This is a genomic window from Marinobacter sp. MBR-105 (assembly GCF_053628895.1).
Map to the genome: position 1 here is coordinate 57672 of NZ_JBRJHG010000003.1, position 55675 is coordinate 113346.

At 55.3% G+C, this 55675-nt stretch carries 58 protein-coding genes and 1 pseudogene (2 of these 59 only partly in view); 30 read left to right on the plus strand and 29 right to left on the minus strand.

What is annotated here, in order from left to right; all coding sequences use genetic code 11:
• The 3 genes from ACSSVV_RS04920 to ACSSVV_RS04930 all read right to left on the minus strand — a co-directional run.
• Positions 1-868 carry the 5' portion of an iron-containing alcohol dehydrogenase gene (locus tag ACSSVV_RS04920; protein ID WP_023011093.1) on the minus strand. The gene continues 320 nt to the left of window position 1, outside the view, so 868 of the gene's 1188 nt are visible here — the first part of the coding sequence; its start codon is at positions 866-868; its stop codon lies off the left edge, out of view.
• Complete coding sequence (locus tag ACSSVV_RS04925) at positions 868-1413, minus strand: hypothetical protein (RefSeq protein ID WP_031211289.1); 546 nt, start codon at positions 1411-1413, stop codon at positions 868-870. Before ACSSVV_RS04925 ends, ACSSVV_RS04920 begins: the two co-directional genes overlap by 1 nt.
• A gap of 159 nt (positions 1414-1572) precedes the next feature.
• Positions 1573-2847: a M48 family metalloprotease gene (locus tag ACSSVV_RS04930; RefSeq protein ID WP_031211286.1), complete on the minus strand. Its 1275-nt coding sequence runs from the start codon at positions 2845-2847 to the stop codon at positions 1573-1575.
• 167 nt (positions 2848-3014) lie between these two features.
• On the opposite strand from ACSSVV_RS04930, the gene ACSSVV_RS04935 reads away from it, so the two are divergent.
• The 7 genes from ACSSVV_RS04935 to ACSSVV_RS04965 all read left to right on the plus strand — a co-directional run bounded on the left by ACSSVV_RS04935 (position 3015) and on the right by ACSSVV_RS04965 (position 10551).
• Complete coding sequence (locus ACSSVV_RS04935) at positions 3015-3755, plus strand: DUF599 domain-containing protein (protein WP_014421798.1); 741 nt, start codon at positions 3015-3017, stop codon at positions 3753-3755.
• A gap of 18 nt (positions 3756-3773) precedes the next feature.
• Complete coding sequence (locus ACSSVV_RS04940; protein WP_011784562.1) at positions 3774-4244, plus strand: PaaI family thioesterase; 471 nt, start codon at positions 3774-3776, stop codon at positions 4242-4244.
• A complete protein-coding gene (locus ACSSVV_RS04945; protein WP_011784563.1) occupies positions 4241-4675 on the plus strand; it encodes a PaaI family thioesterase in 435 nt (144 codons plus the stop codon). The genes ACSSVV_RS04940 and ACSSVV_RS04945 overlap by 4 nt, the downstream gene beginning before the upstream one ends.
• Before the next feature lie 101 nt (positions 4676-4776).
• Positions 4777-6669, plus strand: a complete 1893-nt coding sequence (gene htpG, locus ACSSVV_RS04950) for a molecular chaperone HtpG (RefSeq protein ID WP_023011091.1) — start codon at positions 4777-4779, stop codon at positions 6667-6669.
• A 13-nt stretch (positions 6670-6682) separates the two neighbouring features.
• Positions 6683-6901, plus strand: coding sequence for a DUF2835 domain-containing protein (locus ACSSVV_RS04955; RefSeq protein ID WP_022992538.1), 219 nt, complete (start codon positions 6683-6685; stop codon positions 6899-6901).
• Positions 6902-7251: 350 nt separating this feature from the next.
• Positions 7252-9423, plus strand: a complete 2172-nt coding sequence (gene katG / locus ACSSVV_RS04960) for a catalase/peroxidase HPI (protein WP_454105667.1) — start codon at positions 7252-7254, stop codon at positions 9421-9423.
• A gap of 150 nt (positions 9424-9573) precedes the next feature.
• Positions 9574-10551, plus strand: coding sequence for a tRNA dihydrouridine synthase (locus tag ACSSVV_RS04965; protein ID WP_454105668.1), 978 nt, complete (start codon positions 9574-9576; stop codon positions 10549-10551).
• Positions 10552-10570: 19 nt separating this feature from the next.
• Here ACSSVV_RS04965 and ACSSVV_RS04970 read toward each other — a convergent pair whose 3' ends face one another.
• Positions 10571-10939 (minus strand): class I fructose-bisphosphate aldolase, encoded by a 369-nt coding sequence (locus tag ACSSVV_RS04970; RefSeq protein WP_454105669.1) that lies wholly within the window; start codon positions 10937-10939, stop codon positions 10571-10573.
• A gap of 152 nt (positions 10940-11091) precedes the next feature.
• On the opposite strand from ACSSVV_RS04970, the gene ACSSVV_RS04975 reads away from it, so the two are divergent.
• A complete protein-coding gene (locus ACSSVV_RS04975) occupies positions 11092-13146 on the plus strand; it encodes a dehydrogenase (protein WP_454105670.1) in 2055 nt (684 codons plus the stop codon).
• Between the two features lie 7 nt (positions 13147-13153).
• Here ACSSVV_RS04975 and ACSSVV_RS04980 read toward each other — a convergent pair whose 3' ends face one another.
• The 3 genes from ACSSVV_RS04980 to ACSSVV_RS04990 all read right to left on the minus strand — a co-directional run bounded on the left by ACSSVV_RS04980 (position 13154) and on the right by ACSSVV_RS04990 (position 14740).
• Positions 13154-13639: a GNAT family N-acetyltransferase gene (locus ACSSVV_RS04980; protein WP_454105671.1), complete on the minus strand. Its 486-nt coding sequence runs from the start codon at positions 13637-13639 to the stop codon at positions 13154-13156.
• A 6-nt stretch (positions 13640-13645) separates the two neighbouring features.
• Positions 13646-13978 carry an SMR family transporter gene (locus ACSSVV_RS04985; protein WP_113879638.1) on the minus strand — a complete coding sequence of 111 codons (333 nt, stop codon included), beginning with the start codon at positions 13976-13978 and terminating at the stop codon, positions 13646-13648.
• 72 nt (positions 13979-14050) lie between these two features.
• Entirely contained in the window at positions 14051-14740 is a 690-nt protein-coding gene (locus tag ACSSVV_RS04990; RefSeq protein ID WP_454105672.1) for an aspartate/glutamate racemase family protein, read from the minus strand.
• 252 nt (positions 14741-14992) lie between these two features.
• Here ACSSVV_RS04990 and ACSSVV_RS04995 point away from each other — a divergent pair, with 252 nt between their 5' ends.
• The gene (locus ACSSVV_RS04995) at positions 14993-15154 is read left to right on the plus strand and encodes a CCGSCS motif protein (RefSeq protein ID WP_022992530.1); all 162 of its coding nucleotides are present in this window, start codon (positions 14993-14995) and stop codon (positions 15152-15154) included.
• A 38-nt stretch (positions 15155-15192) separates the two neighbouring features.
• Here the strand turns inward: ACSSVV_RS04995 and ACSSVV_RS05000 are convergent, their stop codons facing one another.
• The 15 genes from ACSSVV_RS05000 to ACSSVV_RS05070 form a co-directional block, all read right to left on the minus strand.
• Entirely contained in the window at positions 15193-15600 is a 408-nt protein-coding gene (locus tag ACSSVV_RS05000; protein WP_022992529.1) for a hypothetical protein, read from the minus strand.
• Between the two features lie 69 nt (positions 15601-15669).
• Complete coding sequence (locus tag ACSSVV_RS05005) at positions 15670-16155, minus strand: hypothetical protein (RefSeq protein WP_454105673.1); 486 nt, start codon at positions 16153-16155, stop codon at positions 15670-15672.
• Positions 16156-16286: 131 nt separating this feature from the next.
• Positions 16287-17093 (minus strand): tetratricopeptide repeat protein, encoded by an 807-nt coding sequence (locus ACSSVV_RS05010; protein ID WP_454105674.1) that lies wholly within the window; start codon positions 17091-17093, stop codon positions 16287-16289.
• Between the two features lie 114 nt (positions 17094-17207).
• Positions 17208-17381 (minus strand): hypothetical protein, encoded by a 174-nt coding sequence (locus ACSSVV_RS05015; RefSeq protein WP_454105675.1) that lies wholly within the window; start codon positions 17379-17381, stop codon positions 17208-17210.
• A gap of 211 nt (positions 17382-17592) precedes the next feature.
• Positions 17593-18054 (minus strand): carboxymuconolactone decarboxylase family protein, encoded by a 462-nt coding sequence (locus ACSSVV_RS05020; RefSeq protein ID WP_454105676.1) that lies wholly within the window; start codon positions 18052-18054, stop codon positions 17593-17595.
• A gap of 83 nt (positions 18055-18137) precedes the next feature.
• Positions 18138-18440, minus strand: coding sequence for a hypothetical protein (locus ACSSVV_RS05025; RefSeq protein ID WP_454105677.1), 303 nt, complete (start codon positions 18438-18440; stop codon positions 18138-18140).
• A 37-nt stretch (positions 18441-18477) separates the two neighbouring features.
• Positions 18478-19086 carry an HD domain-containing protein gene (locus ACSSVV_RS05030; protein ID WP_023011082.1) on the minus strand — a complete coding sequence of 203 codons (609 nt, stop codon included), beginning with the start codon at positions 19084-19086 and terminating at the stop codon, positions 18478-18480.
• A 4-nt stretch (positions 19087-19090) separates the two neighbouring features.
• The gene (locus ACSSVV_RS05035; protein WP_454105678.1) at positions 19091-20059 is read right to left on the minus strand and encodes a glycosyltransferase; all 969 of its coding nucleotides are present in this window, start codon (positions 20057-20059) and stop codon (positions 19091-19093) included.
• Positions 20056-20598 (minus strand): DinB family protein, encoded by a 543-nt coding sequence (locus tag ACSSVV_RS05040; RefSeq protein ID WP_454105679.1) that lies wholly within the window; start codon positions 20596-20598, stop codon positions 20056-20058. Before ACSSVV_RS05040 ends, ACSSVV_RS05035 begins: the two co-directional genes overlap by 4 nt.
• Positions 20599-20691: 93 nt before the next feature.
• Positions 20692-21078, minus strand: a complete 387-nt coding sequence (locus tag ACSSVV_RS05045; RefSeq protein ID WP_454105680.1) for a tautomerase family protein — start codon at positions 21076-21078, stop codon at positions 20692-20694.
• Between the two features lie 72 nt (positions 21079-21150).
• Positions 21151-21540, minus strand: coding sequence for a hypothetical protein (locus tag ACSSVV_RS05050; RefSeq protein ID WP_454105681.1), 390 nt, complete (start codon positions 21538-21540; stop codon positions 21151-21153).
• Positions 21519-22124 (minus strand): SLATT domain-containing protein, encoded by a 606-nt coding sequence (locus ACSSVV_RS05055; protein ID WP_454105682.1) that lies wholly within the window; start codon positions 22122-22124, stop codon positions 21519-21521. The genes ACSSVV_RS05050 and ACSSVV_RS05055 overlap by 22 nt, the downstream gene beginning before the upstream one ends.
• 6 nt (positions 22125-22130) lie before the next feature.
• Positions 22131-23420 carry an SMODS domain-containing nucleotidyltransferase gene (locus ACSSVV_RS05060; protein ID WP_454105683.1) on the minus strand — a complete coding sequence of 430 codons (1290 nt, stop codon included), beginning with the start codon at positions 23418-23420 and terminating at the stop codon, positions 22131-22133.
• Positions 23421-23758: 338 nt separating this feature from the next.
• Positions 23759-24457 carry a TSCPD domain-containing protein gene (locus tag ACSSVV_RS05065; protein ID WP_454105684.1) on the minus strand — a complete coding sequence of 233 codons (699 nt, stop codon included), beginning with the start codon at positions 24455-24457 and terminating at the stop codon, positions 23759-23761.
• Positions 24458-24487: 30 nt separating this feature from the next.
• Positions 24488-26626, minus strand: a complete 2139-nt coding sequence (locus ACSSVV_RS05070) for an adenosylcobalamin-dependent ribonucleoside-diphosphate reductase (RefSeq protein ID WP_454105685.1) — start codon at positions 26624-26626, stop codon at positions 24488-24490.
• A 286-nt stretch (positions 26627-26912) separates the two neighbouring features.
• Here ACSSVV_RS05070 and ACSSVV_RS05075 point away from each other — a divergent pair, with 286 nt between their 5' ends.
• Complete coding sequence (locus tag ACSSVV_RS05075) at positions 26913-27119, plus strand: hypothetical protein (protein ID WP_454105686.1); 207 nt, start codon at positions 26913-26915, stop codon at positions 27117-27119.
• Positions 27120-27183: 64 nt separating this feature from the next.
• Positions 27184-28002, plus strand: a complete 819-nt coding sequence (locus ACSSVV_RS05080) for a DUF6160 family protein (protein ID WP_454105687.1) — start codon at positions 27184-27186, stop codon at positions 28000-28002.
• 60 nt (positions 28003-28062) lie between these two features.
• Here ACSSVV_RS05080 and ACSSVV_RS05085 read toward each other — a convergent pair whose 3' ends face one another.
• The 3 genes from ACSSVV_RS05085 to ACSSVV_RS05095 all read right to left on the minus strand — a co-directional run bounded on the left by ACSSVV_RS05085 (position 28063) and on the right by ACSSVV_RS05095 (position 30810).
• Entirely contained in the window at positions 28063-28857 is a 795-nt protein-coding gene (locus tag ACSSVV_RS05085) for an ABC transporter ATP-binding protein (RefSeq protein ID WP_011784596.1), read from the minus strand.
• Between the two features lie 9 nt (positions 28858-28866).
• A complete protein-coding gene (locus tag ACSSVV_RS05090) occupies positions 28867-29769 on the minus strand; it encodes an ABC transporter permease (RefSeq protein ID WP_014421769.1) in 903 nt (300 codons plus the stop codon).
• Positions 29770-29835: 66 nt separating this feature from the next.
• Positions 29836-30810 (minus strand): ABC transporter substrate-binding protein, encoded by a 975-nt coding sequence (locus ACSSVV_RS05095; RefSeq protein ID WP_014421768.1) that lies wholly within the window; start codon positions 30808-30810, stop codon positions 29836-29838.
• Between the two features lie 268 nt (positions 30811-31078).
• On the opposite strand from ACSSVV_RS05095, the gene ACSSVV_RS05100 reads away from it, so the two are divergent.
• The gene (locus ACSSVV_RS05100) at positions 31079-32746 is read left to right on the plus strand and encodes an AMP-binding protein (protein WP_141067658.1); all 1668 of its coding nucleotides are present in this window, start codon (positions 31079-31081) and stop codon (positions 32744-32746) included.
• Positions 32747-32830: 84 nt separating this feature from the next.
• Here ACSSVV_RS05100 and ACSSVV_RS05105 read toward each other — a convergent pair whose 3' ends face one another.
• Both ACSSVV_RS05105 and ACSSVV_RS05110 read right to left on the minus strand, forming a co-directional pair.
• Complete coding sequence (locus tag ACSSVV_RS05105; protein ID WP_121206343.1) at positions 32831-34519, minus strand: ABC transporter permease; 1689 nt, start codon at positions 34517-34519, stop codon at positions 32831-32833.
• Positions 34520-34669: 150 nt separating this feature from the next.
• Complete coding sequence (locus ACSSVV_RS05110) at positions 34670-35683, minus strand: Fe(3+) ABC transporter substrate-binding protein (protein WP_022992516.1); 1014 nt, start codon at positions 35681-35683, stop codon at positions 34670-34672.
• A 194-nt stretch (positions 35684-35877) separates the two neighbouring features.
• Here ACSSVV_RS05110 and ACSSVV_RS05115 point away from each other — a divergent pair, with 194 nt between their 5' ends.
• From ACSSVV_RS05115 to ACSSVV_RS05125, 3 genes are all read left to right on the plus strand, one after another.
• Positions 35878-36156, plus strand: a complete 279-nt coding sequence (locus ACSSVV_RS05115; RefSeq protein ID WP_011784602.1) for a PilZ domain-containing protein — start codon at positions 35878-35880, stop codon at positions 36154-36156.
• A gap of 62 nt (positions 36157-36218) precedes the next feature.
• Positions 36219-36815, plus strand: a complete 597-nt coding sequence (locus tag ACSSVV_RS05120; protein ID WP_454105688.1) for a hypothetical protein — start codon at positions 36219-36221, stop codon at positions 36813-36815.
• Positions 36816-36992: 177 nt separating this feature from the next.
• The gene (locus tag ACSSVV_RS05125) at positions 36993-38300 is read left to right on the plus strand and encodes an HD-GYP domain-containing protein (RefSeq protein WP_454105689.1); all 1308 of its coding nucleotides are present in this window, start codon (positions 36993-36995) and stop codon (positions 38298-38300) included.
• Here ACSSVV_RS05125 and ACSSVV_RS05130 read toward each other — a convergent pair.
• Entirely contained in the window at positions 38290-39408 is a 1119-nt protein-coding gene (locus tag ACSSVV_RS05130) for an organic solvent ABC transporter permease (protein ID WP_454105690.1), read from the minus strand. The two genes, ACSSVV_RS05125 and ACSSVV_RS05130, sit on opposite strands and share 11 nt — an antisense overlap.
• Before the next feature lie 248 nt (positions 39409-39656).
• Here ACSSVV_RS05130 and ACSSVV_RS05135 point away from each other — a divergent pair, with 248 nt between their 5' ends.
• Genes ACSSVV_RS05135 through queF form a run of 3 tightly spaced genes read left to right on the plus strand, consistent with a single transcriptional unit; the run spans position 39657 to position 42214 of the window.
• Positions 39657-40607 carry an ABC transporter ATP-binding protein gene (locus ACSSVV_RS05135; RefSeq protein WP_014421760.1) on the plus strand — a complete coding sequence of 317 codons (951 nt, stop codon included), beginning with the start codon at positions 39657-39659 and terminating at the stop codon, positions 40605-40607.
• On the plus strand, positions 40604-41377 hold the full coding sequence (locus tag ACSSVV_RS05140; RefSeq protein ID WP_011784607.1) for an ABC transporter permease: 774 nt from the start codon (positions 40604-40606) through the stop codon (positions 41375-41377). Before ACSSVV_RS05135 ends, ACSSVV_RS05140 begins: the two co-directional genes overlap by 4 nt.
• An 18-nt stretch (positions 41378-41395) precedes the next feature.
• Positions 41396-42214 carry an NADPH-dependent 7-cyano-7-deazaguanine reductase QueF gene (queF, locus tag ACSSVV_RS05145; protein ID WP_023008189.1) on the plus strand — a complete coding sequence of 273 codons (819 nt, stop codon included), beginning with the start codon at positions 41396-41398 and terminating at the stop codon, positions 42212-42214.
• A gap of 9 nt (positions 42215-42223) precedes the next feature.
• On the opposite strand, the gene ACSSVV_RS05150 is transcribed toward queF, so the two are convergent.
• The gene (locus tag ACSSVV_RS05150) at positions 42224-43663 is read right to left on the minus strand and encodes an adenylate/guanylate cyclase domain-containing protein (protein WP_023011069.1); all 1440 of its coding nucleotides are present in this window, start codon (positions 43661-43663) and stop codon (positions 42224-42226) included.
• 173 nt (positions 43664-43836) lie between these two features.
• Here ACSSVV_RS05150 and ACSSVV_RS05155 point away from each other — a divergent pair, with 173 nt between their 5' ends.
• The 12 genes and pseudogenes from ACSSVV_RS05155 to flgL all read left to right on the plus strand — a co-directional run.
• The gene (locus ACSSVV_RS05155; RefSeq protein ID WP_023008191.1) at positions 43837-44418 is read left to right on the plus strand and encodes a nitroreductase family protein; all 582 of its coding nucleotides are present in this window, start codon (positions 43837-43839) and stop codon (positions 44416-44418) included.
• Positions 44419-44634: 216 nt separating this feature from the next.
• A complete protein-coding gene (flgB, locus tag ACSSVV_RS05160) occupies positions 44635-45033 on the plus strand; it encodes a flagellar basal body rod protein FlgB (protein WP_011784611.1) in 399 nt (132 codons plus the stop codon).
• Positions 45034-45066: 33 nt separating this feature from the next.
• Positions 45067-45516, plus strand: coding sequence for a flagellar basal body rod protein FlgC (flgC, locus tag ACSSVV_RS05165; protein WP_022992507.1), 450 nt, complete (start codon positions 45067-45069; stop codon positions 45514-45516).
• 17 nt (positions 45517-45533) lie between these two features.
• Positions 45534-46211, plus strand: a complete 678-nt coding sequence (locus ACSSVV_RS05170; protein WP_011784613.1) for a flagellar hook assembly protein FlgD — start codon at positions 45534-45536, stop codon at positions 46209-46211.
• A 28-nt stretch (positions 46212-46239) separates the two neighbouring features.
• Positions 46240-48165: pseudogene (locus ACSSVV_RS05175) on the plus strand (flagellar hook protein FlgE).
• A gap of 76 nt (positions 48166-48241) precedes the next feature.
• Positions 48242-48994 carry a flagellar basal body rod protein FlgF gene (locus ACSSVV_RS05180; RefSeq protein WP_023011068.1) on the plus strand — a complete coding sequence of 251 codons (753 nt, stop codon included), beginning with the start codon at positions 48242-48244 and terminating at the stop codon, positions 48992-48994.
• Between the two features lie 81 nt (positions 48995-49075).
• The gene (gene flgG / locus ACSSVV_RS05185) at positions 49076-49864 is read left to right on the plus strand and encodes a flagellar basal-body rod protein FlgG (protein WP_023008194.1); all 789 of its coding nucleotides are present in this window, start codon (positions 49076-49078) and stop codon (positions 49862-49864) included.
• A 3-nt stretch (positions 49865-49867) separates the two neighbouring features.
• Positions 49868-50569 carry a flagellar basal body L-ring protein FlgH gene (flgH, locus tag ACSSVV_RS05190; RefSeq protein ID WP_022992503.1) on the plus strand — a complete coding sequence of 234 codons (702 nt, stop codon included), beginning with the start codon at positions 49868-49870 and terminating at the stop codon, positions 50567-50569.
• On the plus strand, positions 50566-51660 hold the full coding sequence (locus ACSSVV_RS05195) for a flagellar basal body P-ring protein FlgI (protein WP_022992502.1): 1095 nt from the start codon (positions 50566-50568) through the stop codon (positions 51658-51660). The genes flgH and ACSSVV_RS05195 overlap by 4 nt, the downstream gene beginning before the upstream one ends.
• A gap of 8 nt (positions 51661-51668) precedes the next feature.
• Entirely contained in the window at positions 51669-52655 is a 987-nt protein-coding gene (flgJ, locus tag ACSSVV_RS05200) for a flagellar assembly peptidoglycan hydrolase FlgJ (protein WP_023011066.1), read from the plus strand.
• 6 nt (positions 52656-52661) lie between these two features.
• Entirely contained in the window at positions 52662-54698 is a 2037-nt protein-coding gene (gene flgK / locus ACSSVV_RS05205; RefSeq protein WP_454105691.1) for a flagellar hook-associated protein FlgK, read from the plus strand.
• 16 nt (positions 54699-54714) lie between these two features.
• Positions 54715-55675: the 5' portion of a flagellar hook-associated protein FlgL gene (gene flgL / locus ACSSVV_RS05210; protein WP_023008197.1), read on the plus strand. The gene runs 329 nt beyond the window's last position; the window shows 961 of its 1290 coding nt (coding positions 1-961); its start codon is at positions 54715-54717; the stop codon falls past the right edge of the window.

Sequence of the window (55675 nt, forward strand, 5' to 3'; positions counted from 1 at the left end):
GCAGGTACAGGCTCATGCACAGTCCGTGGGGCAGGTGGCAGATGGCTCCGGTAGCATGTCCCAGAGAGTGGACCAGGCCCACCATGGAGTTGGAAAAGGCAATGCCCGCCATGGTTGACGCCTGAGCCAGTTCCAGTCGGCCATCACTGTCTTTCGGATTATCCATGACTGAAAGCAGGGATTGGCTCACCTTCTTGACTGCTGCCGTGGCGTACGCGTCGCTCAGGGGGTTTTTGGCCATGCAGGTGAACGCTTCCGTAGCATGGGTGAGCGCGTCCATAGCGGTGGCTGCCGTAATGTGGGGCGGCAGGGTCAGGGTCATACGCGGGTCGATGATGGCCGCGTTCGGCAGCAGGAATGATGAGGTAAACGGCAGTTTTACGCCTTTTTTCTCATCGGTGATGACCGCCACCGAGGTCACTTCGGAACCAGTACCTGCGGTGGTAGGTACAACAAAGAACGGCTTGAGGGGATGCTTGAGAACTCCGGCACCACTGTATTTGGCAATATTGTCGCCGCCTTCAGACACCAGAATATTCACCGCCTTGCCGGTATCAATGGCGGAGCCTCCGCCCACTGCAATGATCGAGTCGCACTTTTCCTTACGGTAAACGCCGGCAATGTCTTTCACCACCGAGGTGGAGGAATCCGGCGGCACATCGTCGTAGATGGAGACAATTTCCAGTCCGCTTTCTTCGCAAGCGGCAATCACCGGGTCGAGCAGGCCCGCCGCGCGCACCCCTTTATCGGTCACAATCATGGGCCGTTTGGCTGCCAGGCCTGTCAGTTCATAGGGAATGTGCTCCAGCGCGGCTTTACCGGCAATCACTTTTACCGGGCAGAAGAACTCGTAGAATTTGTTGGTCATTATGCTCTCACTGTCTCGACGAATTGGGTGGCGACTTTCAGATAAATACGGGCGGCGCTGATGAGCTTTTCGGGCAGTTTGATGGTTGTCGGATATTCCTTGACTGCCCTCTCGGCGATCAGCCGGGGCAGGATGAACGATTCCAGTCGGTTGAGAACCCGTGTCATCCGCACCGCGTAACTCACATCGCCATCCACCAGCATGCGGTCGTTGGCAAAGGCAACGGAGGTCTTCTCCTGAAACGACAGTACCAGGAAGGCATGGGCGATATGCTTGAACTGGATCGAGAGGTCAACGGGGCGTGGAGCTTCATCCCCGTGGAAGAGCAATTTACCGTTGCCGGTGTGCTCAACGATGAGTTTTGGCCCGTTGGGCATAACCTGCATCTCGAACAGGAAGCCCTCCGGTAGTTCGCAGGTTTCGTTGCGGGTGGCTTCATCCACCTCGCTGATTGCCTGCAGTGCGCGCCCCATCACCTGGAACATGAGCTCAACATAGCTGCGTCGTGCGTGGGACATCATTGGCTGAAGTCGTTTTACGATCATGGTCGCCATCCGATTGTTGTTGGTTAATCTGATTTTTAGAGTTATTGCTCTAGAAGTCAATGCAATCGTTGACGCGGTTTTTGTGTCAGGTCAGCAAATGTGACAACCATAAAAAAACCGGGCGTATTGGCGCCCGGCTTTTTTTGACACTGCAAACAGCTATTCGTTGAGTTCGGCCAGCTTGCGCTGAGCTTCAGCACCCACATCACCACCGGCCTCAGCGGCGGTGGAGTAATAGGCTACTGCCTCCCTGCGTTGGCCCTGTTGCCGCGCGATATCACCCAGGCGGAGATAGGCAATGGAAGTCGGTACCACCTGATTGGCTTTCTCCAGATGGGTTTTTGCCTTGCCAAGGTTGTTCAGCTCCAGTTCGTTCAAACCGCTGTACAGCTGATACTGGAACATCTCCGGGTAGAGCGATACGGCCTTGTCAAAGTCGGCTTTGGCCTTCTCCGGCTGCTCCATGCCGCGATAGATTCGGCCGCGCAGGGCAAAGAACATGGCTTCCCGGGGCTCCAGCTTGATGGCCTTGTTTACCTGATCAAGAGCCGCTTCAAACTTGCCTTCCGACGCCAGCTTCATGGCTTCATCGTGGGCATCGTAGGCCGGCTGAAGTTCCTTGAGCTTTGCGATACGGCGCTGGTAAACGTCCCGGCCACGATAACCACCGGCACCGATTTTCTGCACCAGTTCCTGGTTTTCCTGAACCCGTTTTGCAGAGGGCGGGTGTGTAGCGAACAGGCCATCCAGCCATCCGCTCTGGCGCCCTTCGGATAACTTCAGAAACAGCTGTTGCAGCTCCACGGCAGCTTGCGGATCATAGCCGGCTTCTTTCATATATCGGATACCGTAGGCATCGGATTCCAGTTCATCCCCCTGGCTGTATTGCGCCAGTGCCAGCTGTGCACCCAGAGCCGCACCCCCCATGATCAGCCCGGCCCACTCGTTGTCTGAAAGGGCGAATCCCAGCCCGGCCACCCCGGCGCTGATCAACATGCCCTGTTGCATCCGCTGCACGCTGTGGCGGGCCGCCGCATGAACAATCTCGTGGCCCAGCACCGATGCCAACTGGGCTTCATCCTCCAGCTCCACCAGCAGGCCCCGGTTGATGGCTATCTTGCCGCCGGGCAGGGCCCAGGCATTGGGTACGCTGTTATTGAGCACCACAAACTCATAGGGAAGGTCTGGTCGGTCACTCACGCGCGCCAGCTTCTGGCCCACATCACGCACATAAATGGACAGCTCCGGGTCTATATAGAAGCGGCCGCCCTGGGTCTGTTGCGTGGGTGTGTACTGTTCCGCCCCGAGAGCCAGCTCCTGGTTCTCGGAAATCAGCGACAGCTGCTTCTCCCCGGTTACCGGGTTCACCGAGCATCCGCCCAACCCGGTCAGGGCGAGGGCGATTGCCGCTATTGCTAGATATCTGGTCAACATTCCGGGTCTCACTTATGGCTCCTTAGCGTTGGGGTAAGTTTATAGCACAGACCGGTTTCCGTCGTCGGCCCCGCCCGGCCGACAGTGGCCGGAGCGCGCCCCTTGGCGTATCATAACGGAAGTTATCGCCCCATTTATCTCCCCAATCCAGGCTTTTTAACCACCCAATGAGCTACTATCTGGAATTTCTGGCACTGATCTGGTTTTTTGTCTGCTGGGGAGGGTATACCTGGTATTCGCGCAATCGCGCCAATTCGCGCTCGTGCCTGTCGAACACCCTGGATTTATACCGGGAAGACTGGATGCGGGTCATGCTCAAGCGTGAAAACCGCATTTCAGACGCGTCGGTTGTCGGTAACCTGGAACGCAACGGTGCTTTTTTTGCCTCCAGCTGTCTGCTGATTCTCGCCGGTATTATCACCGCTCTGGGCTATACCAGCGAGGCCATGGAAATTTTCGCCACCATGCCATTTTCCGCCGTACCCAGCCGTGAAATCTGGGAATTGCGATTGGTGGTGTTGCTGGTGGTCTTCATTTACGCGTTTTTCAAGTTCACCTGGTCCATGAGAATGTACAACTTTGTGGCCGTCATGATTGGCAGTGCACCCCTGCCGGATGACAGCAAAACCAGCCCGGCAGCCAGGGAAGCTTTTGCCCGCAGTGCCGGCAACATCTGTAATCTGGCCGGCGACGCCTTTAACCTCGGCCTGCGCTCTTACTACTATGCGCTGGCGGTGGTGGCCTGGTTCATTCATCCGGTGGCCTTTATGGCTGCCTCAACCCTGGTGGTGTACGTACTCTACCGCCGAGAATTCCACTCAGATGCATTATCCGCCCTGCGCGACGGCAAGGTCTTCGAAGAAGCCATACCCGCCCGTGCCGATGCGGACGTAAAATCCAAGAACTGATCTGCAGGACAGTCCTGAATGAATGATGAAACCCGAATAAACCGGGTTAACCGGTTTATCAGTACGCTCAACCAGGCAAGGGAACTGGGTCTGAACGCAACGGAGGCGGGTGAAGGCTATCTGGTTATGGAGCTGCCTTACAGCGACAGGATTATTGGCAACCCGGACACTGGAGTTATCCATGGTGGCGCTATCACGACCCTGATGGACACCGCCTCCGGTTCGGTAATGATCTGTGGTCTGGATGAATTTGAGCTGTGTCCGACCCTGGATCTCAGAGTGGATTACATGCGCCCGGCGGAGCCCCGGAAGCCGGTGTACGCGAGGGCAGAGACCTACAAGATCACCCGTAACATCATCTTTACGCGCTGCGAGGCCTATCAGGAGGGGGGTGAAACCATCGCCAATTGCGTGGGCACCTTCATGCGCATTGGCAAAGAAGCCACGCCGAAATCCTATCGCGACCTGATCACCGGAGGTGAGGAATGACCGACCCGGAAATTCTGCGCTACACCCAGGAAACCGGCGACTTCTCGCGCATGATGGAGAGTATCCCGTACGCCAGCTGGATTGGCCTGCAGTGCGACCGATTTGGTGATGACCTGATCTTCCGCCTGCCCGCAAAGGAAGAGAACCTGGGCAATCCGATCCTGCCGGCCATTCATGGCGGTGTGATTGGTGGTTTCATGGAAATGTCCGCGGCGATCTACCTGATTATGTCCCAGGACACCTTCCGCATGCCCCGAATTGTCGATTTCTCCCTCGACTATCTTCGGGCCGGCCTGAACCGGGAAACTTACGCCGAGTGCCGGCTTACCCGCCAGGGTAACCGCGTGGCCAACGTGATGATCTCCGCCTGGCAGAAGTCTCGCTCCCAGCCCATCGCCACCGCCCGAGCTCACTTCCTGCTCGAAGACTGATTTTGGGTGCTCGCCGGGGTTGAAATACTCCGGCCAACCCCCACTCTCTTGCTCATAAAACTGTTTCTTTATTTGTGACACAGCAGGAGACCAAACCAGCCATGACGGTAGAAGCCAACAAAGAGACCCTGGGATTCCAGACCGAAGTGAAGCAACTGCTTCACCTGATGATCCACTCTCTGTACTCGAACAAAGAGATCTTCCTTCGTGAGCTTATCTCTAACGCCTCAGACGCCGAAGACAAACTGCGCTTCGCTGCCCTGAAAGACGACAAGCTGTTTGAAGGCGATTCCGACCTCAAGATTCGCCTGGATTACGATAAAGATGCCGGCACCATCACCATCGCCGACAACGGCATCGGTATGACCCGTGACGATGTGATCGCCAACCTGGGCACCATCGCCAAGTCCGGCACCGCCGAGTTCCTCAAGCAACTGTCTGGCGACGAGAAAAAAGACAGCAAGCTGATCGGTCAGTTCGGTGTTGGTTTCTACTCCGCGTTCATCGTGGCGGACAAAGTGGAAGTGTTCACCCGCAAGGCGGGCGAGCCTGCCGACAACGGCGTGCACTGGGAATCCAAGGGCGATGGCGAGTTCACCATCGAGCCGGCGACTCGTGAGCAGCGTGGTACCGAAATCGTGCTGCACCTGAAAACCGAGGATAAAGAGTTTGCCGATGGCTGGAAGCTGCGCAGCCTGGTGAAGAAGTACTCTGACCACATCTCGTTCCCGGTGGTAATGAAGGCCGAATCGGAAGAAGAGGACAAGAAGGGCGAAGAAGAGACGGTAAACGATGCCACCGCCCTGTGGACATTGCCTCGTACCGAGATCAAAGACGAAGAGTACAAGGAATTCTACAAACACATCGCCCACGATTTTGAAGACCCGCTGACCTGGTCCCACAACAAGGTAGAAGGCAAGCTGGACTACACCAGCCTGCTGTACATCCCCAAGCGCGCGCCGTTCGACCTGTACAACCGGGAAGCGCCCCGTGGCCTGAAACTGTACGTGCAGCGCGTGTTCATCATGGACGACGCCGAGCAGTTCCTGCCGCTGTACCTGCGGTTCGCCAAGGGCGTAATCGATTCCAACGATCTGTCCCTGAACGTATCGCGGGAAATCCTGCAGAACGACAGCACCGTGGAGAGCATCCGCACCGCCATGACCAAACGGGTGCTGGATATGCTGTCCAAGCTGGCCAAGAAAGGCGGCGACGAATACCAGGGCTTCTGGGACGAGTTTGGTACCGTTCTGAAAGAAGGCCCGGCAGAAGACTTCAGCAACCGCGAGAAAATCGCCGGCCTGCTGCGCTTCGCGTCCACCCATACCGGTGAAGCCACCCAGAATGTGTCCCTGGATGATTACATCAGCCGGATGAAGGACGGTCAGAGCAAGATCTACTACATCACCGGCGACAACTTTGCCGCCGCCAAGAGCAGCCCGCACCTGGAAGTATTCCGCAAGAAGGGCATCGAGGTGCTCATCCTGTCTGATCGTATCGATGAGTGGATGATGGGTTACCTGAACGAATACGACGGCAAGCAGTTCCAGGATGTCGCACGTGGTGACCTGGACCTGGGCGAGGTAGAAACCGAGGAAGACAAGAAGCACCAGGAAGAAGCCGCCAAGGAACACAAGGATCTGCTGGAGCGAATCAAGGCCGCCCTGGAAGACCAGGTACAGGAAGTGCGGGTAACCAACCGCCTGACCGATTCGCCGGCGTGCCTGGTGGTGGGCCAGTTCGATATGGGTGCCCAGATGAAGAAGATCATGGAAGCCGCCGGCCAGAAGGTGCCGGAGAGCAAGCCGATCTTCGAAATCAATGTGGACCATCCGCTGGTACAGCGGCTGGAAACCGAGCAGGGTGAAGAGCGCTTCAAGGAACTGTCTGCCGTGCTGTTCGACCAGGCCACCCTGGCCAGTGGTGAGCAGCTGAAAGACCCGGGCGCCTATGTGAGCCGCCTGAACCGACTGTTGCTCGAACTGGCCAACTGAGACAGACGCGCCAATGCAGCAGATCATTGTGGACATCAGCATCAGCCCTGATGAGTGGATCAAGCTCTATCAGGGCGTGGCCACCGATGTTCACACCACGGCCCGGGACGGACGTTTTGTCCGCTTCCCGGCCCGTATCCTCTCCCGTTTTTTCCTCAATGACGGCGTACGCGGCAGCTTTCGCATCCTGTTTGACGATGCCGGGAAGTTCACTTCTATCGAGCGCCTTTAGTCGATAAATAAAAGCTCTCGTAAATTTATTTTTAATTAATTGTTCCTCTTGATGGCGTCGGCGGTAAGGTAACGGTGTTCTCGTTAACACAGGAGTTGCCCTATGTCAGCGTTGTCCTATCTCACATCGGTAGCATGGAGTGACTCTCTGGGAATTCTGGCCGATTACTGCGGGAATTATGCGATTGCCCAGTGAGTTACAGATTTGCCAGTGAAGCGGGAGAGTCGATAGTCCTTCACTATTCTGGCGGTAGGAAACATTCAAGCAGCCAACTGTGAATGATCTATATTGATAGTTGCTCTTGAATGATAAACGCCTTTTTGCCAATGACGCAGAAGCAGGAGAGTACGATGAGTGAGACGAATTCTGGTGGTAAGTGCCCGGTTATGCACGGTGCTAATTCAACTGAAAATCGCGATGTCATGAACTGGTGGCCGGAGGCGCTGAACCTCGACATCCTTCACCAGCACGATCGCAAGACCAATCCCCTGGGCGAAGACTTTGACTATCGCGAAGAAGTCAAAAAGCTCGACTTCGAAGCCGTCAAAAAAGACCTGCACGCCCTGATGACAGACAGCCAGGACTGGTGGCCGGCAGACTGGGGCCACTACGGCGGCTTGATGATTCGTATGTCCTGGCACGCAGCGGGCACCTACCGTATCCAGGATGGCCGTGGCGGCGGTGGCACCGGTAACCAGCGCTTCGCACCGCTGAATTCCTGGCCCGATAACGTCAGCCTGGACAAAGCCCGCCGCCTGCTGTGGCCGATCAAGAAAAAGTACGGTAACAAACTGAGCTGGGCTGACCTGATTATCCTGGCCGGTACGGTGGCTTATGAGTCTATGGGTCTGCCGTCTTACGGCTTCTCCTTCGGCCGTGAGGACATCTGGCACCCGGAAAAAGACATCTACTGGGGCAACGAGAAAGAGTGGCTGGCTCCGTCTGACGAGCGTTACGACGACGTAGAAAAGCCAGACACCATGGAAAACCCGCTTGCCGCGGTTCAGATGGGTCTGATCTACGTAAACCCGGAAGGTGTAAACGGCCAGCCGGATCCGATCAAGACCGGTGAACAGATTCGCGTAACCTTTGCCCGTATGGCGATGGACGATGAAGAAACCGCAGCCCTGACAGCCGGTGGCCACACCGTTGGTAAGTGTCACGGTAACGGTGACGCAGGTGCCCTCGGCCCTGAGCCGGAAGCGGCTGATGTAGAAGAGCAGGGTTTAGGCTGGAGCAACCCGAACATGAAGGGTAAGGCCGCCAATGCCGTGACTTCCGGTATTGAAGGTGCCTGGACCACTCATCCGACCAAGTTCGATATGGGTTACTTTGACCTTCTGTTCGGCTACGAGTGGGAGCTCAAGAAGAGCCCGGCCGGCGCCTGGCAGTGGGAACCGGTCAATATAAAGGAAGAGGACAAGCCGCAGGATGCCAGCGACCCGTCCAAGCGCCACAATCCGATCATGACCGATGCGGATATGGCCATGAAGATGGATCCGAAGTACCGTGCCATCTGTGAGAAGTTCATGGCAGATCCGGAATACTTCAAGGATTGCTTCGCCCGTGCATGGTTCAAGCTGACTCACCGTGACCTGGGCCCGAAGAGCCGTTACATCGGCCCGGAAGCCCCAGCAGAAGACCTGATCTGGCAGGATCCGGTACCGGCAGGCAGCATCGACTACTGCGAAGAAGTGGTCAAAGAGAAGATTGCAGACAGCGGCCTGAGCATCAGCGAGATGGTCAGCACTGCCTGGGATAGCGCCCGTACCTTCCGTGGCTCTGATATGCGCGGCGGTGCCAACGGTGCCCGTATCCGCCTGGCACCGCAGAAAGACTGGGAAGGCAACGAGCCGGCCCGTCTGAGCAAGGTGCTCAAGGTGTACGAGCAGATCTCTGCCGAAACCGGTGCCAGCGTGGCCGATGTGATCGTACTGGCCGGTAGCGTGGGTATCGAGAAAGCAGCGAAAGCTGCCGGTTACGATGTTCGCGTACCCTTCCTGAAGGGGCGTGGCGACGCAACCGACGAGATGACTGATGCAGCGTCTTTCGAATACCTGGAACCGGTAGCCGATGGCTTCCGTAACTGGCAGAAGAAAGACTACATCGTGAAGCCGGAAGAGCTGCTGCTCGATCGCGCCCAGCTGATGGGTCTGACTGCACCGGAGATGACGGTACTGATCGGCGGTATGCGGGTGCTGGGCACCAACCATGGCGGTACCAAGCATGGTGTGTTCACAGACCGAGAGGGCCAGCTTACGAACGACTTCTTCGTGAACCTGACCGACATGGCTTACAGCTGGAAGCCGGTGGGTAACGGTACTTACGAGATCCGGGATCGCAAGACTGGCCAGACCAAGTGGACCGCTAGCCGGGTAGACCTGGTGTTCGGCTCCAACTCCATCTTGCGTTCCTACGCAGAGGTGTACGCCCAGGACGACAACGGCGAGAAGTTCGTGAAGGACTTTATCGCTGCCTGGACCAAGGTCATGAACAACGACCGCTTTGACGTACAGGCATAATCTGCCGGTAACGTTCTGAGAAGCCCCCAGCCGGGCATCCTGTTTCGGGATGCCCGGCTACCTATTTTCCCCCGAATTCCTTACAATCCGCTCCGCCTGATTTTTGATCAGCCGCACTCTGATTCACTTCTCTCAGTTTCTGGAGCCTTCATGCGAATCATCCTTGCCCCGATGGAAGGGCTGGTCGACGCACCCATCCGTGAAACCCTGACCAAAGTCGGCGGGATTGACCGGTGCGTGACGGAATTTATTCGCGTGACCCACGGCATGTTGCCGCCCCGGATTTTCTACAAGTACGCCCCGGAACTTTACAACAACGCGTTGACTGAAGTGGGCACGCCCGTGGCCGTTCAACTTCTGGGCTCCAACGCTGAAATGATGGGCCGTCACGGTGCCAAGGCCGCCGAGCTGGGAGCAGGGCAGGTGGACATCAACTTCGGCTGCCCGGCCAAGACGGTGAACAAACACAAGGGCGGCTGTGTACTGATGCGCGAGCCGGAGCTGATGTATGAAATCACCGCGGCCGTTCGTAAAGCCGTGCCTGCGGATATTCCGGTCACCGCCAAGATGCGATTGGGCTATGACGACCGCTCCATGGCTGTGGCCTGTGGTCAGGCATTGGAAGCAGCAGGGGCCTCGGAAATCGTGATTCACGCCCGCAGCAAAGTAGACGGCTACAAACCGCCGGCCTACTGGGAAGAAATCGCCAGGGTACGCGAAGCGGTCAAAAGCCACGTAATCGCCAATGGCGAAATCTGGACCGTAGACGATTACTGGCGCTGCCGGAAAGTCTCCGGCTGTGACGATGTGATGATCGGCCGGGGCCTGATTGCCCGGCCAGATCTGGCGGCACAGATCAAGGCCTCCCAGAGCGGAGAAACACGGGAGCCCATGAGCTGGGCAGAGGCTGTCGTGCTGGTGCGGGAATACGCGGCCGCCCTGCAAACCCGCCTGGAAGACAAATATGTGACCGGCCGCATCAAGCAATGGCTCAACTACCTGCGCCAGGGCTTTGCCGAAGCCGAGGCCCTTTGGCCCCAGGCTCGTAAAATCCGGGAAGTTGAGCCCATGCTGGCCTGCCTGGATCAGCCATTAGGCCTGCCGCAGCGCCACACCAACGCGGCCTAATTATCAGCTTCCATTGAGCCTAGATAATCACCGGAACGGGCAGGCCATTGAGTCTGGCCCGTTTTTTCATGGCCGCCTGTGCCGACCCGGCATTCTCCAGCTTTCCGGCCCAGGCTTTCTGGGCAGGTTCCTGGAGAGCCCGGCCATAGGAGAAACTCAGCTCCCAGGGATGGTAGCCCATGCTGTTCAGAGCATTGAGGTTCTCGGTGGATTCTTCAGGTGTCTGGCCTCCGGAGAGAAAAAATATCCCGGGGACGGCCGCTGGCACCACTCGCCGGAAGACGCTCAGTGTTGCTTCGGCAAGCTGTTCAGGCGTGGCTTTGCCGGATTCCTTGCCCGGTTGCACCAGATCGGCAATGGTGGCGTTAAGTTCTTCCTGAGTGGTCATGGAGCCTCCCTGAATCGGACTGGGGTTTGAGGTTTCGACACAGCATGAGTTTAGCCGGTTATTTTGTGCCTGCTATTTGATCTGAGCTAAAGCAGCTGAGCGCTCCATCTTCTAAACTGATTGCATAACAAAACAACAAGGATGCCCCCGCCATGAAAACGGTCGTTAGTGTCAGCCAGGGATCATCGGAATACGATTACGAACTGGAAACCACATTTCTGGAACAGCCATTCCGGATTATTCGGGTAGGCACGGATGGAAACTTGGAACGTGCCGAGGCGGTGCTGGATTCCGTTTGCGGGGAGGCCGATGCCATTGGCCTGAGCATGATTCACGATCACTACCAGGTGGGCCGTGAGCAGCTGGAACATCCTGACACGGCTCGCCTTGAGGCCTGTATTCCGGACAAACCGGTGACGACCGGTGCCGGCCTCCGGGGTATCTTGCAGGAATGGGCGGTACGCCATACACAGACTGAGCTGGGGCACTTTTTTGACAACGCCCGGGTACTGTTTCTGAACGGCCAGGCCGGCTACCGAATTGCCAAGGCGTTGTCTGAACACACCGATAACCTGTTTTTTGCCGATCCCTACCTGGATTTTGGCGTACCGAGATTGCTTACTTCCCTGCGTCAGCTCGAAACCTATACCTCGCTTACTGCTCCGGTAACCTTCCGTCCTGCGGCGGTCAAGCTCATTGAAGCTCTGCACAAAACGCCAATTTACCGCATGGGCGAAAAGCTGATTCGCGGTTCTCTGCATGAATCGGTGAAGGATTCCCATGTGATTGTAGGTGCCATGGGGGATCTGGAGGCTTTCTCGGAAAAGGAACTGGACGGTAAAACCGTGATCACCTCCCGGGTTACGGAGTCTGCCCTGGACTGGTTCCGCTCCCGGAAAGTCGCCATGGTAGTGGACTACAGTCCCTGGCTGGAAGGCCGGCCCGTGGGCGTGAATGTGATGGAAGCGATGATAAGCGCGGCCTTGTCCCGCACGCCGGAGCAGCTGGGCGCAGACGACTTCCTGGACGTTATTCAAACCCTGGGAATCGAGCCGCGGATTCTATATCCCAACGGCTATCGGCGGGTAAACCGGTTTGCCTTCGTGATTCATCCGCTGTCTCAGCAGTACCTGACCAAAACCCCACCGCTGGACTGGATTGCCAATGTTTCGCCACCCACCGTGATGAACCTGGTGGAAAAGGCTGTGGCTTATACACCGCCTTTCATTTACTCCAAGGTAAGCGGCATCAAATCCCCCACCGGAGACGAAGCCGAGGGTTGGTTGATCACCGTAGGTGGCACACCCAGGGAAATCATGGCCCACGGCCCGGAGTTTACCTACAGCCGGTTGTTGGCGGCGGCAAAACTGGCCAAGAAACTCGGGGCCCAGATTATGGGACTGGGTGCGTTCACCAAAGTGGTGGGTGACGCCGGCATCACCGTGGCCAAACGAGCACCGTTACCCATCACCACGGGTAACAGCTACAGTGCCTCCGGCGCGCTCTGGGCCGCCCACGACGCCGCCAAAAAAGTCGGCCGCGTGAGTATTGGCAAGAGCGGCAAAATGGCGGGTAAGGCGATGGTGGTCGGGGCCACAGGCGCCATTGGTTCCGTGTGCGCGCGCCTGCTGGCAAAAGCCGTGGACGAAATCTACATGGTGGCCCCGGAGGCAGCCAAGTTGCTGGCGCTGAGGGAAAGTATCGAACTGGAAACTCCTGGGGCCATCGTTCACGTCTCTGCCACCACGGATCGGGATCTTTCAGAAATGGATATGGTGGTCACCGCTACGTCCGGGGCCGGTAAACGCATTCTGGACATCATGCAGGTGAAACCCGGCTGTGTGATCACCGACGTGGCCCGGCCATTGGATATCCCGGCGGAGGACGTGGCCAAGCGGCCGGATGTGCTGGTAATCGAATCCGGGGAAATCCAGCTACCCGGAAACGTTCGCATGAAGGACATCGGCTTGCCCCGGGGCATCGCCTACGCCTGTCTGGCCGAGACGATTGTGCTGGCGCTGGAAGCGAGATTCGAGAACTTTACCCTGGGCCGAAACATTGAATGGGAGAAGGTGCGGGAGATCTACAAGCTCGGGCTCAAGCACGGCATGGAGCTGGCCGCCATATCGGGCGTGAATGGTGTGTTTACCGAGGAGGACTTTGAGCGGGTGCGGACTCTGGCCGAAGAGGCCGAAGAGCCCGCTTGAGTCAAGGTTAGGTGTCGAGTTTTTTGCGCATCAGATAACGCAGGAATTGGGCGCCACGCACCGTCACTCGCTGTTCATCCACCACCTCAAAACCGTGGCGCTCGAAGAAGGGCCGGGCAACCACGCTGGCCTCGGTCTTGAGTTCTGTTACGCCCAGCTCTTTGAGCTGCTGCTCTGCCTCGTGATAAAGGGCAGAAGCAATGCCGCGACGGGCGTAGTTGGGAGCGGTGAATACCAGATCGACATGGCCGTCTTTTTCATAGGAAATGAAACCGGCGAGATCTGTGCCTTCTTCTGCCACCAGGGTCTCCAGAGACTCCAGGCGCTCACGCCAGGTATCCAGATGGGGTGTGCGTGAAGCCCAGGCATAGCGCTGGGTTTCGTCGTAGGCGCCTGCCGTGAGCTCATGCACGGAATCGGTGAACAGGCGAACCACCGGGCTCAGATCCTGAATCCGGTATTTACGAATGGTGATCGAAGTTACGGTACTCATGTCGGTTCAGTGTGCACCTGTGTTGGAAAGCAGGTTGATAACCAATACGCCGGCTACAATCAGCAGCATACCGACAACCGCAGGAAAATCCAGCTTTTGACCGAGCAGTAACCAACCAATGAGCGAAATTAATACAATGCCCAGCCCGGCCCAGACGGCATAGGCAATCCCCACTGGAATCACCTTGATGGCCAGCGCCAGAAAATAGAAGGCAACACTGTACCCGATCACCACCACAACACTTGGCAGCAGGCGGGTGAATCCGTCACTGGATTTCAGTGCCGAGGTAGCAATCACTTCGGCCACAATGGCCAGACCAAGAAGCAGCCAGCTTTTCATAGAACGTGTTAAAACCATCACCAAGTGAATGAGGAGCTAAATAAACTGTGGTGGCTGAAACGGCTGTGCTGGTCACGCTAAGGCGTGCGCAACGGCTTGCTCCGCGTGGATGCGGGTGGTGTCGTAAAGCGAAATGGCAGTATCAGCCTGCTGCACCAATAAGCCAATTTCGGTACAACCCAGTATTACGCCTTGCGCTCCTCGTGCGGCCAGTGAGTCCAGCACCTGCAGATAGCCCTGTTTTGAAGGTTGGCGGATAATACCACGGCATAGCTCGTCATAAATCACGGTATGCACGAATTCCCTCTGCGCGTCACCCGGCACTAAAACCCGGATGCCACGGTTCTCCAGACGCTCCTTGTAGAACGCCTGTTCCATGGTGAATTTTGTGCCGAGAAGGCCGACACAATGGATCCCATCGCGATGAAGCGCATCAGCTGTCGCATCGGCGATGTGAAGCATCGGCAGGCCAGAAGCCTTCTCAATACTATCTGCCACTTTGTGCATGGTGTTCGTGCACAACACAATGAAATCGGCCCCTGCCGCGGCCAACGCCTTTCCGACCGCACCAAGAATTTCCCCGGTCGCTGCCCAGTCCCCCTGATGTTGCAGGGTTTCGATCTCGGCAAAATCCACACTGTAGAGAACCAGTCGCGCTGAGTGCAGCCCGCCCAGCTCGTCTCGCACTCTCTGGTTGATCAACTGATAGTAGGTTTGGGTGGATTCCCAGCTCATTCCACCGATGAGACCTATGGTTTTCATAGTAGTGGCTTCTTCCTTTGAAATAATTGAACCAGGCAAGCCTGCCTGGAATCCGTGCGGCTTCCGTCGAGTTCCCTGAGTCTTGGGGAAACCCCGATGGTATTGTTTTACGCATAGCGCTGTATAGAGGTTCCGGCACCGGAATCAAATTTGACGTTACCGGAGGTGTAAATCGCTTGACCAAATAGATGTCCACCCAATAACATGCATAAAAAATGAATGTTAAATCCAGTAGCAAACCGAGGTATCCAGATGGCCCTGTCATTCGTGAATATTTTCAAGAAAGAAGACGCAGAAACTGAAAGCAATGGCGTTGAACACGTCGAGGCAAGTGGTATTGCGGAGACGCAGAACGACGAGCCAAAAAAGGGTGGGCACGGCGAGGGCGGTACCTGCTGCGGGTCCTGTTCGTAAACCGGAGCTTGAAGTTAACCCCGGGCTGAAGCCCGGGGTTAGTTTCGACCCTTTAACACTGAATAAATCTGATACGCCGCGTGTTCTGAATCTTCAGAAGGCGCCTTTCGGTTTTTTTCCCAAGACGTCAGCAAATTCAGAACCCGTTTTTCGTCATTACTGCGGAACCCTGGCCAGTACACATAGGGCACCAGGGTCGGGCGGCTGATGAAAAACAGCGCGGCTTCCTCCGGTTTCTCTTCTATATCGCCACGCAGCCCCAGGGTGAAACGCCGGCCTTCGCTTCCGGTGAGCGACACCAGCAAGGAGTTGTTGTCATCTACGCGCCGGGCGTCACTTACCGTGATGGGCGGTTCCAGGCTGGGCACCGAGGTTATGATGTACTGAAAGATAATCAGCCCCAGGAGCAGGACAAGAAGCCCCGCCAAAGCGATCGATTTAACCATGAGTGTCTCGTGGAACCCGTTTAAAGTTGGTTTTAATGGCGGGTTGCAAGTGTAACACTACTAACTGGCTTACAAGTCTCCGGAAACTAGCCTTACCGCAACATCCCGGTATTCCGTGTTGTTTTCGCTCTCATGCCTGGAGCTGAACAGATTCAGCCACTGATCCTTCGTTAGCAATACCTCTCCGGTACCGGTAACGTTCTGGCTTACGGGATCGTAATGGCCGGCGAACTTGAAGGTGAAGTCGCTGGGGGATTCTGGCCGCGCCTTGAGCTCAAAGCCTAATGTTATTTCCGGTGAAGATACAAATCCCGTGCCGTCAGGGTCTACGTCAACTTTCAGTAGACGCGACTGTTCCAGAAACGCCGGGCGTAATTCGGTCGGAGCGTTGCCCGGCTCTGTGGCCTGGCATTCGCAATAGCGAACCTCCAATACCATCGGGCTGTTTTTGAGGTAGTGTTCGGGAGACGGGCCGCCGGCTTGGGTAATGCCGGGAAGCAGGCACAGCATTGTAAGGCCGAGCAAACCGAATTTGGGTGATGCGATCCTTTGCATGATTGCGCTCCATTCAAGGTTTAACCAGAGGTGTTCAAGCTATTCTGTTTTAAGTTCCGCCGCAAGTTCCGCCAGCCGATTGGAAGGCCTGCACATTAGCACGCATCGTTTGCAAGCATACTGGCCACGAATCAGAACGCCTGATTCAGCTTCCTGCGTGCCTCCGCTAACTGGCTCACCGCGAGCCCGTAGGGTTTCAACTCTACGGCTCGCTCCAGGTTATGAACGGCTTCCCGGTAACGTTTCTGGCCCAATAGAAATGAACCGTAATTGCCCCAGGCGTAGGCATAGTCCGGGTCCAGATCGATCATTTCCCGATACAGCCTATCTCGCTCCACAAGGTTTTTAGTAGCCTTGGCCAACCGCATGCGCTCCTGAAGCAACAGCCGTTTCTGATACTTCTGGGATGCTCTGCTCTCGATTTCTTTGAAACCCTCTGCGGCGAATTTTTCGTCTTTGTGGTGTATCGCGATAACCGTTCGCAGGTACCAGGGGTAGAAGCTCTGTTCATCCAGTGAGTCTGCGGTATTCAAATGATCCCAGGCCGTACGCAGTTCGCCTTGAATAATGAGCACCATAGCCAACTGAACGTGTGCCATGGCGAGGTTCGGCCCATTACGAACTGCGCGTTCCGCCTGTTGCCTTGCGGTGCTGACGGCGCTTTCTTCGTAGGCCCGGCGATCGTGTCGTTGCCCAACCCTGTAGCCGTTCACCAGAGTCAGGCGGGATTGGGCAACCGCCACCCATGGCTCGTCGCCGTCCAACACATTGGCGCGCTGAATCAGGTAACTCGCTTCATTACGTTGATCAAGATCGAGAGGGTCACGCTCAATCAAGAAGTACGCCTGCCTGGCCATTTCGACGGCGGTGGCGGCTTGGGTCAGAGCGGAGAAAAAGGTGAGGACGATTAGCGCGCAGGCGCTTCTGATTCCCTTCATGAGAGACAACTCCAAGTTTGCTGATCTGCACTGGTCGCGGGCTGGATATGAACCTGAGAACAGGCTACGAAAATGAGTAGGGGGATTCCAGTCCTCATGCCTCATTTCCAGTGATTACACCTTGCCCGGCGTGATGCGCGCAATCGTACGGAACTCCCGGGTCAGTACCGTGGGCCGGCCAAAGTGCTGGCGGATCAGGCCATAGCCGATGGCAGGCTCAAAGCGAATCCCCGCGAGCTCTGATCCCGGCGCCAGTGATACCTGGGCGGCCACCTTCTCTACCGGCAAAACAACCACCCCTTCAGGAATTGCTATATCCCCGATTCTTACGTCCCCCGCAAGACTGAACCAGATGCTGCTGCACGCCTCAGAATGCAACAGCTTTACCACAGGTTCCGCTACCGATTCTGAGACAGCTGCAGACCAAACCCCCTGAACAAAGGCCGAAAGCGGGCCCGATGGACAGGACAACTGAAAGTCGAATGCAGGTTTGCCAAGGCTACTGGGGTTTATAGTTGCCTACCTCTGGCTTGAAGGTTTTGACGATCCGGTTCCAGCTGTTGATAGCGTTCACCGCGATGGTTACATCAACCAGCCCTTTTTCGCCAAGGGCCGTTGCCAGTTTGTCATAGTATTGGTCGTCCACCGGCTTGCTTTGGGTAAGATGCTCTGCCCACTCAAGAGCCGCGCGCTCTGTGGCTGAGTACATCGGCATATCCCGCCAAGCGCTCAAGCCAATCAAACGCTCCACTGTCTCGCCCTGGGCCAGGGCATCTTTACTGTGCATGTCCACGCAAAAGGCGCACTGGTTAATCTGTGAAACCCGTAGCTTCAGCAGCTCCCACAACGCCGTGCTCAGGATGCTGGAGTCGCTGAACTGCTCTTTCAGATAGGCTTCCTGATTCAATAGGATCTGCATGGCTTTGGGTGCCAGGCCGATATAGTTCGCGCGTGCAGTCATCGTTCATGTTCTCCAATAGTGTTGGAGTTTCACAATAATGACTATGGGCGAGCGGGTATTGAAGATTTTCGACACAACGCCACTCACTGGCGTTTGATACACAGCTTGACGTACAGGCAGTAGCTTGCAAACAACAGAATCGGCGCTGCGTACCAGAGATAGGACATTTCACTCGCGCCAGAGCGGTAGAGACCAATAACAACCACCGCACTGATCAGACAGCTTGCAGGCGCTGCATACAGGGCCGAGTTGAGTACCGAGAAATCGAACGGAGTGGGGCGGTGGGTGTTACCCACGGCGCTGAAACCGAATACACCCAGCAGAAACAGCATGTAGGCCAGAAGCACCTGGCCGATTGTGCCGGTAATTACCCATCCGAGAGTCATTGAAAGTCCTTTTTATCCACTGATTACGCAGGGCAGTCTATAACGTGCTAATGGCCCTGTGGAGGTTCTGTTTTGCTTGATCTTCGTATCTTTCGTTAAACAGCTCAAGGTTGTAAATGCTGCCACTACTCAGAAAGGACCGAAGCAGCTCCTTTCGCTTCTTGCGGTAGATAAACCCGGGCACCAGCCTGTACTCATTGCGCACGTTACGCTCAAACTGATCGTACACCTCAGGCGGGGCGCCCAGAATGGCAAGGTCGATATCCACAATCAGATGCTCGTCCGGCGTCTTCACGTTGCCATTGTGCAGAGTGGCCATGATGAGGTTGTGCACGCGCTCGATGCCTGCCTTACCGTAACTGTGAGCAGTCAGGAACGCCTGTGCCCAGTTTGCGCTGTCCAGCTCGTTAGTCTTCGACAGGGGCTTGTAGACGGCATCGTGGAACCAGATGGCCAGCTCCAGCTCTTCCGGTTTTTCAGCGATTTCCTTTACGCCGTCAAGGTGGGTAAGCATGGCATCAATGTGATCGACGGTATGGTAGAACCGGTGCTTCTCTGAGTAGGCGGCATGGAGTGCGTGATAACACTCTTCTGAAAGCGGGAGCCCCAGAGCGCTCATCAGGGTTTGCCATCGTGTTTGGTTCATTGCTCTAGCCACCTTTGCCCGGAAAGATCACCCGATAAACGGCGCGCCATACCACGGAATCCAGCGGAGCATACCGCAACGCCTGAGCAACCGCGCCCCAGGGCGTCGCCGAGTCTCCTGCTGATGCAAAATGACGGGCTTTCCGGCAGTAGAAGCGGGCCAGACCCCAGCGGATGTCACTGGGTTGGAGTGTACTTCCGTATTCCCCTATAAAATCACGAATGATCGCTTCGTTGGCGGCAAATCGGCGTTTCTTATCGCTGGAAATCTGGTCTGCCATCACCCGGTAATAGCCCCAATACTCGGGCACATACAGGAAGGTGAAACGGGCTGAAAAACGCAGCCAGATGTCGTAATCGTCGGCAACGCCGTAGCGGCCCGAAAACCCGCCCATGGCATCGAAGCATTTCCGCCGCGCCATTACCGTGTTGATGCTCACGCTGTTGTCCACCAACATCTGGCGAGCAATCCGGCCCGAGTATCGGCGCATATTCTTGCGGGACAACTCCCGGCCCTGTTCATCGATCATGATTTCATCACTGTGAAGGACATCCACCTCCGGGTGAGCCTGCATCAGCGCCACTTGCCGTTCCAGCTTTTCAGGCACCCACAGGTCATCGGAATCCAGAAAACACAGTAATTCGCCCCGGGCATATTGAAGCGCCAGGTTGCGGGCAATGCTCTGGCCCTGGTTTTCCTGAAAGTGGTAGTGGATGCGGTCATCATCCAGGTAACTGGCCAGCTTCTCACGGGTGCTATCCCGGGAGCCATCATCAACGATGATGAGCTCCCAGTGGGGATAAGACTGGGCCAACACAGACTCAACCGCTTTCGTGATGGTGCGCTCACGGTTGAAGGTGGGGGTGATGATGCTGACCAGAGGAGCAGACGCAGGAGCAAATTGTCCTGATTGGTGTCCTTCGCGGGACTGAGGTGCCGCAGGGGAGGCTGCAGAATTGAAGCGATGGGTCATGCCTGAGACTCTTCGGGAATTTGAACCAACAGATCAGTCGCCCCAATATCCACCCCTGCCTGGGAGAGCAAAGTTGACACTTGCCCCCGATGATGGGTTTGATGGTTGAAGAAATGAAGCACCAGGCTTGAAAACCGTTTACTGGCCGGAATCCCTTTGGTGTTGTGATAACTGAGAGTGACAGCGAGATCGTCTTCGGTTAACTCGGAAATCCAATGGATAATCAGCCAATCCAACCAGGTTCGGTGTTCTGTTAAGTGCGCAATATCACCAAAGAGAATTTGGTTCAGGCTAGTTGGATTATCAAGGGTAGCGATTTCTCGGAGCGAGACCTGACATGACGGATGAGTAGCAAAACGTTTGAGCCAGATCGTATCTCCGACGAGGATATGGTTCAGTGTTCCCAGAATAGAACCAAAGAAGGCGCCGCGATCTTTCGCCAGCACATCGGCCGAAAGCTGTGCGGCCGCATCGTAGATCTTTGCGTTCATCCACTGATTGTAAGTGGCGAGCAGTTCAAAGTGGTTTTTCAGGTTCATTGGAATTCCGTTCCGTACCTAGCTGTAAAGCCTTGAATTGTCCTCGAATGGCGGTGAAGTCCCAGAAGCAAATGGGTGGCTTTGACCACATTGTTACACATTTACCGAATACTTGAGGTCACGGGCCTCATCTCCAGTCATACCACGAAAGCCCCAGCAGTGGGGAGGTTGTTCCTTGATTGTGATCTCAACATCCACGGGTGAGATGCCAACCACGGACTCAATCTTTTGGAAGAGCTCCTTGATCAAAGCTTTTTGGGTCTCGGGCGTTCGGCCCTGCATTATATTGATCTCGATGGCCGTGTAGGCGGGAGTTCTGCCACCGGGATAATAAAAATCCTCGGGTTCCATGGGGATAAAACGATGAGCCCGCTTGTCTTCCGGCATACCGAGTACGGACCGCATACATCCGTGAATGACCTCGGAGAGCTGAGCCTTGATCGGATTGAGATGTTCTCTGATTCCGTAAATGACTATCACGATGCCTCCTGCAATGGGTAATGTCCGCAAAGACGGGGTAGAACCTGAACAGATCTAATTGATTGGTTGCATTTACTCTTCGCCCAAGGCCTGAAGTAGCCAATGCGCAAGCTCCCTGGCCTGGTCTGCACTGAGGGAGACAGGGACGGCTTGATAAGACAGAAGGCTCTTGGCAACGACCTTTAAGCCAACCGCTTTCTCGCCATTTTCGAGCTCTAGCCCTACGACATCAATACGCTGTTTCAGGGGGCCCTTTCCGAGAGTATTAACCTCTGCTAGCTTGCCGATATTCTTGCCTTGATAAAGGCTGAATAAGTTCATAGGCCCTCCCTCTGCCATATAACGCTTTTGTTCAGCGGTGCCCTTGTAGCGCAGCGAAATGGGCATCCGGTGGAGGGCCGCCAGGCCCGGAACGAACTGGAACAACTTGTTATAGCTGCTCAAGGTGAGACTATTGTGCAAATCAATTTCCCCAGCTCAAAACTCCATATACTGATCCCCAAACAGGTACCGATTACGAATACTGATAAGGTCAGTGGAATTTTGTCTCTAAAAAACCTAAATTGTTTTTGTTCATTTACCCAATCTATCTGGTGCTGCCAGAAAAATTTGTAATGTGCATACCAATCGCTAAGCATAATCTGTTTGCTTTGGCACAATGAATAGTACTCAGCCTGAAGCGTGGTTAATTGTTTTTCAAATTCTGTGATATCTTTTTCATCAGCGCCCTTTGCTTTGCGATACAGGTTTCCAAGTTCATTGTATAGTTTTGTCAAGGCTATTCCGGATTTCTCATACTCCAACTTATTGCTATCGTAGAGTGATATATACAATCCAACGATGCCTAGAATTATAAAAGATGCGGAAAGAAACTTGGTTGACAAACCATCAAATGCAAGTGCATAAATGCCAAAAGCCATTGAGAAAAAACTTATAAAACCAGGAGTTTTCTCGACTATATCATAAGTGGCAAAATGCTTCTTTGCACCAAATCCAACATTATAACCAGTCTCAGCGATAGCTTTTAACAATTCATCTTTTTTCATGATTTCTCACTGAATGGGCACATCAATTCTATCTTTGGCTACCACAACACCATCTTTAATAGCGTAGCACTCCACAACGTGCTCACCTCGAAAGTCTGTAGTTTCCCTCCTTTTATTGTATCCTTCATCCGAAACAATTTGACCACGGACACAATCTTTTTTCTTAGCCTCAGGACCCCTATTCAAAACCTTCCACTTTATTAAATATGGTTCCGGTACGCCACAATATTTTATTGTAAACAGTAGCTTTTTATTTGCCAGTAGTGGTATCGATTTTGCGAGCATATGTGTTAGAAAGTGCTCTCTGAAACCGCGCTGTGAAACTTCGCACTCCAAAGTTATGGAATACCGAATATCAACAGGATATTGGTCTTCAATAAACTGCTCAGTATCCCGCCAAGTCTGTTGACTTTTCGCAGCAGATTCTTGAACCTTCTGAGTCTTACCAGGAAAGGGACGACCATAAACTTTCTTCCATTTATCATTGGCGCTATCAGAATCACCGGCTTCGATAGCATTTAAGCAAAGATCATATGCCTTTTTTGCTTTCTTTTGAAATTTCTTTTTTACCTTAACGTTTTGGCCACTGCCAAGAGCTTTATAATGGCTTTGGTCGGGCAGTTCAGATAGATATTTAAAAAAATCTCTGCTCATTCGGTCATAATACGAGTAACTTTTACCATCGTAGTCAGATGTAGACTTAAGAAAATTATGCGCTAAAGTATCGATAAGCAGACCGCCTATTCCTACTCCATGCTTGTTTTTCCATGCCCTAGCCATCTTACACAGTCGACGTAAATTTTTATTTTTCTGCTCCACGAACTCTTTCATTGCACGTATTTCTTCGCGAGGCTTGGTGATCGACCAGCGACCACCGTTATACGTATCTGGGTACTTAAAGCTTCCATCTCCCTGTTCGAAAACTGGTTGTACTTCTATGTGGAAGTTTTGGTAAGTTGCAGTTACAACCAGTCTATCGACGCGAACATCTGTTTTCGGGTATCTAGCCTTGATCGCATCCTTGGTGTCGGTTAGTAATCTTGATTGGCCACCATTCTTATATTTATCCCATTGACCCGCTGGCATGATATACAACATATCTAAATCAGAAACGCCTTTAATGGCTGTCCAGCGGCCGTAAGAGCCTACTTGTAAGCTATTGTCGGTCTTAGATTCTGAGTCTCTAAACTTCTTATTGAGACTGGATGTAATTTCACCGTAACGCGAACTGATAGTGTCAGCATTATCAACCTTCAGATTAATTAGGAAATTAGAAAACATCTCAGTTACGGCCATAGATAACTCTACATTGATACTTAAGAAATTAGTTTAGACTTGACGCTTAAATGGGGGGGGCTATAACAGTGTATTAGATAGCAGTCTTCATCATTGAAATTGTCTGACCCTTCATTATCACGCATCCATAATACAAACCCGCTGGTTGTCGACGTTCTAAAAACACCCGAAGATCAAGTAACTACAAGTCCAAAAAAGAATCAGTCTAGATCAATCTTCAGTAATATCAACGCAGTCTAATTTTTCGGGAATAACGAAGCACTACATATTTTCCGCCCAACAAAAAGGCCCGGAAGCTTCCACAACCAGGCCTTGTCGTTAATCAGCGGTCAATCACCTCAACCGCATTTGCTGTCGCCGCAAGACAGGCAGGTAGCGCAGCCGTCCATCACGATCACCGCCTTGGTGTTGCACTTGCCGCACATGGTGGCGTTGGCCGGGTAATCGCTACTGGAATCATCATTGGTGGCCTTGTTCTGGCTGGCTTCAAACTCCGCGCGCTTCTCGGCGAGAATGCGCTTGGTGGTTTCGCTCAGCTCGTCGCTTTCCAGCAGGCCGATGGCTTTCAGGTGTTTCTCGATTACGGCCCCGATTTCAGCAACCAGGGACGGCATGAAAACACCGCCTTTCTTGAAGTAACCACCGTTGGGGTCGTACACGCTACGCAGCTCTTCCACCAGGAAGGTGACATCGCCACCTTTACGGAAGACCGCAGAGATAACGCGGGTGAGGGCGATTACCCACTGGAAATGCTCCATCGACTTGGAGTTGATGAACACTTCATAGGGCTGACGGCTCTCGTGGTCGGTGCCTTCGTTTAGCAGGATGTCATTGATGGTAATGTACATCGCGTGCTCGGCCACCGGCGGCTTGATCTTGTAGGTGGTGCCCAGGAGGAAATCCGGGCGTTCGATGTTCTCGTTCATCTCCACCGGCTTGGTGTCGGCTTTCACCGGCGCCTGGTGCTCACCCGTGGTCTCGGTGTCGGCTTTCTTTACCCGGTAGCCGACGATCTTGTTGCTGATTTTCACTGTCATTTTCGTAGTTCCTGTCTGTCGGTTCCCGGATTAATACTTGCCGTAAGTGCCTTCTTTCAGCGCGTCGAAGAGGTTGGCGGCGGTATGGATTTCGCCGTCGTACTCTACCTGTTCGTTGCCGCGCAAGGTCACTTTGCTGCCGTCGTCCAGGGTGAACTCATACATTGTGTTCTCAAGGTCTTTCTCTTTAACCAGTACGCCCTGGAACGCTTCCGGGTTGAAGCGGAAGGTGGTGCAGCCTTTCAGACCCTTGTCGTAGGCGTACAGGTAGATGTCCTTGAAATCCTGGTACGGGAATTCTGTTGGAACGTTAGCGGTTTTGGAAATGGAGGAATCTACCCATTTCTGTGCCGCAGCCTGGATGTCGACGTGTTGCGTGGGCGTTACGTCGTCAGATGTGGTGAAGTAGCTGGGCAGCTTCTTGTCTTCTTCATCGGAGAACGGCATGGCGCCCGGGTTCACCAGGTGGCGGTAGGCCAGCAGTTCGAAGCTGAATACGTCTACCTTCTCTTTGGTTTTACGGCCTTCACGAATGATGTTCCGGGCGTAGTGGTGAGAGAAGCTCGGTTCAATGCCGTTACTGGCGTTGTTGGCCAGCGACAGGCTGATGGTGCCGGTCGGAGCAATGGAGGTGTGGTGGGTGAAACGGCCACCTTTCTCGGCCAGCTTGGCCACCAGCTCCGGCTCTACTTCAGCAATGCGGCCCATGTAGGCGCTGTACTTGGCGTGCAGTACCTTGCCTTTGACCTTGTCGCCCACCTTGATGCCGTCTTCGGCCAGTTTCGGGCACTTGGCCATCATTTTCGGCGTTACTTCAAACTCGTCGTCCATGATTGGCGCCGGGCCTTTCTCTTCCGCCAGGGCCAGCGACTGGCGCCAGCCTTCAACGGCCATTTCTCGAACCACTTCTTCAGTGAACTGCACGGACTCTTCTGAACCGTAGGGCATGCGCAGCATGGCCAGGGTAGAACCAAGGCCCAGGATGCCCATGCCGTGACGGCGCTTGTAGGTGATTTCGTGGCGCTGTTCGGCCAGGGGCAGGCCGTTGATTTCGACTACGTTGTCCAGCATGCGGGTGAAGGTGCCCACCACTTTGCGGTACTTCTCGTAGTTGAAGCTGGCTTTCTCGGTGAACGGGTACTCAACGAATTTGGTGAGGTTCACGGAGCCCAGCAGGCAGCTGCCGTACGGGGGCAGGGGCTGCTCGCCACAGGGGTTGGTGGCGCGGATGTCTTCACAGAACCAGTTGTTATTCATCTGGTTGACCTTGTCGATCAGGATAAAGCCCGGCTCGGCGTAGTCGTAGGTGCTGGTCATGATGGTGTCCCAGATGAACTGGGCTTTCACCGTTTTGTAGATACGGCAGGCAACTTTGCCTTCGTTGTTCACCACGTAGCCTTCCTGTACCGGGAAGTCACGGTATACGAATTGGCTGGCATCGGTCAGGTCCAGGCCTTCGTCGTCGGCTTCTTTCTGGGTGACCGGGAAGGACAGGTGCCAGTCGTCACCGTTGCGCACGGCTTCGATGAAGTCTTCGGTGATCAGCAGGGACAGGTTGAACTGGCGCAGGCGGCCGTCTTCACGCTTGGCCTGGATGAATTCGATCACGTCTGGGTGGTGTACGTCGAAGGTGGCCATCTGGGCACCGCGGCGGCCACCAGCGGAAGACACGGTGAAGCACATGCGGTCGAAGATATCCATGAACGACAGCGGGCCAGAGGTGGTGGCACCAGCGCCGGCAACATAGGCACCGCGCGGGCGCAGGGTCGAGAATTCGTAACCGATACCACAGCCAGCCTTGAGGGTGAGGCCCGCTTCGTGGTTTTTCTCCAGGATATCGTTCATGGAATCCTGGATGGTGCCGGATACGGTGCAGTTAATGGTGGAGGTTGCCGGCTTGTGGGCTTCGGCACCGGCGTTGGAGGTAATGCGGCCGGCAGGGATGGCACCATTTTGCAGTGCCCACAGGAATTCCTTCATGTACTTGTCGCGTACATTCTTTTTCTCAACCTCGGCCAGGGCCTTGGCCACGCGCTCGTAGGTTGCGTTGATGTCTTTGTCGACAGGCTCGCCGGTCTTGGTCTTGAGCTGGTACTTGCTGCTCCAGATATCCAGCGAAGCTTCCTGCATGGGAATCGTTGTGATCACTGCCTGTGCCTTAGCGTTCATTGCCACCCTCGGTTTTCAGTATGTCTCTTTTTGAAGACGCCGTCCTCAGCGCCTTACCCCTGTGTGTTTCTGGTACTGCATTGGTTATCGCGCCAGCAGAAGCACTATATATGGTGTTTGTGCCTGGCCGGGAAGGCTGCCTTCCATAACCGGAATTCTGTGTTGATCACTGCTGCCAGCCTTGTGTCTGCTGGCATTTCTACTGCTTGACATTCAGTAGGTGTTGGCGTATCCGGCCCTATATATGGGCTTATTTTTTGGGAAGTATAACAGGATATAGTGTTCTGTGAATAAGAGAGCAACTATTGATTGGCGCTTGGGGGCAAAGAAAATCAATGGAAAAGTTCTTGAATCTGCGGGAAGCCGCGCCATTGCCGGTTTCTCTGCAGGTCACTACATGTTGTGGTTAAAAAGTGTGCGCCTGAAAAGTTGTGGAATGCAGGTTTTTGTGACTTCTGCACGTATCCAAAAACGACGTGTCGGTAGAGTATGAGAGTGGCGTCGTAATACTGCAGTGGCCCACAGGAAGTGATAACGACTATAAAAGGAAAAGAACAATGAAAGGCCTGAAACCTACCGTTCTTGCGCTGTGTATTGCCGGGGCGCCCCCTGCGGCCCTGGCGTTTCAACCGTTGGATGAAACCACGATGGGAAACATCACCGGCCAGGCGGGTGTGACCATTGAGCTGGAGACCAAACTGAACATTGATCGGTTTATCTACACCGATGAAGGTTCGCTTGAGATCAACAACATCTTTGTGGGCGGTACCAACCGTAGCGATCTGTTCCCGGAGTTGGGTGTTAACCTGATGGGCGGTGCCGCCCAGGAAACCGATTTGCTGGATAACATTCGTATTGAAATCGATGTGCTCAGTGACGGTGATGCCATCATCAACGTGCTACCGCAGATGTTCGGTGCGGTGGATGTGCGGGTCTCGACTGACCAATGGAACTTAGTCGGCACTACGGACTCCACGACCATCCTCGATAATTTCACTGCCGATATCCTGATGGGCGGTGCCAACATCGAGATTGATGCCGATACCGACGTGATGAACCTGCGCGCCGATATCGCCATTGATAACATGGAGTTTGACGCACCGTTCCTGGCGGTGGGTATCCGGGATTTGCGTCTGACCGGCGATACCTATGACCCGGTTCGCAACAAGAACATTCCGGACCTGTTCGCCAAGGTGGACCTCGATATCTACAAGAGCTCCAACAGCCTGGGTGTCGACAGCCTGGCGGTGGATATGGATTCGTTCCGTGCCGATATGACCATTGGCGGTGTGCTGGTGGGTGGTACGTCCATTGGCAGCATCTTCATGGACGACCTGGCCATCACCAATACCCAGATGGTGATCTACGGCCATTAAAATGGTTGAGCAGAAACAAAAACGGGGTCGCGTAGGCCCCGTTTTTGTTGGTCGGGTGTTTTAACCCAACAGCAGACTGTCGTCGTCCACTTCCAGGCCGCGTTGTTTCTCAAACAGGCCCAGCAGGTCTTTCACCTCCAGTCCGTCCCGGTCTTTGCCGGCAATATCGAATACCACCTGGCCCTGGTGCAGCATCACGGTGCGGCTGCCGACTTCCAGTGCCTGTTTCATGCTGTGGGTGACCATCAGGGCGGTGAGCTTCTGCTCCTCAATGATCTGCTGGGTGAGTTCCAGCACGAAGTTGGCGGTTTTCGGGTCCAGAGCTGCGGTGTGCTCATCCAGCAGCAGAATGCTGGAGGGCGTGAGGCTGGCCATCAGCAAGCTGACAGCCTGGCGCTGGCCGCCGGAAAGCAGGCCCATTTTGTCGCCCAGGCGGTTTTCCAGGCCCAGTTTCAGGGTGGCAAGGCTTTCCCGGAACTGGCCCAGATACTGTTTTTTCACCGCGCTGGTCAGGCCCCGGCTTTGGCCGCGTTTGATGGCCAGCGCCAGGTTTTCTTCAATGGACAGGTTTTCACAGGTTCCGGCCAGGGGATCCTGGAACACCCGGGCAACCCGGGCCGCACGTTTGTGGGTAGGCAGGCGGGTAACGTCCAGGTTGTCGACGATAATCTGGCCGCTGTCCACCATGACTTCGCCGGCGAGGGCGTTCAGGAAGGTGGATTTTCCGGCGCCGTTGCTGCCGATGACCGTCACGAATTCGCCCTGGTTTACCGTCAGGCTCATGCCCCGAAGGGCCGGGTTTTCCAGCGGGGTGCCTTTGCCAAAGGTAAGCCGCAGATCGGTTGCGCTGATCATAGTGCCTCCTCAGGCCTTTTTGCTGGTGAAACGACTGGCGATCTTGGTGCGAACGCCAGGCAGTACGATGGCCAGGGTAACCAGAACCGCGGTAATCAGATTCAGATCCTGTGCCTGCAGGCCGAGGACATCGGCATTCAGGGCAAAGGCAATGGCCAGTCGGTAGATGATGGCGCCCACCACACACGCCAACAGGGCGCGTACCACGGTGGAGGGGGTGATAACGGCTTCACCGCCAATCAGTGAGGCGAGGCCGATCACGATTACGCCTACACCCATGGTGACGTCTGCTGCGCCCTGGCTCTGGGCAAACAGAGCACCGGCCAGACCCACCAGACCGTTGGACAGAGCAACCCCCAGTATGATCATGCCGCCGGTCGCAATGCCCTGGGCGCGAGCCATGCGGGCGTTGGCGCCAGTGGCGCGCATGGCCAGGCCAGTCTCGGATTTCATGAAACGCCATAACAGAATCAGGGACACAATAGCGACCAGGGTAAACAGCAACACCGGCACCTGATGGAAAGCCAGGCCCAGGTCGTACCAGGGAGTCAGTACCGTTTCTTCTGTGAGCAAGGCCACGTTCGGCCGGCCCATGATGCGCAGGTTCACGGAGTAGAGCGCGATCATGGTAAGGATGGAGGCCAGCAGGTTCAGAATGTTGAGTTTGACATTCAGGATGGCGGTTACGGCACCGGCGGCCATGCCGGCCAGTACCGCACAGCCAGTTGCCAGCCAGGGATTCCAGCCTTCAATAATCAACATGGCGGCAACGGCGGCGCCCAGGGGGAAGCTGCCATCCACCGTCAGGTCGGGGAAGTCGAGAACACGGAAAGAGAGATAGATACCAAAGGCAACCAGGCCGTAGATCAGGCCGGTTTCGAGAGCACCGTAGAATGCGATTTCACTGAGCATGGGTAGTTTTTCACCGTGAAAGAAAACGGGCGGGCCCTTTTGGGGTCCGCCCGTGTTGGTCAGGCGTTACTTGTCGTTTTTGACGACTTTGACGGCTTCCTGGATGAGGTCTTCGGGCAGAGTGACGCCCATGCGTTCGGCGGCCTCGGGGTTCACGTACAGATCCAGTTCTTCCATGGTTTCAACCGGCATGTCGGCTGTGCCGGCACCTTCCAGTACGCGTGCGACCATGGCGCCGGTCTGGCGGCCGTGGTTGTAATAGTTGAAGCCCAAAGCGGCTACCGCGCCACGCTCAACGGTGGCAGTGTCGGCAGCAAAAACCGGGATCTTGGCCCGTTCGCCAACGGAAATAACCGCTTCGGCGGCACTGATCACGGTGTTATCGGTGGTCAGGTAGATGGCGTCGGCCTTGCCTACCAGGGAGCGGGCTGCGCCCAGCACTTCCGAAGTCTTGGTGGCCGCACCTTTAACCAGCTCCAGACCGCGGGCCTGCAGGCGTTCTTCCAGCAGTTCAATCAGCGCGGCGGCGTTGGCTTCGCCAGGGTTGTAAACGGTACCGATGCGCTTGGCGTCGGGCATTGCACGCTGCAGCATGTCCAGGTGCTTCTCGATGGGCAGCATATCGCTTACCCCGGTGATGTTGGCACCAGGGGCTTCCCAGCTTTGTACCAGTTTGGCGGCAACCGGATCGGTCACGGCAGAGAAGACCACGGGCACGTTACGGGCTGCAGCGGCAACGGTTTGTGCGGACGGTGTGGCAATGGCCACGATTACATCCGGGTTTTCACCCACAAACTTGCGGGCAATCTGAGAGGCAATGGCTGAGTTGCCCTGGGCACTTTCGTGCATCAGGCGCAGGTTTTCGCCTTCGCGATAGCCGCGCTCGGCCAGTTCGTCCTTAACGCCCTCATGTACGGCATCCAGTGCCGGGTGTTCAACAATCTGTGTGATGGCAACAACACGGGGGTCGTCCGCTTGAACCAGGCTTGCTGCGGCAAGCAGCGAGGCGCCGATCAGCGTGCGCAGGGATTTCTTGGCCATATGCCCATCTCCGAGTCAGTTACTGTTTTTTCCCGTGAAACCGGGGGCAAAAATTCAAGGTGCGCAAGTTTAACACAGCCATGCGACAATCGGTGTAGGGGAAGGCGCAGTTTGTTGCGACGATCGTTTGAGTGGTTGCAGATGCAAATTATTTTGCACGGATCACGTTTTGACGGGCTCTGGTGTGTTGAAATAGGCTACTAAAGTCTAATAATACGAGAACGCGAAAAAGCGAATCCGAAACTATAACGACAAATCAGGAAGGTCCATGGACACAACGAAAAAGCTCCCCCTGGATATGGTCTACCACTGGGAGGCCACCAGCCCTAATTCCCTTTATATGACGCAGCCCATTGGCGACGGTAAGGTGGTTGAGTACACCTGGGGCCGTGCCGTGGATGAGGCACGCCGGATGGCGGCGTACCTGAAATCCCTGAACCTGCCGGAGAAAAGCCGGATTGGTCTGATTTCCAAGAACTGCGCCCAGTGGGTAATGACAGACTGGGCCATCTGGATGGCCGGGCACATTTCCGTGCCGCTGTATCCCACCCTGAACGCCGATACCGTGAACTACATCCTCAACCACGCCGAGTGCGACGTGTTGTTCGTGGGTAAACTGGATGACTGGGACAGTATGAAATCCGGTGTGCCGGAATCGGTTCGCTGCATTTCCTATCCGCTGAGCCCGCCCAACGATTTCGAGACCTGGGACGACATTGTTGCCAAGTACCCGCCACTGGAAGGCAAAACCAGGCGTGATCCGGAAGAGCTGGCCACCATCGTGTATACCTCTGGCAGTACCGGTCGACCGAAAGGCGTTATGCTCAGCTTCAATAACATGGCGTTCGCCGCTGCTGGCGGTATCGAGACTCTGGGCGTAGGGCCAGGTGAGCGCATGTTGTCCTACCTGCCGCTGGCTCATGTATTTGAGCGCACCTTTGTGGAGCTGGGCTCTTTGTATTCCGGCTTCCAGCTTTATTTTGCAGAGTCTCTGGACACCTTCGTTCAGGATCTTCAGCGGGCACGGCCAACGCTCTTCCTTTCGGTTCCGCGCCTGTGGGTGAAGTTCCAGCATGGTGTTTTGCAGAAAGTGCCCAAGCAGAAGCTGGATCGCCTGCTGAAGATTCCGGTAGTGAACAAGCTGATCAAGAAGAAGGTGCTGAAAGGCCTGGGCCTGGACAAGGTGAAACTGGCCGGTTCCGGTTCCGCGCCATTGTCCAACGATGTTTTGGACTGGTACCGCAATCTCGGCCTGGAACTGCTGGAAGGTTATGGCATGTCCGAGAATTTTGCCTACTCTCACATGAACAAACCGGGCCGTACCCGCACCGGTTATGTCGGCGAAGCCCTGCCGGGCGTTGAAGTGAAGATCAGCGAGCAGGGCGAGGTGCTGGTGAAGAGCCCGGCCACCATGATGGGTTATTACAAGGACGAGGAGAAAACCGCTGAAGCTTTCACCGAGGATGGCTTCCTGCGTACCGGTGACAAGGGCGAGATTGACGAGATGGGCCGCCTCAAGCTGACCGGCCGCATCAAGGAGATCTTCAAGACCAGCAAGGGCAAGTACATTGCGCCGGCGCCGATCGAGAACCGCCTGATGTCTCACGATGCCATCGAAATGGTGTGTGTGTCGGGTGCCAACCAGACCCAGCCCCACGCGTTGGTGGTTCTGGGTGAGGAGATTCGCCCGAAAGCTGCTGACGAGAGCTTCCGCAAGGAGTTGGAAGAAAGCTTCAGGCAGCTGATTCAGGACGTAAACAAAACTGTAGATCCCCACGAACAGCTGGCTTTCATTACGGTGGTCAGCGATGAGTGGTCCATCGAGAACAGCTTCCTGACGCCGACGCTCAAGCTTAAGCGTAACGTGGTGGAAGATGCCTATCAGGCGAAAGTGGACAGCTGGTACGCCAAGAAGCAGCCGGTTATCTGGCAGTAAAGGCGACTGCTTACAAGGTAAGTGCAAGAAGGCCCGGCAAGCTGCCGGGCCTTCTTGTTTCTGGCGTTCCGATATTTCTGGCGGTCAGGCCATGGTTCTGGAATTGGAGATGGATCGGTTCATCAGAATGATGGGGATGATACCGGCGACCACAATAATCAGGGCGGGAAGGGCGCTGTGATAGAGCTGTTCGTCTGAGGCAAACTGGTACACGTAGGTGGCCAGGGTCTCGTAATTAAAGGGCCGAAGAATCAGGGTGGCCGGCAGTTCCTTCATGCAGTCGACAAACACTACCAGGGCAGCGGTGACCAGGGTTCCACGCAGCATCGGGAGGTGTACGTTGATCAGGGTTTTGCCCGGAGTGTGGCCCAGGGAGCGGGAGGCCATGTCCATGCTGGGGGTGATTTTCTGGAGGGCGCTCTCCACACTGCCGGCAGACACCGCCAGAAAACGCACGGTGTAGGCAAAAATCAGGGCAAAGGCCGTTCCACTCAGCAGCAGGCCGGTACTCACGCCAAGATAATCCCGCATCAGGGAATCCAGCCAGTTGTCGAAGCCGGCCAGCGGTACGATGACGCCCACGGCCAGCACTGCGCCGGGCATGGCGTAACCGAGACTGGATAGGCGCATCAGGATCTGCATGCCACGGGTGTTGTGCAGACGGCGGCTATAGGCCAGCGTAACGCCGATGATCAGGGTGGTGAGCGCTGCCGCGCTGGACAGGAACAGGCTGTTAAACGTGTTCTGAATAAAATCCGGGTTCCAGCTGACATCAAAGTATTCCCAGGCGTAATAGCCCAGGGTGGCTCCGGGGATTATGAAGCCAAATATCAGTGGCACGGCGCAGACGACGACACAGATCATCTGGCGCGGGAAAGACATGGTGAAGCGATGAATCGGGTCGCGGTTGTCGCGGGCCGCGTATTGTTGCTGGCGGCGCCGTGAATAACGTTCCAGGGTTACCAGGATCACCACGAAAATGAGCATGGTGGTCGCGATCTGGGCCGCGCCGCCCAGATTACCCAGGTTCATCCAGGTATCGAACAGGCCGCGAGTGAGGGTTTGCACGGCAAAGAAATCGACGGTGCCGAAATCGTTCAGGGTTTCCATCAGCACCAGGGACAGGCCCACGGCAATGGCTGGCCGGGCAATGGGCAGCACCACCCGGAAGAAAGTGCTCAGCGCCGAATGACCCAGGCTGCGGCTGACGGCAAACAGCGAGGGTGACTGCTCAAGAAAGGCCGCTCGCCCCAGCAGGTACACATAGGGGTAGAGGACCAGGCCGATCATCAGGATGGCGCCTTCTAGGCTGCGGATTTCCGGAAACCAGTAATCGCTGGCGTTCTGCCAGCCAAACCACTCACGCAGGCCTCGCTGCACGGGGCCGGCGTAATCCAGCAGGCTGGTGTAGACATAGGCAATCACGTAGGCCGGTACGGCAAAAGGTAGCAGCAGGGCCCATTCAAAGAATTTCCGGCCCGGGAACTCGCACATGGTCACGGCCCAGGCGGTGGCCAGTCCGATCAACAGGGTTAGTGCGCCCACACCGATCATCAACTTGATGGTGGTGGTCAGGTAGCGGGGCAGGGTGGTTTCAATCAGATGAGGCCAGATGTTCTCGTCCGGGAACAGGGCCAGGAAGATCACCGACAGTACTGGAAGCGCGACAATAGCGGTGGTAAGGACGGCGCTGATCAGCCACCGTTTTGAGGTGCGTTTTGCCAGTAGCGGTTGCGAGAGCCCCGGGTTTGCACTGGAAACGACCTCGGTCATGGTGATCCTGTTAGCGTAGTGGTGATGAGAAGTGTTGCGATTTTAGATAGTGCGTTGCTTCCCTGCAATGACTGCGGTCATGTTTGTGGCCAACAAAAAAGGGTGCCCTGGACAGGACACCCTTCGGTTTACCGGTTGGTGTGAGGCTGATCAGCCGTCATAGTCAACGCGGTCAACCAGCTTCACAGCCGCTTCGCGGTTGTTGGCGATTTCCTGCAGTGACAGATCGTCCGGGTTGATCTCACCCCACTCGGCTACCAGGCCAGAAGGCTTCACTTCCGGGTTCGCCGGGTACTCGGTGTTGGCTTCCGCGTAGATGCGCTGGGCTTCCGGTGAGGACAGGAATTCCATCAGCTTGATGGCATTGTCCTTGTTCGGCGCGCTCTTGGTGAGGGAAATGCCACTGATGTTTACGTGAGTGCCACGACCTTCGGCATTCGGGAATACCAGGTTAACCTGTTCGGCGATCGGGCGCTGGTTTTCGTCCATCAGCATGTTGCCGTAGTAGTAGCTGTTGCCAATGGAAATGTCGCAGACGCCTTCAGCGATGGCTTTGATCTGGTCGCGATCGCCACCCTGGGGTTTGCGTGCCAGGTTTTCTTTGACGCCTTGCAGCCACTCTTCGGTCTTTTCTTCACCGTGGTGGGCGATCATGGAGGAGATCAGGGCGATGTTGTACGGGTGCTTGCCGCTGCGGGTACAGATGCGGCCTTCCCACTTGTCATCAGCCAGTTGCTCGTATGTGGTGATCTCACCCTCTTCAACGCGATCTTTGGATGCGAAGATCAGGCGACCACGAGTGGTCAGGGCGTACCACTTACCTTCCGGGTGGCGCAGGTTCTCCGGAATGTTCTCCTGCAGCGTGTCGGTCTCAACGCCGGCAACGAGGTCTTTCTCAACCAGTTCGTTGATGCGGGAAATGTCGACCGTCATCACCACGTCTGCCGGGCTGTTGCGGCCTTCACGCTCCAGGCGCTCGGCCAGACCTTGCTTGGCAAAGACAACGTTCGCTTCAATGCCGGTTTCTTCCGTGAAGGCGTTGAGCAGGGGGTCCAGCAGGTAAGCCTGGCGGTAGGAATAGATGTTGACCTCGCCGTCGGCGGAGGCGGACAGCGGCATGGCGGCCAGAGCGATGGCGGCAGTTGCGGCAAGTTTCATACGCATAGTGTTGATCCTTTCTGACGCGTTGCTAAAAGGTGAACGTTCGCCTGTAATCGAATGTGACAGGCAGTTAAAAACGACAACTATTCTCATTGCTAACCGCGAATGAGTCAATAACCCTTCGGGGATATTTTTCAGAAAATAGTGTTATGCTTCAGAACACTATAAGAAGGCAGCAAATGGCAGGGTTTCCGAGCATGGTCGGTAGTGATCGCAGAGAGCATAGCCGCACGGCAATGAGTGCAAAAGTGAAGTTGGTCCATGAGCAGCTGGGAGAATTCGTTTTCTCTACCCGTGACATCTCAGATGGCGGTGTGTTCATTGTGTTGGGGGAACAGGTGTTTGAGCCCTCCATAGGCGATTGCGTGACCGTTCAGGTGCAGGGGCTTCCTGTGCCGGCACCCATTCTGGATATGGTGGTGGTGCGCCGTACCATTGATGGCTTTGGGTTGCAGTTTGCCGATACTGCCGAATAGTTGGCGGAAGTGGATTCCATGATGGCGATAATGGGCGCAGTTAAAAGAAAAGGTCTTGCCTGATGAGTTCACCCACTTACCTGAGATTGATGGCCTCGGTGCTTGCTGTGCCGGTGGTAATGCTATCGGGCTGTGCCAGCTACTATACCCACTATGCGATGTTCCCTGCGGAGAACTCTGCGGGTGAACCCCGGCAGGTGCGGGTGAACTGGCAAAGCGCGGAGTATCCAGAGTGGTGGCCGGGCCGTAATCAGGCCACCACCATGAAACTGGAAACCCAGTGTAGTGACCGGGTCTGGCGTATTGCCGACAGCAGTCATGACAGTGCTGGTGATTGTGGTGATGGCATTCGTGCTTGTGGAGACCCCTCGCTGGATGTCTTGGCGGCAACAGGTTCGCCAGCCACAGGGCAGTCTTCCTGTCTCACGGTAAAAACGCCGCAGGGAGGAGGCCGGGTGGCCGATGTCGGCAGCCGCTTTGAGCTTCTGGTTTCCTGCCACCCTGCGAGGGCAACCCTGATGAAGGGTGGCGAAGAGGTGAATGTTGATTACATTCGTCCGTCTGCAGTCGCCTATACGGTTTATGCCAGGAAGGTGCCCCGGGGCTCTTTGAATGCGCGTCTGCCGGATTTTGACGAGAATCAGTGTCTGGAAGATTGAAGCCTGTCTGCTTTTCCCTGTGAGCTTGGTCACAGTGATACATTTCGTTGCCGAATGAAAATCTGAGTTACGGCTTGTTGCGGTTCGGTGACGCTTGGCTACCAAATCGTAATGGAGTCTTGCCGCCAACGTGGCAAACTGGGAACAGTCAAAGAATCTATGTTCCCGAGGTGTTTAGTGGGCGTTCGTCAGAAAAAAATTGCGGCACACGATCTTGAGATCGGCATGTTCGTGTCTGATCTGGATCGCCCTTGGCATCAAACACCGTTTCCCATCCAGGGCTTTTACCTACGTTCTGAAAACGATCTGAAAGCCGTTGTCTCCCACTGCAAGTGGGTGATGATCGACGTTGCTGAAACCCGCGAGGAAATCACCCTCGGCACCGGCAAGGTTCGCCCTTTTACTCAACGTTCCAACGCCCGTTCGGGTGGCCGGGAGGAGTTGCAGCTGGCGCCGCTGAGTATTCGCGAACCGGTAGTCTACAAGAATGAAGTCCCTCTCCGAAAGGAGTTAAAAGTATCCCGCAAGCTTCTCAACGATGCGGAATTGGCGCTAAGCCGGATGTTTGAGACCGTTCAGGACGATCAGGTGCCGGATCTGCGCCCGGCTGCGGATGTGACCCGCCGCATGGTGGAGAGCGTTATTCGCCAGCCGAACGCGCTTTTGTGGCTAAGTCGTACCCGTCAGTATGATGATTTTGTGTATCGGCATGCCCTGAATACCGCAGTATGGGCCCTGGTGTGTGGCCGGCAGCTAGGATTGAACGAAGGGCTCCTGAACCATCTCGGGGTAGGGTGTCTTTTGTCGCAGGTGGGTAAGACCGCATTGCCTAAAGAGATGCTGGCCCGAGAGCACCGTCTATCCACTGAAGAATACGCGACTTATCGCACCTATGTGGAACGTGGTTGTCAGATGCTGGAAGGCGCGGGTCTCTCCAGAGCCGTTATGAGCGTGGTTCAGGGGCACCGCGAGCGGCACAATGGTTCCGGCTTTCCACAGGGGATTCGTGGCGACCGTATCCCGCTGTTGGCAAAAGTTGCAGGTATTGCAGAATTCTTTGAGTCTTTGATTGCGCCCAGGGATGATCAGGATCCCATGACACCGGCAAAAGCGGTATCGCTGTTGTACGATATGCGCAACATCGAATTTCAGGAAGATCTTGTTGAGGCTTTTATCCAGGGTGTGGGCGTGTATCCGACCGGTACTCTGGTGGAGCTTTCTGATGGCCAGCGTGGCATTGTGGTATCCCACTCACCGGGAAGGAGGCTGTGGCCCAGCGTGATGGTCATGCAGGACGCCGAGCATCGGCCGCTGAAATCCGCAAAGATTGTTGATCTGGCCCGGCACAATGAGTCCCGAGGCGCCTCGGAGTTACTGACCGTGCGCGAGTGTTTGCCCCATGGCACCGAGGGCCTGGATCCGGCTGGCTACGATGTAACAGGTGCCGAGTCCCGTTGGTCCCTGGGTAAACTGATTAATCGATAAGTATGCGTATCTGCTTGCGCACCCAGCGGTAGGTACCTTCCGGCCGGAAGTTCACCAGAATTTCTGATTCACCGCCTTTGGGGCCGTCGACCACGTATTCCACTTCTGCCTCTTGCCAGCTTTCGGCGTTGACATAAACATCTGCGGGACGCGTGCTCTTTGCTTCCAGTTCGGCCAGCCTGGCTTCTCCGTTAATCTTTCTGACTTTTACGGTTTTGATGCCGCTGTCTCCAGCAGAGTGTACGGCGTCTTCCGGTGACAGGTAGTACTGGCGGGACAGGGCTCGGGTAATGGCGTTCAGTTCCCTGCGCAGGTAATTGCGGGCCTGCTCATTATCGAATTCATCCATGTTGCGCACGGACTGGAGAATTCGCTCCCGCAGGGCTTCCAGGTCTTCCTTGTAATCGATGTCCGGGTCTAGTTCTCCATCAACTGGACGTTCGGGCGCCACATCGATCTCGTCTTGTGTTGGTGGCTCTCCACAGAGGGCATTGTCCGCTGGGTAAAAACAGATCTCGGCCAGAATCAGGTTAGCGGGAGAGTTCTCAGCGGTGAATTCACTGGTACTCACACTAAAATCGACCGTATTTGGCAGGTTCGGATCGTCGAGTACCCGATTGAGTTGGCTGATTACTCGTTTACGGATATCGATACCTTCATCGTCATCCACGTTTTCTGTCCAGTTCAGGGCCAGAAGGAAGCGGGACAGGTTCATCAGGGTGCTGTTGCTGAACAGCGCTTCTTCCCGTACCTGGTGGCTGCTCAGCTCTTCGTCATCTACGCCAGGCGTTTGCAAGGCTGTCCGGGTGTCTTCCAGGAATTCCAGGAAGGTAATGTATTCTTTGGCAGGAACGCCTTCGGCGATGACCAGGTTGCCGACTTTAAAGGAGACGGTTTCTCCGGAGTAGTAGCTGAATTTGCCCCTGCTATCGGTTCGGCCGGACTGGCTGGCGGTCTGGTAGGTGAGGCCGCTGACACCTTGAAAGTGGATTCGGCCGGTACGGGTGTCATCTGAGGAGGAGCCTCCACCGCCGCTGTCGAAACAGCCGGTCAGGGCGATGGCTGCAGAGAGTGGCAGAAATAAGCGGGTGAGGTGAGCGAGTTTCATGGCGTTTCGTACAATCCCTTCGCGTTGACCTGGAGCATCCGGTGGCCGGTGTCCGATTTGTAAGTTGTTGTAACCGCATTATAGGGATGGCACTTCGGCTATATCGGGAATCCTGTCGCAGTTTGAGGGTTTGGGGCACCTGGCTTTAATTGGCTTCGTCCCTTGAATTTTCCGGCGTTGCCTCAATCAAATAGCTCTCTATCTTTTTAGCTCCTCTGGAGCCCGGTTTCTGAACAACGGTGGGGTGTATGACCTACGCACTGGACATTGAAGGGCTGACCAAGAACTACAGCGATGGTTTTCAGGCCCTCAAAGGCATTGATCTGCACGTTCGGGAAGGCGATTTTTTCGCCTTGCTGGGCCCAAACGGGGCCGGCAAGTCGACCACTCTTGGGATTGTTTCCTCTCTGGTAAACAAGTCGGGCGGCAAGGTCAGAGTGTTCGGCCATGATATCGATACAGACCTCTCAAGCGCCAAGCTCTCCCTGGGTGTGGTTCCACAGGAATTCAATTTTAACCAGTTCGAGAAGGTGGAAGATATCGTCACCACGCAGGCTGGTTATTACGGCATACCCCTGAAAACCGCACGGGTGTCTGCGGAGAAGTATCTGAAGAAGCTCGGGCTCTGGGACAAGCGCAACACACCGGCCAGGATGTTGTCCGGTGGTATGAAACGCCGCCTGATGATCGCCCGGGCACTGGTACATGAGCCCAGATTGTTGATTCTTGATGAGCCGACGGCCGGTGTGGATATCGAATTGCGTCGCTCCATGTGGCAATTCCTGGAGGAGATGAATCGTCAGGGGACTACCATCATTCTGACCACCCACTATCTGGAGGAGGCGGAAGCCCTGTGCCGCAACATTGCCATTATTGATCATGGGGAAATCATCCGGCACACCAGCAAGCGGGAACTGCTGCAACAGCTCAGTGTAGAAACCTTTGTGCTGGATACCGAGCAGCCGTTAGAAAAAGCCCCTGAGCTGACTGCATTCAAAGCCAGTCTGGATGACGATGGTGCGCTCGAGGTGGAAGTTGCCAAGGGACAGGGTTTGAACGCTCTGTTTATCGAGCTGGAGAATCTGGGTATTCGTGTGCTGAGCATGCGAACCAAGGCCAACCGGCTGGAAGAGCTGTTCGTTCGCATGGTTGAGGAGAATGCCCGGGAGGCAGAGAAAGCCAGCGAGGTGACAGCATGACACCACAAGCACTGTGGACAGCCTTTACAACCATCGTTACCCGCGAGGTTCGGCGCTTTACGCGGATCTGGCCGCAGACGCTGTTGCCGCCGGCCGTCACGATGACGCTGTATTTTATTATTTTTGGCAACCTGATTGGTTCCCGCATCGGTGAAATGGGCGGCTACGACTATATGCAGTTCATTGTGCCGGGCCTGATCATGATGGCGGTCATCACCAATTCCTACTCCAATGTGGTGTCGTCGTTTTTCTCTATGAAGTTCCAGCGCAGTATTGAGGAATTGCTGGTGTCGCCGGTGCCGAACTGGACCATCCTGGCGGGCTATGTGGCTGGTGGTATGGCCCGGGGTCTGAGTATCGGCCTGATCGTCACCTTGCTGTCGCTGGCATTCACTCAGTTAAGTATCCATAACCTGCTGATGGTGGTTATCACGGTGATTCTCACATCGGCATTGTTCTCTCTGGGCGGCTTCATCAACGCCATGCTGGCGACCAAGTTTGATGACATTTCCATCGTCCCGACCTTTGTGCTTACTCCGCTAACGTACCTTGGGGGTGTGTTCTACAGCATCGACATGCTGCCGTCGTTCTGGCAGGGCGTGTCCATGGCGAATCCGATCCTGTATATGGTTAACGGTTTTCGCTTCGGCATACTGGGTGTTTCGGACGTTAATCCGTTCGTGTCTCTTGGTATGATTCTGGTTTTCATCGTCTTGCTGGCGGCGGTAGCCTTGCGCATGCTTGCCCGTGGCAAGGGCATTCGACACTGATTAAATTCCGGAACTGATATGGCTCTTGATAACGCGCCACTGGGCAAGTCCAGTGAATACCCTGATCAGTATGATCCGTCTCTGCTGTTCCCGGTGGCTCGGGAAGAAAACCGCCGGCGAATCGGCCTGGACGATGGTCGCTGGCCCTGGTTTGGCGAGGACATGTGGCAGGCGTGGGAAATCTCCTGGCTGAAGCCTGGCGGTTTACCGGCCGTGGCCTGGGGAGAAATCCGGTTTCCTGCGGCATCGCCTGCCATTATTGAGAGCAAATCCCTGAAGTTGTACCTGAACTCTCTGAATCAGGCGGTGTTCTCGTCTCCGGATCAAGTGGCCGAGACCATTACCCAGGATCTTTCGAGTGCCTGTGGCGCGGCGGTGGATGTGACACTTCTGAGTGTGGATGACTCAGCGCCTGCAATCGGCCGGCCCGAAGGATACGAGTTGATCGATGATGAAACGCTAGAGCAGGTGGCCTACGACTATGCGCCTGAGTCGCTGACAACCAGCGAGCCGGTGGTCAGTGAAGGCTTGTGTTCACATCTTCTGAAAAGCAACTGTCCAGTGACCGGCCAACCCGACTGGGCCACGGTATTGATTCGCTATTCCGGGAGGAAGATTGATCGGGCAGGGTTGCTGCGCTATATCGTGAGCTTCCGTCAGAAACAGGATTTTCACGAACATTGTGTTGAAACCATCTTTACTGACTTGATGGCGAGGTGTCAGCCAGAATCCTTGATGGTGTGCGCCCGTTACACCCGGCGTGGTGGCCTGGATATCAACCCCTGGCGCAGCACGTGTGCTGAAGATGGTCCGGGGCCGCGGTTGGTTAGGCAGTAGCAGGCTCGGCTATTCGGTATCGTCTTCCTGACGCAGTCGGTCGGCTGCGTCTTCGAGGGCGCTGAGTATGGCTTTGCGCTCCCGTTCGGTGACCTTATCGGAATCCAGGTACATGGCAAAGCCGCTGTGTTCGTGTTCCAGGAAGCTACGGTGAGGCCCCATGTCGCGCCGGAAATCCACCACCTCGTAGATGGGCACCGGCTTGCCAAAGCCTTTTACGGTAATCTCGCCCTTGTCCCGGCACATAATGCGGTCTTTGATCAGCGAGAAGGTCTCATACGACACCAGAATCTCGCCTGGTTCCGCCAGGGACTCCAGTCGGCTGGCGAGGTTCACTTCCTTGCCGATAATGGTGTAATCCATCCGGTTTTCGGCGCCGAAGTTACCAACCGTGGTGTAGCCGGTACTGATGCCCATGCGGATTTCCAGGGGCGTCTTGATGCCCAGGCTGCGCCATTTCTGGCGCATGATCTTCATGTGTTTGCGCATCTCGATGGCCATGGACACACACGAGAACGCATCTTCTTTCTGGCCGCGACTGGTCGGATCGCCAAAGAACACCATGATGGAATCGCCGACAAACTTGTCGATGGTGCCGCCGTATTTCAGGGCGACCTCTGACATTTCGTTGAAGTAGTGATTCAGAAGCTCGGTAAGGGCTTCCGGCTCCATCTCCTCCGACAGTTCAGTAAAGCCTTTTATGTCTGAGAAAAACACTGCCAGTTTCTTGCGCTGGGTTTCAAGCCGAACATCCCGTTCCCCGGTAAAGATGGACTGCCAGACCTGAGGCGACAGGTATTTCGAGAGCTTGTGGGACAGGGCGATGGACTGTTCCCGCTGGTTCTGAATCTGGGTCTTTGCCAGCAGCAGGGCCCGGGCCTGCTGGTGTGAGTAATAGGCGGTAACGCAGATGTACGTGCCTGTGGCCAAAATGGCGACGATGCTGGTGAGCAGGGGGGCTTCCAGATTGGCGGCGGTGCCGGTTGCCGCCACTGTGGCGGCCATGGCGGCAGACATGAGCGCTGTGCCGAACAACCATTGCCTGACGCCGCCCACGATCAGACAGCTGAACATCAGCATCAGGACAACCGATACCGACGGAATGGCGATCAATCCGATCAAGCCAATAAAGCTGCCTCCGATTATGCAGTCGAGGAACAGCATTTTTTGCCGAATCCGGGCTGAACGTCGCAGGAAGGTTCGCCGTGTAAGCACGTGCGCGAGGTGTGGCCAGATCAGAGCGCCAGCCACCATCCAGAGAAGCAATTGGGGAAACACATCCTGAAGGACACCCGTGACAATAATGGCGGCAGTGGCGGTGTAGGCCAGTATCCGACCGTTGTAATCGGGCATCGGTGGAATCGCCACCGTGTGGTCGTAGATGTCGCCTTGCCCCAGCTTGCCGGTATTGCCGGTTATGCTGCGTAATTCAGCGGGTGCGCTCATCATTTTCAGAACCGGATCCTTCCGATAAGTATGTCGCTCATTGTATGCTGCCGATTCTTTATAATTGTTGGTTTGAACTACGACTAAAGATTAACAGCATTACGTAGAACTCACAATTCATCGGGGCCGCTTCCGGCCCAACCGAAAATCATGCAACCAATCAACAGCGAGACTGTATGAGTTCGATAACCCGTTTTATTCTGGATCGTGCTTCGGAGCCCCGTTTGCAGGCACCGGCACCACCGGTGTCTGTGGTTGATCAGGCCTTCCGGTGCGCGGCCCGGGCCCCGGATCATGCGTTGTTGAGGCCCTGGCGTTATCTCGTGATAGAGGGGGAAGGCCTGGCAGCTCTGGGCGACCTGTTTGCTGAATGCTGCCCGCCGGACGCTTCTGATAAGGAGCGTGAGAAGGCCCGGAATGCTCCGGCTCGTGCACCCATGATTATTGTCGGTATTGCGTCGCCCCGTCATCATCCGAAGGTGCCGGAGGTGGAGCAGGTAATGTCGGCAGCGGCCGGTATGAGTTTTATCTCCCTGGCGCTGAATGATGCCGGCTACGGCGCCATGTGGCGAACCGGGCCTGTGGCTTATCATCCGTCGCTGCATGACGGTCTTAGGCTGCTGCCGGGCGAGTCCATTATCGGTTTCCTCTATACCGGTACCGTTGCCAGTGAGAAACCATCGGTGCCCCGGCCCGATACCAAAGAGTATGTCTCAAGGTGGGCCGCGCCAGGGCGCACTTCCCCCTGGCAAGTCTGAGCCTCGATCAGCGGCAAGTCCGCCTGGGGAAACCCGTTGCCGCCCTCGTTGCGTTTAACCGGAATTTGCCGCTCATTTATTAGACAGCCCTCTTCGAAGCCCGCATTACAGCGGGCTTTTTCAATTCTGGCACTCTGCTTGCTTTAATCACTTCAGAACGCAAAACCGGCAAGTTCACAGGTTCAGCCTGGTCGGTGCAAAGATCTGGAGGCAGTAATGGCTATTACATTCGACAAAGCGCTTGGTATTCATGAGCACGCGCTGCAGGCGCGGGTCAAGCGGGCCGAAGTGCTGGCGAACAACTTGGCAAATGCCGACACCCCGGGCTACAAAGCCCGCGACGTGGATTTCCAGGCGATGATGCAGAAGGCGCAGGATTCCATGACGGGCTTTGGTATGACCACGACCCACAGTGGCCATATGGACACCTCCAGCCCTGGCGCTGACGGCGAGCTGCTGTACCGTACCCCGCACCAGCCATCAATTGATGGCAATACCGTGGATGCGCAGGCCGAGCAGACCCGTTTCATGCGCAACGCCATGGATTACCAGGCCAGCTTCCAGTTCCTGAGTAGTCGGTTTTCCGGCCTGACCAAGGCGCTGAAGGGCGAATAAGCCGCAGTCCGTACGAGATTGAAGGAGATTGTCATGTCACTGGGTAACATTTTCGACATCGCCGGTTCCGGCATGACCGCACAGTCACTGCGGCTCAACACCACCGCGTCTAACATTGCCAACGCAGAAACCGCCAGTTCGAGCACGGATACAACGTACCGTGCCCGCAAACCGGTGTTTGCCGCTATTCAGCAGGCCATGCTGAACCCTGATCAGCAGGGATTTGGTATTGGTTCCGAAGAGGGGGCCGGGGCAGGTGTTCGCGTTGAGGGGATTGTCGAGAGCGATGCAGAACTGCAGATGCGCTATGAGCCGAATCACCCTGCCGCGAACGAGGAAGGGTACGTTTATTACCCCAACGTGAACGTGGTTGAGGAAATGGCGGACATGATGTCGTCGTCCCGCAGTTTTCAGATGAATGTGGATGTCATGAACACCGCCAAATCCATGATGCAGCGAATTCTGACACTGGGTCAGCAGTAACAAGTGAGGATTAAGCCATGAGTGCAGTGAATTCCGCAGCCGCCTCAGACGTGCTGAGCCAGTACCAACTGAACCAGGAGGGCAAGACCCCTGGTGGCAACGAGCTGGGTAAAGACGCGTTTATGGAGCTGATGCTGGCGCAGCTCAAGAATCAGAACCCACTGGAGCCGCAGGACAACGGCGATTTTATCGCCCAGTTGGCCCAGTTCAGTTCACTGGAAGAAATGCAGAATCTGTCGGGCAGTGTCGACGATGTGGTTGGTCAGTTCCGGTCCAGCCAGGCCTTGCAGGCCTCGGCGATGGTAGGCAAAACCGTTCTGGCACCCTCCAGTGTGGGCATTCTGGGTAGCGAAGGCGAGATAACTGGCACCATTCAGGTGCCGGCTTCCACGGGTGGGCTGCGACTGTCGGTCATGAATCAAAGCGGTGAGTTAGTTCGCCAGATTGATATGGGCAGCAGCCAGGCTGGTGTGGTGTCGTTCCAGTGGGATGGGCAAGACGGCAACGGCAATCCTTTGCCGCCCGGCCCCTACTCGATTGTGGCGCAGGGCTCCTATCCCTCCGGATCGGAGCAGTTGGCGACCATGGTGAGCGCCAATGTCGACAGTGTGTCGTTGGGGCAGGGTGGTTCCATTACTCTGAATCTGGCCGGAATGGGCTCCATTCCGCTGTCTGAAGTCAAACAAATCAACTGATCCGGTGTCAGACCAGGAGGTATAAGTCATGGCATTTAACACAGGTTTGAGTGGTCTGCGCGCCGCTTCGGTGGATCTGGATGTCACCGGTAACAACATCGCCAACGCCAGTACCGTCGGCTTCAAAAGTAGCAAGGTACAGTTCGGTGATTTGTACGCCAGTGGTTTCCTGAGTGCCGGTACCAATCCGATTGGCGACGGCGTGCGGGTGCAGGACGTAAAGCAGTCATTCGGTCAGGGCAATATCAGCTTCACCGATAACGGCCTGGATATGGCTATCAGTGGTGATGGCTTCTTTATTCTGAATAACGGCGGTGAAATCCGCTATTCCCGGGCTGGCCAGTTCGGGATTGATAAAGAAGGTTATGTTGTTAATAACCAGAATATGCGGGTTCAGGGCTACGTCGCTGACGGTGATGGCAACTTGTCTGGTATCCGTGGTGACCTACAAATTGAAACTGATAATCTGGCTCCCAAGCGAACCACCTTGCTGGAGACAGATGTCAATTTAGATTCACGAGAGTCGGTTTTAGAGCGACAAGTGTCGGTTATGGGTGAGATAGCGGGTCCAGCCTACACCAATAATGGCTTTAACCTCGACCCTAATAATCCACCAGTTACAGCATTCCCTACGGGTACATTTACGGTCTCCTATAATGATGGTTCTGCCGACCGCACAATCAATATTCCCTCTGGACTGTCTGCAAAAGATGTAGCTGCAGCCATTAATGATGAGACCGGGTTAAGTGCCTCTGCTACTACAGAGTTAAATTTGGGTCAGATAGACGATGCCTTTATTCAAAGTGGTAACTTCGATTTCACACTGCAGATCGATGGTTCAGAGGTGTTCGTGGATCTCGGTGGCGTTAACGATGTAGACGGATTGATTAATGCAATTAACGCTAGCCCCAGCGCCAGGAGCTTATTCGCCTCTCTTGATGACAACGGAGAGTTGCAGGTTGTTGACAATAGCGGCAATACACTAACGTATGCATACAGTAATAATTCTACGTCTGTTGGGCCTAATACGGAGTTGGGGACCGTCAGGCCGCAGGCGGATCGCACAGTTGCCAATGTGGTTCCCGGAGGTGATGCGCTTTATGCCAACACTTGGTTGGATCGAACCCTGGAAACCACGAACTCTTTCAATCCTATCGATTAGCGCACGTACAATCACGCCACATCGACTACTATTTACGATAGTCTTGGCAACCCTCACGAGATGACACAGTTTTACGTCAAAGACCCTTCTCCGGGAAATGGGGTCGGTCAGAGCCAGTGGTCGATTTATATCCAGATTGATGGTGAGCTTGTAGCGGGCACGGATCAACAGCCATATACAGCATTGTTTGATCAGGACGGTGTTCTGCAATCTGTAAACGGTGATCCGAATGGTGAGATCATTGTTACAGATTGGGTGCCCAAGGACTCCAATGGTGATCCAAATGGGGCCGACGGTCCTCCTTCAGACCCCACCAGTGTCGTTAGTCCAATTCCTGAGCCTGCGACCTCGTCTGCTTTTGTCCTTAGCCTGGGTGATGCGACTCAGTACGGCGCGGCATTCGGTGTGAATGATCAACAGCAAAATGGCTATACTACAGGACGGCTGTCCGGCTTGGATGTGTCTGATCAGGGCGTGATCTTCGCGCGCTACACCAATGGCCAGTCCAAGTCATTGGGGCAGGTTGCTCTAGCTGCGTTCAACAATACTGATGGGCTGTCGCCGGTAGGTGACACGACCTGGGTGGAGACTTTCGAATCTGGCCAGGCGATAATTGGTGCTCCGGATACCGGTACGCTCGGTTCCATCAAGGCCAGCTCCGTAGAGGACTCCAACGTGGATCTCTCGGCAGAGCTGGTGAACCTGATCATTGCCCAGCGCAACTACCAGGCTAACGCCAAAACCATTGAAACCTCCGATGCGGTCACCCAGACCATCATCAACCTCCGATAATTTCGCGCCCTAGCGAACATGGCATGACTCCTGCAGGAAGACCGGAAACAGTCAAAATTCCGGCAGGAGTTTGCCCATGGACAAAGCCCTCTATATTGGAATGTCTGGCGCCAAGCAGAACATGCTGGCCCAGCGTGCCCATGCCAACAACCTGGCTAACGTCAATACCACCGGGTTCAAGAAGGATTTTGCCCAGGCCCGCAGTATGCCCGTGTTCGGTGAGCACCATCCCACCCGCGCCTACGCCATGACCGAGCGGCCCGGCACTGATCTCTCGCCCGGCGCTTTAATGGAGACCGGACGTAAGCTGGATGTGGCGGTAGACGGCGGTGGTTGGCTCGCCGTTCAAAACAATCTGGGCGAAGAGGTATTCACCCGTACCGGTAGCTTACAGGTCGACGTGAACGGACTTGTGCGGCTGGCGAGTGGCGAGCTGGTTCTGGGGAACGGTGGGCCGGTGGCTCTTCCTCCTTTTGGCAATCTTCAGGTTGGCTCGGACGGCACCATCTCCATTGTGCCGGTAGGTGGGCCGCCGGATCAGCTAGTGGAAGTTGACCGACTGAAGCTTGTCAACCCACCGGTAGATGCACTTGAGAAAGGTCTGGATGGGTTCATTCGACGCAAGCCGGATCAGGCTCTTGATGGTCCAGAGCCACCGGATGCAGCCATGCGTGTCGCCACCGGTTTTCTCGAAAGTTCAAACGTGAATGCGGTGGAGGAAATGATCTCCAATCTGCAGTTATCTCGCCAATACGAGATGCAGGTAAAGGTGATGTCGACCGCCAATGAAAATTCCGAGGCTACGGCACGACTGTTGCAGAACCTCTGATAACGATGATCAAACGCCATCGGTTGGCGGAGAGCGGCAAAAGATCGCCGCATCGGCCACCGACGGGCAAGGAGTAAAACCATGCATCCAGCACTTTGGGTCAGTAAAACCGGGTTGAGCGCGCAGGACACCAACATGTCCACCATTTCCAACAACCTGGCCAATGTGAACACCACCGGCTTCAAGCGGGATCGGGCGGTGTTCCAGGATCTGCTGTATCAGATAAACCGTCAGCCCGGCGGGCAGAGCACTGAGAACACGCAGTTGCCCTCTGGCCTGCAGCTCGGGACCGGGGTCCGGATTGTTGGCACTGCCAAGCAATTCAGCCAGGGCAACCTGCAGATCACTGAACAGCCTCTGGATATGGCGGTGAATGGCCGGGGATTCTTTCAGATTCAGATGCCGGACGGACAGATCGCCTATACCCGGGATGGCCAGTTTCAGCTGAACTCTGACGGCGATGTGGTCACACCGGATGGCTTTCCGCTTCAGCCGAATATCAATGTGCCGGAGAACGCCACCAATATCACCATTGGCAAAGATGGGACGGTCACCGCTATTACCGATGACCAGGCTGCGCCCGTCAACCTCGGCCAGATCACCCTGGTGGACTTCATCAACCCGCAGGGCTTGCAGGCCATCGGTAATAATCTGTTCAAGCAGACCAATGCCAGTGGTGATCCGGCTGAAGGTGAAGCCGGACTTGCAGGTCTCGGGTCCATTGAACAGGGCACCATTGAATCCTCCAACGTAGAGGTGGTGGAAGAGCTGGTGAACATGATTACGACCCAGCGTGCCTATGAAATGAACTCCAAGGTGGTTTCGACCACAGACCAGATGCTTCAGTTCATCACCAACAATATTGGTTAAGTCATGAAACGCATTCAACGCAGTTTATACACTGAACGGCTGGCCACCCTGGCATTGGTGGGTGTGCTGATTATGCTGCAGGGATGCACCGCCATGTCTCGCCCCCGGGCGATGCCGGACGATCCGGCCTACGCACCGGTTCGCGCCCAATCCATGATGCAGCGCGACCCGGACTCCGGGGCAATTTACCAGGTGTCGAGAAATTACAACCTGTACGGCGATACCAAGGCACTCAACGTGGGTGACGTGCTTACGGTATTGCTGCAGGAATCCACCAGTGCCAGCAAGAACGCTGAAACCTCCATTACCAAGGATCAGGAACTGAGCATTCCGGAACCGAGCATCTTTGGAAAGACAAATATCGGCTTGAACGCTTCTGCCAATTTTGAGCGGGACTTTGAAGGCTCTGCCGAAGCCGATCAGAGCAACAGCCTGGCTGGCAGTATTACCGTTACGGTCACCGAAGTTCTGCCTAATGGTGTACTCCGGGTTCGGGGCGAGAAGTGGTTGTCCCTGACCAACGGTGATGAGTACATCCGAATGACCGGGCTGGTTCGACCGCAGGATATTCAACCGGATAACACCGTAACCTCCAACCGTGTTGCAGATGCCCGGTTTGCCTACGGCGGTACCGGTGATTTTGACCAGGCCAACCAGATGGGCTGGCTGGCTCGCTTCTTCAACAGTGAGTGGTGGCCGCTATGATCCGCAAACTGATTGCCGTCTTTGCCCTCACGGCCCTTTGTTCCGCGCCGGTGATGGCCGACCGCCTGAAAGACCTGGCCAAGGTTAAAGGCGTACGCAACAACCAACTGATTGGTTATGGCCTGGTGGTCGGTCTTGATGGTACTGGCGACAAAGCGCCGTTTACCAACCAGACCTTTCGGAACATGATGAACCAGTTCGGCATAACCTTGCCGGATGGTGTGAACCCGAATCTGGCCAATGTGGCGGCGGTAACCGTAAGCGCGACTTTGCCGGCCTTTGCCAAAGCCGGACAGGAGCTGGATATCACAGTTTCGTCTATCGGAAATGCCGATAGCCTGCGTGGCGGAACCTTGCTGATGACACCGCTGAAAGGCGCCGATGGCCAGGTTTATGCCATGGCACAGGGCAGCCTGGTGGTGGGCGGTTTTGGTGCCCAGGGCCAGGATGGTTCCCGGATTACCGTGAATGTACCCAGCGTTGGCCGAATTCCGAACGGCGCAACCATCGAGCGTGAGGTGGAATCGCCGTTCAACCGGGGCGATACCATCACCTTCAACCTGTTGCGTTCCGACTTTACCACGGCCCGCCGTGTGGTTGAGGCGATTAATGGTCGTCTGGGCCCGGACATGGCTTATGCACACGACGCCACGTCTATATCGGTGCGGGCACCCAGGGACCCATCACAGAGAGTCAGTTTTCTATCCATTCTGGAGAACATTGAGGTCGATCCGGCTCAGGAAGCCGCAAGAGTGGTGATCAATAGCCGCACCGGTACCATCGTGGTCGGCCAGAATGTAAAAGTGAGCCCGGCTGCCATTACCCATGGCAACCTGACCGTGACTATTCAGGAAAACCCCGAGGTAGTGCAGCCCAATCCTCTGGCTCAGGGTGATACAGCCGTTCAGCAGAATACCCAGATCGCTGTGACTGAAGACCCGGCGCGGATGTTCCAGTTCGGCCCGGCAACCACACTTAACGAAATTGTTCAGGCAGTAAACCAGGTAGGAGCAGCGCCAGGCGATGTCATGGCGGTGCTTGAAGCACTCAAACAGGCTGGCGCGCTTCGTGCCGAGTTGATTGTGATCTAGGTATCGCCATGCAGGATCCACGACTACAGCAAGCCCAGGTCTACACCGATTTCAGTGGTCTGAATGCACTGAAAACCCAGGCTCGTACCGACAAGCAGGCCGCGCTGGAGCAGGTTGCCAAGCAGTTCGAGAGCCTGTTCCTGTCAGAAATGCTCAAATCCATGCGCAAGGCTGGCGAAGTGTTTGCCGAGGGCAACTACCTGAACAGTAATGAAAGTCAGATGTACCGGGATATGTTCGACAGCCAGATCAGCTTAAGTATGGCCGGTGGTACCGGTACCGGGCTGGCGGAAGCGCTGGTCCGGCAACTGGGTCAACAGATTCCGGGGCTCGGTGAGGATGGAGAGAAACTGGCGGGTCACAAGGGTGTCATTACCGATTACGACCGCAGTATGCCGGCGATTTCCAGAGCGTTGCCGGAGCGAATGGCAGAGGTGGCGGATGTAGCTGCGAAGGTAAAAGCAGAGCCAGCGCAGAAACCCGGCAAGCTGCCGGAGGTATTTGAGTCGCCAGAGCATTTTGTTGAGCAGCTGATGCCGTTCGCAGAGCAGATCGGAAAGGAGACCGGCATTGATCCGCGCCTGATGATTGCCCAGGCGGCGCTCGAAACCGGTTGGGGCAAACACATGATCAAAGGTGATGGTTCGCAGCCGAGTTTCAACCTGTTTGGCATCAAGGCAGACAGTCGTTGGGGCGGTGACGCCGTGAGCATTACCACCACCGAATTCAGGGGTGGCGTGGCCATGAAGGAGCGGGCGGATTTCCGTGCCTATCCGGACTATGAGGCCAGCTTCCGGGATTACGTTGATTTTCTGCAAAGCAACCCCCGTTATCGCGATGTTCTGTCTTCAGCAGATCAGCCGGAAGTATTTGCGGAGAAGCTGCAGGAAGCGGGTTATGCAACCGATCCGGAATACGGAGCCAAGATCCGTCGGATCATGAATCGGGATTCTCTGATGACGCTGTCGATGAACAGTGACAGAGCGAAGGAGTAACAGATCATGGCGGGCTTGATCGGTATTGGTCTGAGTGGGGTGTTGGGGCACCAGGCGGCGCTCAACACCACAGCAAACAACATAACTAACGCAAACACACCGGGTTACAGTCGCCAGGAGGTCCAGTTCGAGACCCAGGAAGGTCGGCGTACAGGTGCAGGGACCATCGGCAGTGGCGTATCCGTCGCTAATATCCGCCGGCTGGCAGATGCCTATCTGAGTCAGCAGTTACGCGAGGACAGCACTCTGTTTGGCGAGCAGAATGCTTTTAACGCCGAACTGACGCGGCTGGATAATCTATTGGGCGGTGAAGACACCGGCCTGAACAAAGCGCTGAACAACTTCTTCTCGGCCATGCAGAATGCGGCGGAAGACCCGACCTCGTTGCCACAACGCCAGTTAGTGCTGAGCGAAGCCCAGCAACTGGTGAATCGCTTTCAAGGTTTGAACCAGGAGTTCATTCAGCAGCGCGAATCGGTGAAAACCCAGATGCAGCAGGGTGTAAAAGATGCCAATACCTTGCTCAAAAGTATTGCTGAACTGAACCTGGCTATTTCTGAATCTCCGGGCCTGGCCCAGGGCAGGGAACCCCTGGAGTTGATGGACAAACGGGACGAGAAGTTGCGCCAGTTGTCTGAGTTGGTGAGCATTCGGATAACGGAAGTGGAAGGCAGCCAGGTGAATGTGTCGCTGTCTAACGGTCTGTCACTGGTTACCGGCGCCAATGCCGCAGAATTCGCCACCCGCAGCAGTGCGGAAGATCCCACGCGCCTTGAATTTACGCTCACCAGCGGTGGGCGAACCCTGCTGGTGGATGAGCAGATTCAGGGCGGGAAACTGGGTGGCCTGCGTGCCTTTGATGAAATGGCTCTGAAACCCGCCTTTGATGAGTTGGGCCGGCTGGCGATTGCTATCTCCGCGGCTATCAACCATCAGCACGAGATCGGGATGGACCTGGAGGGTGATCTGGGGAGCAATTTCTTTACCGATGTAAATGCTCTGGAACTTCAGCGCAGTCGGGTGATTCCAAACGCCAATAATGCAGAGCCCCAGAATGGCCGTTTGGCGGTTGAAATCACTGACAGCAGCAATCTACCTGCCGGCACCTGGTCACTTCAGTTCAGTGGTGACGGTCGCAATTTTGAGTTGATCAATACTGCGACAGGGGACACTGTCAACCAGGGGCGATTGCCGGACCCGGTGCAATCCGAAATCACAATGCCGGGATTTAATATCCGCATTGACGGTGGCGAATTTAATGCCGGTGATAAGTACCTGATTCAGCCCAGCAGAAATGCGGCGGAGAACATCAAGCTGAATGTTCGGCGTGAGGAAGATCTGGCGTTCGCGAGCCCGATCAGAGCAAGCGCCAGCGACAACAACTTGGGCACCGCCGAGATTGGCCAGGGCGCGATGCTGAATGTGCGGAATCCGAACACTGGAGCGTTGTTGCCGGGGTTCCAGAGTCGCGGCGAGCTGGCCAATGGCCCGCTGAATATCGAGTTCACGAATTACGATGCGGCAACGGGCACTTACGATTACGAGATCACGGATACCCCGGGTAATAACGTTCTCGAAACCGGCAATTATGATCCGAAAAAGGTCAACGTGTTTTTTAGTGATGACCCCAGCGATGGCAGCCGCTACCAGGGCTTTCAGTTCGAAATGACTGGAGAGCCTGCAGTTGGCGATGAGTTTACCATCGATTTCAATAAGAACGGCGTTTCAGACAACCGCAACGCTGAGCTTCTGGCCGCGCTGGGTACAAAAAATACGCTCAATGGCGGTTCCCAGAACTTTACCGAGGGCTACGCTGGCCTGGTCGAGGATATCGGCGTGAAAACCCGCCAGAGCCAGCTGGATAAAGACGCCGGGGCAACGCTGCTGGAGCAGTCTACCAATCAGCGGGAGTCTGTCTCGGGCGTTAACCTGGACGAAGAGGCCGGCAAATTGATTCAGTACCAGGCAGCCTACAACGCATCGGCCCAGGTGATGTCTGTGGCGCAGGATCTTTTTAACACGTTGCTGCAGAGCTTCCGTTAAGGCGAGGTGATGTCACATGATCAGAATTTCATCACAACAGATTTTTTTCGGCGGCATCAACCGTCTGCAGGACATCAACAGCAACCTGGTTAACACCCAGCAGCAGATCTCTACCGGTAAGAAAGTAAACAAACCGTCGGATGATCCAGTGGCGGCCGCCCGTATTCTGAAGCTTGACCAGGAGCTTCAGCGCTCGGAAACCTACGGCCGGAATGCCAATCTGGCCGATAACCGGCTGAAGCAGGAAGAAAGCACACTCGCCAGCGCTGTGGACATTATCCAGAGGGTGAGGGAGCTGACGGTTCAGGCCGGTAATGGTTCTCTGTCTGCAAATGATCGGCAGTCCATCTCGGCGGAGCTCAAGGAACGTCTTGGCCAGCTCGCCAATATTGCCAATACCCGGGATGCATCCGGGGAGTATATCTTCAGTGGCTTCCAGGGCAGTACGCCTGCATTTGCCAAAAATGATGAAGGCAAATGGGTGTATCAAGGCGATGAGGGGCAGCGGGTATTGGAGATTGATGATGGTGTGACCGTGCCTATTAGCGACCACGGCAAAGGGATCTTTGTGGATGTTCCTAAGTCAATCTCTGTAACTAGCGATGACAATGGATCTGACAATGGTGTTTCCGCCTCTGGTTACATCTCTGGGCTTGAATTGGTCGCCCCGAATGATTTAACGAATTCATTTATTGGAGCCACGCCGTCTGTCCCCGATGACCTGACCGTTTCGGTTGTGAATTTAGATGGTGACCTTAGAATTACAGGGCCGAATGGTTCTCCTGATTTAACTCCAACACCTCCACCTAGGGTTGGTGAAGAGTTTCAAGTGGCCGGTATAAAAATGACGGTCAATGATGCTGTTTATGATCCAAATGGAATTGATCCGGTTACAGGTTTACCAACGGGAGCAGGAGATACTTTCACGATAGGGGTAAATGATAAACAATCCATCTTCGGCACCATCGAGAACCTGA

What these genes read in the sequence shown, in the direction of transcription:
- ACSSVV_RS04980 (WP_454105671.1), bottom strand. Translation starts at nt 13,639, where the DNA reads ATGAGTACCGTAACTTCGATCACCATTCGTAAATACCGGATTCAGGAT.
- flgK (WP_454105691.1), top strand. Translation starts at nt 52,662, where the DNA reads ATGGCGGGCTTGATCGGTATTGGTCTGAGTGGGGTGTTGGGGCACCAG.
- ACSSVV_RS05170 (WP_011784613.1), top strand. Translation starts at nt 45,534, where the DNA reads ATGAGTGCAGTGAATTCCGCAGCCGCCTCAGACGTGCTGAGCCAGTAC.
- ACSSVV_RS05135 (WP_014421760.1), top strand. Translation starts at nt 39,657, where the DNA reads ATGACCTACGCACTGGACATTGAAGGGCTGACCAAGAACTACAGCGAT.
- ACSSVV_RS04975 (WP_454105670.1), top strand. Translation starts at nt 11,092, where the DNA reads ATGAAAACGGTCGTTAGTGTCAGCCAGGGATCATCGGAATACGATTAC.
- htpG (WP_023011091.1), top strand. Translation starts at nt 4,777, where the DNA reads ATGACGGTAGAAGCCAACAAAGAGACCCTGGGATTCCAGACCGAAGTG.
- ACSSVV_RS04935 (WP_014421798.1), top strand. Translation starts at nt 3,015, where the DNA reads ATGAGCTACTATCTGGAATTTCTGGCACTGATCTGGTTTTTTGTCTGC.
- ACSSVV_RS05030 (WP_023011082.1), bottom strand. Translation starts at nt 19,086, where the DNA reads ATGAACCAAACACGATGGCAAACCCTGATGAGCGCTCTGGGGCTCCCG.
- ACSSVV_RS05115 (WP_011784602.1), top strand. Translation starts at nt 35,878, where the DNA reads ATGGTCGGTAGTGATCGCAGAGAGCATAGCCGCACGGCAATGAGTGCA.
- ACSSVV_RS04940 (WP_011784562.1), top strand. Translation starts at nt 3,774, where the DNA reads ATGAATGATGAAACCCGAATAAACCGGGTTAACCGGTTTATCAGTACG.
- ACSSVV_RS04930 (WP_031211286.1), bottom strand. Translation starts at nt 2,847, where the DNA reads ATGTTGACCAGATATCTAGCAATAGCGGCAATCGCCCTCGCCCTGACC.
- ACSSVV_RS05065 (WP_454105684.1), bottom strand. Translation starts at nt 24,457, where the DNA reads ATGACAGTGAAAATCAGCAACAAGATCGTCGGCTACCGGGTAAAGAAA.
- ACSSVV_RS04965 (WP_454105668.1), top strand. Translation starts at nt 9,574, where the DNA reads ATGCGAATCATCCTTGCCCCGATGGAAGGGCTGGTCGACGCACCCATC.
- ACSSVV_RS05155 (WP_023008191.1), top strand. Translation starts at nt 43,837, where the DNA reads ATGAGTTCGATAACCCGTTTTATTCTGGATCGTGCTTCGGAGCCCCGT.
- ACSSVV_RS05180 (WP_023011068.1), top strand. Translation starts at nt 48,242, where the DNA reads ATGGACAAAGCCCTCTATATTGGAATGTCTGGCGCCAAGCAGAACATG.
- ACSSVV_RS05105 (WP_121206343.1), bottom strand. Translation starts at nt 34,519, where the DNA reads ATGACCGAGGTCGTTTCCAGTGCAAACCCGGGGCTCTCGCAACCGCTA.
- ACSSVV_RS05005 (WP_454105673.1), bottom strand. Translation starts at nt 16,155, where the DNA reads ATGCAAAGGATCGCATCACCCAAATTCGGTTTGCTCGGCCTTACAATG.
- flgH (WP_022992503.1), top strand. Translation starts at nt 49,868, where the DNA reads ATGAAACGCATTCAACGCAGTTTATACACTGAACGGCTGGCCACCCTG.
- ACSSVV_RS05035 (WP_454105678.1), bottom strand. Translation starts at nt 20,059, where the DNA reads ATGACCCATCGCTTCAATTCTGCAGCCTCCCCTGCGGCACCTCAGTCC.
- ACSSVV_RS05130 (WP_454105690.1), bottom strand. Translation starts at nt 39,408, where the DNA reads ATGAAACTCGCTCACCTCACCCGCTTATTTCTGCCACTCTCTGCAGCC.
- ACSSVV_RS05000 (WP_022992529.1), bottom strand. Translation starts at nt 15,600, where the DNA reads ATGGTTAAATCGATCGCTTTGGCGGGGCTTCTTGTCCTGCTCCTGGGG.
- ACSSVV_RS04970 (WP_454105669.1), bottom strand. Translation starts at nt 10,939, where the DNA reads ATGACCACTCAGGAAGAACTTAACGCCACCATTGCCGATCTGGTGCAA.
- flgB (WP_011784611.1), top strand. Translation starts at nt 44,635, where the DNA reads ATGGCTATTACATTCGACAAAGCGCTTGGTATTCATGAGCACGCGCTG.
- ACSSVV_RS04955 (WP_022992538.1), top strand. Translation starts at nt 6,683, where the DNA reads ATGCAGCAGATCATTGTGGACATCAGCATCAGCCCTGATGAGTGGATC.
- ACSSVV_RS05100 (WP_141067658.1), top strand. Translation starts at nt 31,079, where the DNA reads ATGGACACAACGAAAAAGCTCCCCCTGGATATGGTCTACCACTGGGAG.
- ACSSVV_RS04985 (WP_113879638.1), bottom strand. Translation starts at nt 13,978, where the DNA reads ATGAAAAGCTGGCTGCTTCTTGGTCTGGCCATTGTGGCCGAAGTGATT.
- ACSSVV_RS05020 (WP_454105676.1), bottom strand. Translation starts at nt 18,054, where the DNA reads ATGACTGCACGCGCGAACTATATCGGCCTGGCACCCAAAGCCATGCAG.
- katG (WP_454105667.1), top strand. Translation starts at nt 7,252, where the DNA reads ATGAGTGAGACGAATTCTGGTGGTAAGTGCCCGGTTATGCACGGTGCT.
- ACSSVV_RS05025 (WP_454105677.1), bottom strand. Translation starts at nt 18,440, where the DNA reads ATGACTCTCGGATGGGTAATTACCGGCACAATCGGCCAGGTGCTTCTG.
- ACSSVV_RS04995 (WP_022992530.1), top strand. Translation starts at nt 14,993, where the DNA reads ATGGCCCTGTCATTCGTGAATATTTTCAAGAAAGAAGACGCAGAAACT.
- ACSSVV_RS05120 (WP_454105688.1), top strand. Translation starts at nt 36,219, where the DNA reads ATGAGTTCACCCACTTACCTGAGATTGATGGCCTCGGTGCTTGCTGTG.
- ACSSVV_RS05060 (WP_454105683.1), bottom strand. Translation starts at nt 23,420, where the DNA reads ATGGCCGTAACTGAGATGTTTTCTAATTTCCTAATTAATCTGAAGGTT.
- ACSSVV_RS05070 (WP_454105685.1), bottom strand. Translation starts at nt 26,626, where the DNA reads ATGAACGCTAAGGCACAGGCAGTGATCACAACGATTCCCATGCAGGAA.
- ACSSVV_RS05150 (WP_023011069.1), bottom strand. Translation starts at nt 43,663, where the DNA reads ATGATGAGCGCACCCGCTGAATTACGCAGCATAACCGGCAATACCGGC.
- ACSSVV_RS04925 (WP_031211289.1), bottom strand. Translation starts at nt 1,413, where the DNA reads ATGATCGTAAAACGACTTCAGCCAATGATGTCCCACGCACGACGCAGC.
- ACSSVV_RS05095 (WP_014421768.1), bottom strand. Translation starts at nt 30,810, where the DNA reads ATGGCCAAGAAATCCCTGCGCACGCTGATCGGCGCCTCGCTGCTTGCC.
- ACSSVV_RS04990 (WP_454105672.1), bottom strand. Translation starts at nt 14,740, where the DNA reads ATGAAAACCATAGGTCTCATCGGTGGAATGAGCTGGGAATCCACCCAA.
- ACSSVV_RS05080 (WP_454105687.1), top strand. Translation starts at nt 27,184, where the DNA reads ATGAAAGGCCTGAAACCTACCGTTCTTGCGCTGTGTATTGCCGGGGCG.
- flgG (WP_023008194.1), top strand. Translation starts at nt 49,076, where the DNA reads ATGCATCCAGCACTTTGGGTCAGTAAAACCGGGTTGAGCGCGCAGGAC.
- flgJ (WP_023011066.1), top strand. Translation starts at nt 51,669, where the DNA reads ATGCAGGATCCACGACTACAGCAAGCCCAGGTCTACACCGATTTCAGT.
- ACSSVV_RS05140 (WP_011784607.1), top strand. Translation starts at nt 40,604, where the DNA reads ATGACACCACAAGCACTGTGGACAGCCTTTACAACCATCGTTACCCGC.
- ACSSVV_RS04945 (WP_011784563.1), top strand. Translation starts at nt 4,241, where the DNA reads ATGACCGACCCGGAAATTCTGCGCTACACCCAGGAAACCGGCGACTTC.
- flgC (WP_022992507.1), top strand. Translation starts at nt 45,067, where the DNA reads ATGTCACTGGGTAACATTTTCGACATCGCCGGTTCCGGCATGACCGCA.
- ACSSVV_RS05110 (WP_022992516.1), bottom strand. Translation starts at nt 35,683, where the DNA reads ATGCGTATGAAACTTGCCGCAACTGCCGCCATCGCTCTGGCCGCCATG.
- ACSSVV_RS05055 (WP_454105682.1), bottom strand. Translation starts at nt 22,124, where the DNA reads ATGAAAAAAGATGAATTGTTAAAAGCTATCGCTGAGACTGGTTATAAT.
- ACSSVV_RS05085 (WP_011784596.1), bottom strand. Translation starts at nt 28,857, where the DNA reads ATGATCAGCGCAACCGATCTGCGGCTTACCTTTGGCAAAGGCACCCCG.
- ACSSVV_RS05195 (WP_022992502.1), top strand. Translation starts at nt 50,566, where the DNA reads ATGATCCGCAAACTGATTGCCGTCTTTGCCCTCACGGCCCTTTGTTCC.
- ACSSVV_RS05010 (WP_454105674.1), bottom strand. Translation starts at nt 17,093, where the DNA reads ATGAAGGGAATCAGAAGCGCCTGCGCGCTAATCGTCCTCACCTTTTTC.
- ACSSVV_RS05090 (WP_014421769.1), bottom strand. Translation starts at nt 29,769, where the DNA reads ATGCTCAGTGAAATCGCATTCTACGGTGCTCTCGAAACCGGCCTGATC.
- queF (WP_023008189.1), top strand. Translation starts at nt 41,396, where the DNA reads ATGGCTCTTGATAACGCGCCACTGGGCAAGTCCAGTGAATACCCTGAT.
- ACSSVV_RS05040 (WP_454105679.1), bottom strand. Translation starts at nt 20,598, where the DNA reads ATGAACCTGAAAAACCACTTTGAACTGCTCGCCACTTACAATCAGTGG.